The following is a 57,671-nucleotide window of genomic DNA, read 5'->3' on the forward strand; positions in this document are numbered from 1 at the left end:
TGTACTCGTTGAGGTACGCCTGCAGATGCAATCCATAATCCACGAACATAAGTTCTTTGTTCTATCATACCAAACATATGTTCCTGTTTCAAGCCAAACATCCCATTTGAGCTGCCTCTTTTTTTCTTATCTCTTTTCTCCCGTTTCTCTTTATTCCTTCCCCTAGGCCCCCAAACCTCAACCCCCGCATTCTGATCAAAAGGGATAATCGTGCAAAGCTGTATGGAAAGGCATCAGGCATTAGGCAACGAACACCAGACACCACACCCTATAGACCCCATCTCACTCTGGCTACTAGACTCTGAGGGGGGGCACAATCCTTTCCGTTTTACCCCGTTATATCAGGGCCTGTTTGCCGATTTCTTGCTACGAAAGTTGAGTTAAAGAAAATTACGCTGTAGTGAAAATATTTTCGTAATAATGTAAAATCATGGATTTATCCTCTTCATTTCTCTCCTGATTTTGTCGAAAAACATCATATGATCTGCAAAATCACCACATTTATGCAAACAAAAAGGGGAGAAATGCCTAATGAATTGGTATAAGAATTTAAAGACTGCTACAAAAATCATTACATCCTTTTTAATGGTTTGTTTGATTCTAGGTGCTTACGGAGTGTATTCCGTCAGCAGCCTTAACAACATGAACAACAAAATGACGGAGATGTATAATAACAATTTGATTTCGGTACGAAATCTTTCAGCCGCCGACGGTTCGTTTCAGAGTATTCGCGTCAATGTCCGTGATATCAGCACCGCTCCGACCCAGGCCGAAAAGCAGGAGTTATCAGCCAATCTCGACAAAACGCTTCAGACATTCAATGATAGAGTTGACGCCTACCGTCCGGTTTCGTTTACTCCGGAAGAAAAGGAGCTGCTTGCTCAATTCGATCAGCTTATGGCGGAATACATAAAGTATCTCGAACAGGCCAAATTACTTGCTATGGACGGAGATGCAGCTAGATTCAACGAATTTAAGGACGGAACTCTGAAAGTATCAGGCAATCAGGTGATCAGTACCCTGCAAAAGCTTATCGAAATTAATGTGAGCTACGCACAAGATACTAAAAACCAATCAGACCAGGCCTACCAATCCGCCTTGGTGCTTAGCATCATACTGATTGCGGGATCCATTTTGCTCAGCATTCTGCTCGGTTATCTGGTATCCCGTTCGATTTCCCGGCCGCTGGGCCACATGGTAAGTCTGCTGGAGAGGGTATCCCAAGGGGATCTGACGAGCAAGTCGCCTTTTCAGACCAAAGACGAAGTGGGACTGCTCTCCCAGTCCTTGAACCGGATGATTGAAAGCTATAATGTGCTGATTGGCAGCATAACCAACTCTGCGCAAAATGTCGGGGCTTCCTCCCAGCAAATTGCCGCAAGCAGCGAAGAAATCGCAAGCAGCAGTTCGAACCAGGCTGAATCGGCAGCCTCCATCACAGAACTGTTCAAGGAATTCAGCCAAGCCATCAACTCTGTGGCCAAAAGCGCGGAAGAGGCCGCCGAGCTGTCGAATTCCACTGTCGCCACCGCGCAGCAGGGAGAACATGCTGTGCATAAATCTATGGCAGGTATGCAAGAGGTTAACAAAACCATGCATGATCTCGAGGAAAACTCCGTTAAAATCGGGGATATCATTGAAGTGATCGACGATATTGCCGCACAAACGAATCTGCTCGCCTTAAATGCCGCCATTGAAGCAGCAAGGGCCGGTGACCAGGGCAAAGGCTTTGCCGTTGTTGCAAACGAGGTCCGCAAGCTGGCAGAGCGCAGCAGCCTTGCCACCAAAGAAATTACCGACATCATTAAAACGATGCAGCAGAATACGAAAAAAAGCGCTGGCATTGTTAGCGAGACCGTTTCACAGTCTAATCAAACAGAAGAAGTTTTCCGACATATTATGGAGATGGTCAATCAGTCTTCCCTGAAGGTCAATGAAATTGCCGCCGCTTGTGAAGAACAGGCCGCGCAGGCTTCCGAGGTGATGTTCTCGGTCGAAACGATTGCATCGGCAAGCGAGCAAGTGGCCGCTGCTTCACAGGAAACAGCCGCAACAAGCCAAACCCTGGCTCATCTGGCTGAAAACCTCAATGAATCGGTTGCCGTTTTCCGAACCGCGCAAGGGTAAACTTGACGCATAGTTATTCCCTCATTCGCAAAAAGGCGCCTCAAGGGGCGCCTGTATCAATCAAGTATATTTTCATAAGACCTTGGAAAGAAAGCTCCTCGTACGCTCATGGGACGGTTTTTCAAAAAGCTGTTTTGGATCGCCTTCCTCGACGACAACCCCGCCTTCCATAAACAGTACCCTGTCGCCCACTTCACGCGCGAACCCCATTTCATGCGTCACAATGACCATCGTCATCCCTTCTGCGGCCAGCTCCTTCATGACTCCCAGCACTTCACCTACCATCTCGGGATCAAGCGCCGAAGTCGGTTCGTCAAACAGCATCACCTTCGGTTCCATAGCCAAAGCCCGGGCAATCGCCACGCGCTGCGACTGTCCCCCGGACAGGGAAGCCGGATAAGCATTCGCTTTTTCCGCCAGACCAACCTTGGCAAGCAGCTCCATGCCCTTGGCGCGGGCCTTATCAGGTGTCCATCCGCGTACCCGAATCGGGGCAATCATAATATTGTCGATAACCTTCATATGCGGGAACAGGTTGAAGGACTGGAAGACCATGCCCATTTCCGCACGAATTTCCGTGATTTTCGTAGTCTTGTCCATCAGCGATTTTCCTTCAAACAGGATGTCTCCCTGATTGGGCTCTTCCAAAAGGTTCAAACAGCGTAAAAAGGTTGACTTGCCGGAACCGGACGGGCCGATCACGACCACCACCTCGCTGCGGCTGATCTCCGTGCTGATATCCTTCAGAACGACATGGGCGCCGTAGGCTTTTCCCAAGCCCCGGATCTGTATGACCGGTTCCATATTATTTCATTCTCCTTTCCCAATACTGCAGCAGCTTGCTGAGCGAATATGTCAAAATCAAATAGATAAATGATGCTGTCAAATATGGCTCCCATACCCGCAGATACTGCCCTCTCATGTTGTTGCTGTAATACATCAGCTCTGGAGCTGCAATAAAAGCTACGAGGGATGAATCTTTGATAAGTACAATAAATTCATTGCCGAATGCCGGGATCATGCGTTTGATGGCCTGAGGAAGCACGATATGCCTCATCGCCTGAAGGCGTGTCATGCCGAGCGATAATGCCGCTTCGGTCTGTCCTTTTTCGATGGACTGGATGCCTGCTCTGTAGATTTCCGCCGTATAAGCTGCGGAGTTCAGCGTAAGTGCCAGAATAGCGGCGATAATAGGATCGGTGCGGCCGATTAAAAACGGGATTAACCCGAAGTGGACCATCAAAACCTGCACCAGCAGCGGTGTGCCCCGGAAAAAGTTGATATAGCCGGCCGCCGGGTATCGAATCCAGGCATGCCTGGACATTCTGCCGAACCCGACTGCAAGCCCGAGAATCGCCCCCAGCAGAATTGCAGCCAGAGAAATGCCAATGGTCACGAGCGTTCCTTTTAACAGCAGGGGCAAGTAATATGCAATAATATCAAACCTGAAATCCATCACGGTCTTCCTTTCCCTAATCCAAAAGTGTTCAGCTTCCGCCTTGATGTAAAGAAAGCATGCGACGGGTTCTCCATGCGCATGCTTTCTTTGCAGGGCTCACCCGCCATACGGAGGCGGGTGAACTCCAGGCATTACTGCTTCGTCATCTCGGCTTTCAGATTTGTCAGGTCCGGTTCTTCGCCAAACCACTTTTTATAAATTTCCGCGTATGTTCCGTTATCAACGATGGCTTGAATCGCAGGATCAAGCTTCGCCTTGAGCTCGCTGTTCTTCGGATATGCAATACCGTAGTACTCGGAATCGAAATTTTCAGGATCCGTAATACCTGTCAGCTTGCTGTCCGGGTTGTTTTTGATATATTCGCGCACAATGGCAATATCGGCAACGACGGCATCAACGCCCCCGTTCGCCATTTCCTGCAGCGCAAGCGCGTTGCTGTCAAACTTCTTCAGGCTCGCACTGTTCTGTCCCATAATCTCGGACATCAGAATGTCGGCGGTGGTGCCGTTCTGAACGGCTACCGTTTTGTCCTTCAGGTCAAGCGCATTTTTGATGTCACTGCCCTCTTTAACCAAAATCATATTGGTGGATTCAAAATAAGGCAGGGAAAAATCATAAGTTTCCTTGCGTTCATCCGTAATGGATACGGAGGAAATGCCAGCCTGATATTCAGTTCCCTGCTTTACGCTCTCCAGCATGGTGTCCCAGCCGATATTGCTGACTTCATACTCCATTCCGGCTTCCTTCATCACCGCATCGACAAAGTCGATGTCAAAACCGGTGACTTTGTCCAAATCCATGAATTCCATAGGTGCATAGGAAGCGTCTGTCGCAAATTTCACCACACCGTTTGCCGCAGGCGCTTCAGAGCTCCCGGATGCTTCCGGAGCGAGATCTTTGGCAGGCGGAGCCCCGCAGGCAGCAAGCAGCACGACGACCAACGTCAGCAATGCTGACAAGTAGACCTTTTTCAATGTTAAAACCCCCATTTTTGTTCACTTTAGATACTTGAAATTCTACCAAGAAGTTGGTTGAAGCTCAATAATAAATTCAGATATGTTATTAATCTTCACACTCTGTACGACAACTTCACGTAATTTGCGTTTCTACGCTACTATACTAAAAAAAAATATTAAATACCAGTGGTAAATTTATATTTTTAATATAATTTGTATAGATATGCACAACAAGCGCCGTTTCATTGTCATGTTGTGTGACATATTTAGAGCGAGGCAGAGTGATGTTTTACAAAATAAGGGAGATAGTATGAATGCAAAATGGTAAAAAGCCGCATCCTATAACGTGTTTTCAGATCCTGTTCGTAAAAGGACATAAGTTAAGGAGATACTCATGGAGTTGCAGCCGATTGTTCCCTTCGAGCCGGTCCGGACAGAGCATATTCCTGACGGCCCGGAATGGATTGCCCAGGTGAAATGGGATGGGGTAAGAATGCTGGCCTACTGCAGCCAGGAACAGGTGCGCCTTGTCAACCGGAGACTGAATGACAGAACACTGCAATACCCGGAGCTGCTGCAGCCTTCCGTATATTGCTCCGCCTCCTCCTTCATTCTGGATGGAGAGCTGGTCGCTTTTGACGGGGGGAAGCCTTCTTTTCACGAGATTATGAAAAGGGACAGCCTGCGCAAACAGCAGTCCATCAGGCAGGCGGTCAGCAGAATACCTGTCGTTTATATGGTGTTTGATGTGCTGATGGCCGAGGATCGCTGGGTAACCGCGCTTCCTCTTGCACAGCGTCAGGATTTGCTGCAGGACATCATCAAGCCCGAGCAGCCGCTGGTGCAGATCGTGCAGAGCTTTCCGGATGGAACCGCGCTGTTCAGGGCGGTATCAGAGCAGGGGCTTGAAGGGGTTGTACTGAAACGGACGGACAGCCCCTACCTCATTGATGGCAAAGACAAACGATGGCAGAAGCGGAAAATCAACCGCGATTTATACGCCGTGATCGGTGGGGTAACCTTCCGGGACAAGGTGGTCAACTCTCTGCTGCTGGGGCTGTATACGCCGGAAGGCCAGTTGATGTATATCGGCCACGCCGGCACGGGACAGCTGACCGTCACAGACTGGACCGGCCTGACCGAAAGAGTCAAGCCGCTGGAGCTTGGCACGATCCCCTTTAACGCCAAGCCTCCCTTACTGAGGGAAACGACCTGGATCAGGCCGCAGCTGGTGGTCAAAGTGGCTTTTCTGGAATGGACACCGGGCGGGACCATGCGTCACCCGAGCATCGAAAGCATTGTGGAGCACATATCGCCTGAGGAATGCACAACAGAGCAATTGAAATAGCCGGACCTGATGCCGGTGCCTGCAGGCAGATTGCTTCTTCGTTGACAAATTTGCGACAGCAGGTTATGGTAGAAGCACAATTTTTATTATGCTGTGCGGGTGAAGCACCCCGCAGGACAGGCCATTGCGCCTTTCTTGCGGGGTGCTTTTTTGCGTTCGGCCCGTTGCGCAGCGCAATTTGAATAAAGGAGAGGAAAATCATTGGTGAACAGAGGGATATTGAAAAACTGGAACAGGATGCTGATATTGCTGCTGATTGCAGCATTATATTGGGGAAGCGCCGTCCCTGCTCAGGCCGGCGGCTGGGAAGCCGCACTGGACGGGCTCGATGCCGTATATGATGACGTTACGGAGCTTGAGACGCTGATTCAGTTGGAGAGCAAGCAGACCCAGACCCTGCGGCAGAAGAATAATGAACGTCTGAAGACTCTTAACAAAAATATTCAGGCTACCGATGCGGCATTGCTATCCAGGCTGACTGCTGAAGTCAAGCAGATCGAGCAGAAGCATGCAGCTCTTCTAAGCCAATACTCTTCCCTCACCAAGCAGGCAGCTGCGGCAAGAAAGCAGAAGAACACCAAGACTGCCGCCCTTCTTGATTTGCAGCGCAACAAGCTCAAGCCTTCCTACACCCTGGCCAAGGCGGAGATCAAAGCGAAGAAGGAAACGCTGAGCACAGCCAAGAAGCAGGCGTCGGCCAAGAAAAAGACGCTTAAGGATATGCTCACTTCTGTTACAGCGCTGAAAAAGCAAATTACTGCAGAAAACAAAACGATCGCCACTGCCCGCAAAAGCAAAACCGCTGCCAACAAGAAGTACCGCAGCGCCATTAAAGCAGGCGATGCGGTTACAGCTCTGTCCCAACTGATGGTCGTGTATGACCAGTTGGCCCGCATTCATGCCTCCCTGCAGAAAACTAACAACTGGGAGAATAAGATCACGCAGGGACTGCAGGCCGTAGAGGCGAGGCTCCCTTAAAACAGCATCGGCTTCAGATGAAACGAAAATATATGGAACATCCGGCGGGCATCCTCTAAAATAGCAGTAAATATGTCCGAGACTGCTGCGAAGAAAGGAACAAACCGTGTGAACAAAACAGACCGCATGCTGGCTATCTTGCTTGAGCTGCAGCGCAGAAGCGTAGTACGAGCCGGAGACTTGGCGGATATGTTTGAAACAAGCATCCGCACGATTTACCGCGATGTTCAGGCCCTGAGCGAAGCAGGGGTGCCGATCGCCGGGGCCCCTGGTACGGGATATTCGTTGATGGAGGGATACTTTCTGCCTCCCGTGAGCTTCACCATGGAGGAGGCGGTAACCCTGCTGATCGGAACACACTTTGTCGAACAAAAGTTTGAAGTCTCGTATGTCAGGAGCGCGCAGTCATCCCGGGCCAAGATCGAAGCTGTTCTGCCTGAAGATATCCGTAAGGATGCGGCCCGGGTGCAAATGTCCACAAAACTGGTCAATCCAAGCAGCGTTTCAGTTAACGAATTTGAACTGAAATGGATTGAGCTGCTCAGACAGGCTGTTCTGGAGCAAAAAAAGGTAAGGTTCCGATACTCCAAAAAAGTCCCCTATGCTGACGGCACCCGCCAAAGCAGCCGGACGGTCTCGCCCTATGGTCTGGTGCTTGTCAATGGTTCGTGGACATTACTGGCCCATTGCGATTTGCGACAGGAGCTGCGGCATTTTCGTTTATCCCGCATAAGCGAGCTTACCGTTCTGGAGGAATCATTTGTACGCCCGGAGCATTTTAATCTTCAGGAATATCGGCCGCCGGATGACCGAAATGTTGATGTCCGTATTTTTGTCCAGTCTCGTATAGCAGACAGAGTAAGAGAAACGGGCAGTTTTTATTTAGAGGAGCTTCTTGAGCATAAGGATGGCTACATTGCCCATTTACGTGTCAGGCAGCCCGAGGAAATCCTGCAGTGGGTGCTCGGCTGGGGGGCGGATGTCGTTGTTCTGGAGCCCGAATCGTTCAGGCAGCGTGTGCGTGAAGAAACCAAACGAATGCTGGATCTCTACTGACATAAACGCTGTCAGCAGTGCCTAAAGCCCTCGTCCTGTCGGACAAGGGCTTTTTCTTCGATGCCTTGCTGTTGAAATCCGCTTATTGCGCGTTAAACGTATCGGTCAGCACCGGCACGATCTGCGATTTGCGGGAAACTACACCTTCAAGCACCGCTTTGTTGGTGTCCAGCTTCACGTTATAGGCTTTCTCCACCGCTTGCGCCTGGCTGCCCAGGGCAATGCCTACGGAGTTGCTGTTAATGATGTCTGTAACCACAAACAGGAACAGATCCAGGTTTTTATCAGCAATGGTCTTGTTCAAAGCGGCTTCCAGCTCGGATTGGCGGGACAGCACGTCATTGACATCAACCGCGTTAACCTGCGCGATCTCCACCTTGCGGCCGTTCATATCAAATTCCTTGGCATCCAGACTGATCAGCTGCTCAATAGTATGCTTGCTCAGGTCGGCACCCGCTTTCAGCATGTCGAAGCCGTAGCTATCCGCATCTACACCAGCAATTTCAGCCAGCTCGCGTGCTGCGGCAACGTCCTGCTCCGTGCAGGTCGGGGACTTGAACAGCAGGGAATCCGAAATAATGGCAGACAGCATCAGCCCTGCAATGTCCTTCGGAACCGCGACACCGTTCTCTTTATAAAGCTTGTTCAAAATAGTGGCAGTGCAGCCGACAGGCTCAGCGCGGAAATACAGCGGATGGGCTGTCTCAAAATTCGCGATACGGTGGTGATCGATCACCTCGGTAACACGGACTTTATCGATATCATTGGCGCTCTGCTGGCGCTCGTTATGGTCGACCAAAATTACTTCCTGCGCTTCTTCAGACACGTTCTCCACAAGGCGAGGAGCGCTTACTTTAAAGTAGTCCAGAGCGTATTGTGTCTCTCCGTTCACTCCCCCCAGCCGCACAGCCTCGACGTCGGCTCCCAGCTGTGTCTTCAATGCAGCATAAGCAATCGCTGAAGTAATCGTATCTGTGTCCGGATTTTTGTGCCCGAAAATGAGTGTTTTTGCCATTCCAATCGACTCCTTATTTAAGAGAGTATATTTCAAAGTCAACAATTCCAATGCAGATTATATCATTAATGCTTGCAGCTTTGCCATCCGAAAGCGCATTTTCCTCAAAATATTTCTCTCATCTCCATACCAGGGAGTTCACCGCAAATCTCTATTTCATCCCAAATCTATTAAAAAAATGATAGTAAACCGCCATTTTATATGGTAACATATGGCTCAAAACTACATATCCACCCAGTCACCATGGCTTAAATTCTCAAAAGAAAGGAGGCCAAGCAAAACCCGGCAGACGCTCCAGCTCGATGCAGTTCAAAGAATTATATTTTGAATGAAAAGAGGGGAATCGTTGTTGAAAAAGTATTCTTTCCCACGAAAATTACCAGCCGTTTCGCTCGCATTTATTCTTGCTGCCGGACTTTCTCTTCCATCCACCGGCCTGGCTGCTCCAGTTGACCCTGCACAGACCGGGCTTGAGCTGGATGCTCCGCGTTCAGAGCTGCAGGCCGCTCCGGAACCTGCCTATATTTCACCTGAGCTGGACACCTCATCTTCCAGGAACGTAAATGTTATCGTACAGCTCAGCAGCGAACCAGTCGCTGTCAAAAGATTCGCCGCCCGGGGATTAGGGACCTTCTCCGCCCGTTCCGCCGAATCCTCCATCTCCAGAGAACAGACTTCATGGGTCGAACTCGCCAAACAGCAGGGCATTCCGCTGACCGTCAACTATAAGTACAGTACAGTGCTTAACGGTATGGAAGTTACGGTGCCTGCCGATAAGATCCCCGCCCTGGCCAAACTGCCGGGAGTGAAATCCGTCCATGAGAACAAAACGTATTTCTCCATCCCGGTGGAAGAGCCAGCTGCACTTACAGCGGAAGAGGCTACTTATGATGCCCTCTTTGATGAAGCTCCACTGAAGCAGATCGGTGTACCGGAGGCCTGGGCGCAGGGACTGACGGGTGCAGGCATCAAGGTCGGCGTCATTGATACCGGCATCGATTACAACCATCCCGATCTGAAGGATGCCTACAAAGGCGGCTATGATTCCTTCTATCAGGACAACGATCCCTATGAGGAACCGCCCCTTACGGTGAGTGAGGATCCTTATGGTGCCGGCTTCACGGGAACCTCGCACGGCACGCACGTAGCCGGCACGATTGCCGGACAGGCCCAAAATACCACATCTGACATTGTGCAAAAAGGCATCGCCTACAATGTTGACCTCTATGCTTACAAGGTGCTTGGCCGCAACGGGTCCTCATCCCGGGCTTCCGGCTCCTCGGCCCAGGTCATCGACGGAATTGAGCGGGCCGTCAAGGACGGAATGGACGTGATCAACCTGTCGCTCGGGTCCGATCAGGAGAAGGATCCCAACTCGCCAGATTCCATCGCCATCAACAACGCGGTGCTGTCCGGCGTGGTAGCGGTCATTGCGAACGGTAACGCGGGGGATGCGCCAAACGGCTCCTATTTCTATTCCATGGGATCACCCGCCTCCTCACAGCTGGGGATTTCTGTAGGGGCAGCAACTTCGCCGGGTTATACCTTCACCGCGGCAGCGTCCGTAACAGCGGATACCTACAGCTCGGTCACCGCTTCCACCTATCATGATCATGAGTTCCAGATGATGGGCTGGAGAACAAGCGATGAGGATTTTGCCAGTATTCTCGGCACCAGCCCGCTGGATCTTGTGTATGTGGATCTGGGTCAGGTCGAGGACTATGAAGGCCTTGACGTGGAAGGCAAAGTGGTGCTCATCTCCCGCGGCAATCTGGCCTTCGTGGACAAAATCGCTATTGCCCAGGAGCATGGCGCCAAAGCAGCCATTATCTTCAATGGCAGTACGAGCGGCACAAGCACCGATGAGGCCGACCTGTCCGAGAATGTCCCGAACCGGAATGATTACAGCAATGTGAGCGTTGGGGACAGCCTGGGCTTCGTTCCGACGTTCGATATGAAAGGCAAGGAAGGCCGCGCTCTGGCGCGCAGCATTCTGGCCAGCGGAGGACAGTTCGCATCCGTTACGTTCAGTGACGATTATCCACGGTACGATGTCACCGGGGACACCATTGCTTCATTCAGCTCCCGTGGACCCAACAGCGACGGGCTGCTCGGAATCAAGCCGGACGTGGTTGCTCCGGGTGTGAATATTATGTCCACTTACCCCGAATGGAGCAAATATATTGAAGATGCTTCCTATGAGGAGGCCTATGAACGCAGCAGCGGAACAAGTATGGCTTCCCCGCATGTAGCCGGTTTGGCGGCTCTGCTCGTGCAGGAGCATCCGGATTGGACTCCGTTTGATGTGCGCGCAGCCCTGGCCAATACATCCGATGCTCTGCATGACGGGGATGGCACGCTTTATGACGTCTACTCGCAGGGTGCAGGACGCGTTAATATCGCCAAGGCGATCGAAACCCCTGCCCTGCTGCAGACGGTTGAGCAAATTTCCATACTGAACAAGGATCTGAATTACCAAAATGTCACCAACTATGGCTCCTCTGCAAGCTTCGGCGTTATGCCGGCCGGCAGTGCTGCCAAGCAAATCCAGCTTCAGCTGAAAAACGTGTCCCCAGACAGCGTGAAGTACAATGCCTCCGTTGTGATGCATCCTGACGTAACTTTGGATCTTCGTGATGATAAGGCTGTGCCAACACCGGATGTGAACAACATCAAGGCCGAGCTGCAGGGAATCGACGGAGGATTGGTCTCAGCGGCGGCCGGCAGCACGGAGCCCTTCGTTCTTTCCGTACAGCCAACGGCAGGAGCTGCCGACGGGGTGTATGAAGGCGAGGTCATTTTGGAAAGCGCAGGTCTTCCTACCCTGCATCTGCCATTCTCTGTCCATGTCGGAGACGAGCTGCCAGCTATCGGCTTTGGCCTGCAGGAGATGACCCTGTCGAATCCGGTCATTACTCCTAACAGTGATGGCAAGCAGGATACAACTGACATTTCCTTCCGTCTGACTGCGGGCAATACCGACTACATCGAACTACAGATTTACGGTGTGGATGACCAATTGGTCGGGGTAGTGGACGCAATATCCAGCGATTCGGGCTTTCTGCAGCAGGGGGCCTACCAGTTTAAAGACTTCGACGGTTCCTATGTAGGACTCGATGTGTACGGAAATCTGGAAACAGACGGGAACGGAAACCCGATATACCGTCACCTGACCGATGGAGTCTATAAAATAACACTGCTTGCGCCAAAGCTGGACAAAAACGGAAACTACACCTTCTTTGAAGGGGCTCTGGACGCATACTACGCATCCAAAGCGCTGCGTGTCGATAACACTCCAGCTAACCCTGGTAACCCCGGCAACGGCGGCGGGGGCGGACATGACGATGACGACGATGATGACAAAGGGTCCGGCGGCAGCGGTGGATCTGGAGGTGGGGGCGGAGGCTCCACAACTCCAAGCCCGACACCGGTACCTGCTCAGCCTGCTCCAGTGAGCGCCGGCAGCATTCAGACGGTTGTGCAGCAAGGACAAACCACCCAGGCTGTAGCAGCCTCCGCGATTGTCAGCGGCAATGTGCAGACATTGGCCGTAACCGATACGGACCTGCAAGCTGCCTTGACCGCAGCCGGTCAGACACCGGCAGCCATCGTCATCTCAGCCAACAATCAAGGCACGGCTACAACGAAGCTGACGCTCACTGCCGCACAGATTGCAATTCTGTCGGGCGCAGCCGCAGACAGCAGCCTGATTTTGAACAGTAACGGAGCTTCGCTGGCTCTTCCATTATCCTTGTTAAGCTCCGTGATTTCCGGCGCCAGCCTGGAGCTGATCGTCAGCAGCGAAGCAGAGGCGGCATCTGACTTCACGAACGGCTTTGCCGGGGCTTCGCTCATCGGAACGCCGACAGCGTTTGAAGTCAATGTCCTGTCCAGTTCGACCAGCGAGCCTATTACCGTACCGGCTGGAGTCCGGATTGTCCGCGCCTTCACCGTGCCGGGCGAGCTCAAAGCCAATACGGCCGGCGTATTGTATACCAATAACGGCAAGGTGTATCCTGCCCCTTCCGTCTTCAGCAGCCAGGCAGACGGAACGACCGTCGTGAAAATAAGCCGCCCAGGCTTCTCGACCTACGCAGCGGCTTCCAGAGCAGTGAATTTCAATGATATTTCTTCATCATATGCTCAATCCGAAATTCAATCCCTGGCACGCAAGCTGCTGGTCAACGGCACCTCGGAAACGGCGTTCTCGCCGAAGAAGAACGTCACGCGCGCCGAGTTTGCAGCCATGCTGACACGTGCGCTCGGACTGCAGCCAGCATCAAGCACGCCGTTCTCTGACGTAAGCTCAAGCAACTGGTATGCCAGTGATGTCGGGGCAGCCTACCAGGCCGGATTGATTAGCGGACGGCCGGACGGCACGTTCGATCCGGGCGCCAACATCAGCCGTCAGGAAATGTCGGTTATGCTGGCCAAGACTATCGATCTGCTGAAGATCACTCCTGATGCCCAGGGTTCAGCGCGTACTCCATACGCCGATGCTTCCTCAGCTGCAGCATACGCACAGAGCAGCATTGAGAAAGTAACGGCAGCCGGGCTGATGAACGGCGAAGCAGCAGGAGGCTCTTCCTTCTTCAGACCGCAGGCGCCAACTACGCGTGAGGCAGCGGCCAAAGTGCTTTACCTGCTGTTGCAGGAAGGCGAGCTGATCAACTGACAACCAGGCAGGCAAAAAAAGCTGCAGCGGAGGTTCGCCTCCGGCTGCAGCTTTTTCATTTTCAGCGGGCTGAACATCCTATAATCGCAAGAAAACTTCCGCTTAGCTTTTTTGAAGGTACGTCGATAGACGTTTTTCGTGTGACTGGGTTACATCTTCTCCTCTTGTCCAGGTTGCTGTCCGGGCAAGGGCAGCTTCATGCGAAAGACGCTGCCTTTGCCGGGCTCACTGTCCGCCTCAATCACACCGCCGTGCGCCTCCACAATGGAGTGGGAAATGGCCAGTCCCAGCCCGGCACCGCCGGAGCTGCGTGTGCGGGACGAGTCCCCGCGGAAGAACCGTTCGAAGATGCGCTCCAACTGCTGCTTGTTCATCCCGGCTCCGTTATCACGCACTGACAGCTCGGCTGTGCTGGAACTTGCTGAAAGCGTGACGGCAATGATCCCAAGCTCGGGGTCCGTGTGCTGAACCGCATTATGAAAAAGATTCAGAATCACCTGCTTGAGAGCGTCAGTATCTGCCAGCACATGAACCGCCCCCTTAAGATTAAAGGTCAATTCCCGGTCACCCGCGAGCATTCGGAGCTGGGGCTTCATGGTGAGCAACAGGCGGTCCAGGGACGTGTCTTTCAGCTCCATCTGCGGCTGCCGGTCCATTTTCGCCAGCAGCAGCAGATCCTCCACCAGCTTGTTGATTCGCTTGGATTCCCCGTGCATGCTCTCCAGCGCAGCCTGCAGTTGGGCCGGGTTGGACGCAGCCCCCCGCAGCAGCACCTCCAGAAAACCGTGGATCGACGTCAATGGAGTACGCAATTCATGTGAGGCATCGGCAATAAACCGCCTCATTTGTAGCTGTGCTTCCCTTTCGGCGGCAAAGGCGGCTTCCAGACGGCTGAGCATCCCGTTAAAGGACACCGCCAGCCGGTCAATTTCATACTGCCCCTGATTGGCTTCGAAGCGCTCGGTTAAATTTCCCGCATCCACCCTCTTCACCGCCCTGACCATCTCGGAGAGAGGAACGAGCGTACGCCGCAGCACAGGCAGCATCAAAGCAAGCCCGCCCGCCAGAGCCAGTAAAGCCAATGAGATAAAGATCAGGAGCTGCCTCAGCAGCAGGTCACGCAAGGGACCTATGCGATAACCCATCTGCACCAGATCACCGCCGCTCGCGCGCGGGCCTCTGCTTGTCCGTACAATCACCAGCTGCTCGTTCCCCTGCGCATCCTCTACAAGCCAGTAATCTCTCTTCCTGTGCGGGTTGTCAGTATTATGGCTTGCTTCCTCGTACACTTCCGCCGACAACCGTGGGGACGAAAGACCGTTTTCAGCAGACAGATCCGTAAAAGCGCCATCCTTTCCGATCACGGCAACGGAGGTGTCCGGCATAAACAGAAACCGCGGCCGATCCTGCTGCGGCTTCTGTCCGTCCTTGCCCCTTGCCCCAGGAGCAGCATTCTCCGCTATTGGCCTCCATTTAGCGAACAACTCCATCGGCATCGTACGCAGATGGGCTTCCATCGTGTCCACACGGCTGCGGTACAGGAAATCCTTCATCAATACATATTGGAGAAAGCCGATCAACGCCAGCAGCACAGCCACAATAAGGATCGTTCTCGCCAGCAGCTGTGAGCGCAGGGAACGAAGCGACAGGACGTCCTGCCACTCTTTTTTTCCCCGTATCATGGCAAATCCATCCGATAGCCGACACCGCGCAGTGTCCGGATCAGCTTATGCTCCTTGTCCTGCAGCTTATCGCGCAAAGAGCGGACATAGACCTCCACAATGTTATCTTCCCCGCCAAAATCATAACCCCACACCCGGTCCAATATCCGGGCTTTGCTCAGCACCAGTCCATGATTCAGCACCAGCAGCTTGAGCAGCTCATATTCGGTCGGGGACAGCTCCAGCACACGGTCAGCAAATTTGATTTCCCTGCGCCGGTCATCGATGCAAAACGGTCCGTAGGCCACCTCGCCCAGCAGATCGGGAAACTGGTTGCGCAGCCGTGCTTCGATGCGGGCCAGCAGCTCCTCAAAATTAAACGGCTTGACCAGGTAATCATCAGCGCCCAGCTTAAGCCCTTTCACCCGATCATCGACCTCATCCTTGGCCGTCAGCATGATTACAGCAATATTGTCTCCCGTCTCCTTCAGGCTGCGGCAGACCTCAAAGCCGTTCATTTCCGGCATCATGACGTCCAGCACCGCTACATGAGGCCTGAATTCCCTCGCAGCCTCCAGCGCTTCCTCGCCGTTCGAGACCTTTTTGACCTCAAATCCCTCATTCACCAGCCCAAACTCGAGAAACTGCAATATATGCGGTTCATCATCCGCAATTAATATTTTCACGCCGTTCAGCGCACTCATCCTGCCTTCATCCTTTCAAGCCTGACCGCGTCTAGCGGTAGTTTTCCTTGCAATATCCCGAAGCCATGCTTCGGAATTTATACTTTCGAACATTTAACATACCCCTATTATGCCGCCCTCACCTGAAATTTGGCTGAGAATGACCCGCTCGTCGATCGTGGCAAGACATGTGATACTCGCTGTTCAGGGGCTTTGCACGATTATCCCGTTGGATCAGGTCAAGAAAAACAGAAAACCGGGAACCGAAAATATACTTTTGGCACGTTAGAGTAAATAACGGATCAAATGAGGCACGAAAATGCCTGTTGTTACGCGATTCAGGACCATCGAATGGGTCTATTTTTTTTAATTGTGCCTTATGGAGAAGCAGATCGGTTCGAGGTCATGAGGCGTTCTTTGGAGAAAGCAGAGCGTTTAGGTGATGTGAAACCGATCGAGAGAGAAGGAGAGAGCGGAGCAAGGCACCGAAAAAATAAAAAGACCTGGGTCCTCGTTGCCGCTTGAACCTGAATTTTTCCGATGTTCTCGTTCATGCTAACCCACACCGTTCAAGCAACGCACATCAGGCTCACCTTTCCTCGTTCAAGCCCTGCGATCAGGACGCAGCCGCAAGAGGCTGATCCGTTTGGCGTGCGATCAGCCGACGGTAGGTAATCGCCGGGATCCGCCACACCGATGTACAATAACTTCTGCCACATCGTTCCTTCCGCTCCGGACAGGCGCAGGCGGCGGCGTCCAGTGTACTCGTTGAGGTACGCCTGCAGATGCAATCCATAATCCACGAACATAAGTTCTTTGTTCTATCATACCAAACATGTGTTCCTGTTTCAAGCCGAACATCCCATTTGAGCTGCCTCTTTTTTTCTTATCTCTTTTCTCTCGTTTCTCTTTATTCCTTCCCCTAGGCCCCCAACCCAACCCTCAACCCCCGCATTCTGATCAAAAGGGATAATCGTGCAAAGCTGTATGGAAAGGCATCAGGCATCAGGCATTAGGCAACGGACACCACACACCAGACACCAGACACACCCCCTATAGACCCCATCTCACTCTGGCTACTAGACTCTGAGGGGGGAGGCACAATCCCCTTTCCGTTTTACCCCGTTATATCAGGGCCTGTTTGCCGATTTCTTGCTGCGAAAGTTGAGTTAAAACCATAAGAAAACGCTTGTTGCCAGATGAGGTAATGGACGACCGCCGGATACCGCGTCTGACCGACACTCGACCGAGCGCCTCTGATTTTTAACTGTGCAATTTAAGAAAATCCCCTATACATAGAAAGAACTTGGACTAAAAAGGGAGCTGGTCTTGATGGCTACCATACATAAATTCCCGGTCAGGTCACAACAATTTCAGCAGCCAACTAATGAGGTTTGACCTTGCTTTCCTGGAAGCAGTCGAAAGAATGGAAAATCGTTTAGGTGTTTCCTTGTCCATTATTATGGATGGACCGGCGATCAGAAAGAAACGGATCGCATTGTAACTCGTAACATGGAGCTCGAAACCATGAGAGTACGCACCGAATTGATTTACCAAAACACTGATGATTACCCTTGAAAGCCCGCTACTCCATGAGTTGCGGGCTTTCGCAGTTCCATACATTTCACTCAATCTAATATTTGTGCCAAAATTACTGCGCTTTACGCAAGCGGATCACATTCCAGGACGCTTTACCCAGATGGGCGGTTACGATGCCGCCATCCAGCTTGGCGCTGCCGCCGCTGCGGGGAGCTACCTTTTCCTCGCCCGGGCCGTTCACTGCTTTGAGATCCTCATGCTCCATCACAATATGCTCCACGATGCTGTATCCCTCGAAGCTGCGCACATCGCATGTCAGGTCCAAAGCCTCGGACAGATGACGATTCACCGCGAAGATGGTCAGCGCCTCTTCCGCCTCATCATATACAACAGCGCTATCCAGATACGGAACATCCGTGAAATCCTTGGCGTCATATTTCGGGGAATCCACTACAGGCATCAAGGACACACCCCGCCCGAATTGGGAAGCATGCATATAAGGGTAGAAAATCGTCTGCTTCCAGGCACGGCCGTTGTTCTCCGTCATAATCGGAGCAATCACGTTGACGAGTTGCGCAAGGCAGGCCATTTTCACGCGGTCCGCGTGGCGCAGGAACGTAATCAGCATGCTGCCGACCAGCAGCGCATCCTCGAAATTATAAATATCCTCCAGCTGCGGAGGAGCAATCGTCCACGGTTCAATTTTGCTGTCCGCTTCATTGGAATGATACCAGACGTTCCATTCGTCAAAGCTGAGCATCATTTTTTTCTTGCTGCGCTTCTTCGCCTTAATGTAATCACATGTGGATATGACCGTATGAATAAAATGGTCCATATCCATGGAACGCGCAAGATAGTTGGGGGTATCGTTGTCTCTGTTGCCGTAGTACTGGTGCAGGGATATGTAATCAACCGCATCATACGTATGATCAAGGGTTGTTGCCTCCCATTCCGGGAAGGTAGGCATGGCGGAGCTTGAGCTGCCGCAGGATACCAGCTCAATATCAGGGTCGATCAGCCTCATGGCTTTCGCTGATTCCAGCGCCAATCTGCCGTATTCCTCGGCCGTCTTGTGCCCGATCTGCCACGGCCCGTCCATTTCGTTGCCAAGACACCATGTTTTGATCCGGTGCGGCTGCTCTACCCCATGACTGCGGCGCAGGTCGCTGTACCTGGAGCCTCCCGGATGGTTGCAGTATTCCACCAGATTGCGGGCAGCGTCAATGCCGCGTGTGCCGAGATTGACGGCCATCATGACCTCCGAACCGGCTTCTTTGGCCCATTTTATAAATTCATTCGTGCCTACTTCATTCGGCTCCACCGTTCTCCAGGCCAGCTCCAGCCGCTGTGGCCGGGATTCAACAGGACCGACGCCATCCTCCCAATTGTAGCCTGAGACAAAGTTCCCGCCAGGATAACGGATAATCGGCACATCGAGTTGCTTGACCAGTTCCTTCACATCTTTACGGAAACCGCTTTCATCAGCGGACGGATGAGACGCCTCGTAAATCCCCCCGTACACCGCGCGGCCCAAATGCTCAATAAAGGAGCCGTAAATGCGTTTATCCACCTCGGCAATCCGGAAAGATTTATCAACGATCATTCTGGCTTTCAGACCTGTTGTTGCCATAGATACCATCCTCTCTCGATAAGAAAAATTCGGCATTTGCAAACCTGATCATTACCGTTTTATGCACAATGAATATAGCATACGGCCGCTTTATCTTCAATATAAATATTAATAGTTAATAATTTTGTTTTCGTTTAAAGCCCTGCTCAATCAGCCTGGCAATCGTCTGGGCGAAGCACAATGGCCCGGGGTACAGCCAACTGCCCTATAGGACAGCTGGTTCCCCCGGGTTTAAACGTTGCTATCGAATGAAGATGGATGCCAATAAGGGGGTATTGTTCCCGATTGGCATCTCTCCAGGTTTCAATCTTTAGCTTCAAACGGTATCCGTCGGGCCAACGGGCTCATATTTTGGAAGCACACAGAGCCTTCTGCAATTTGTTGCTCAGTATCCAATCTTTCTTTGTGGTTTCTTTAATGGTTTTACGAATGCTATCATTTATTGCTAATAAAACATCGAGAGTTACATTTGGCGGTGGTATTGTGCCAGACAGAGTACCCAGTACATATTGCAGCTTCTCGCCTTCGGCATTCAAAATGTGGCTTAATCCCAGCTCTTCCATCGCGATGGATACAATGAGCAGCGTAATCGCATCTTCTCTTGTGACCGTGATCGTTGGTGTAATATTCGGTATATTAGCCTGAGACAATTCAATCACCCCTTCCGTTTGGATCAATTCAGTGTATTCACCTGCGTATTCGCAGGCATGGGACAATAGCAGGGGCTAAAAAATAAAGGAATGAATACCCATAAAAATATTTATCCACGAATAGCTGATTGAACAAATACGGGGGGCAGATCAGGCAAAATTCACTGTAATCTTCTCATCACCTCTTCCATCGTTTTTCTAATCCCCAGAGCAAACGGGGTCAAGGTAACCGGTCCTATATCCTGCTCCAGCTCGTCAAGATCCGCTACCAGATGCATGACCTGATTTCTATTATGAGGTATGGCACCAAAAACAGGTTCTTGTTTTGGAGCAACTACGTCAACTATTTCCCTAATAAATGTTTTTAATTTCCTGCCCTCACCACTACCAATGCAATACGTCCTAAAGTTTTCGCCCTGAATCGCCAATCGATATAACATATCCGCTGCATCTTCACTGTACAAGAAATCCCAAATCTGTTCCCCCTGAGTGAACGGCAATTCCTCTTGGGATAACAATCTTTTGATTGTACTGATTACCATCGTATGCTCATCATCATAGGGTCCATAAACACTCAAAATTCGAGTCCAAATGTGCTTGATCTCCAACTGCTCGCACAAAATCCGGCTTAGTTGACCTGCACATAATTTAGCAATCCCATATCCATTTTCCGGGAAAGCAGGCGTACGGGATGTGAGAGGCATTTCGGATCGGCCATATTCCGCTTGCGAACCTGCCCCGATGAATGTATGGCAGCCCAGACGCTTAGCCAAGCGTACCGCATCCAATGTATGGGTTACATTTTGATTTTGAGAGTACACGTCGTTTCGACTTTCTCTGCTCGTGCTCGCCCATGCAAAATGATAAAACACATCGTATTGACCAGGCAGCTCAAGGGCAGCATATTCATCCAAATTTGCTTCAACGATATGAATCAGAGGATTTTGTGGCATATAAACAAGACCGGGAGAACCTTTACGGCAGATAGCCAACACCTCGATCTGCTTGGTAATACACAATTGGATCAGTGCCATGCCGATGGCTCCGGTGGGCCCAGTAATGACCACTTTCATCATGTATACAGTCCTTTCGAATGTGATTCGGCACTGCCGGCCAATTACATCCCGGATGTATCCACGATGAAAGATATAATGGGGTTCAGTTGTGAATCGGCCGGAAGCAGAATACCAAGCCCAAAGTTTGCTTGCAGAAGATGAAGACGCAAAGGAATCGAGGATTGTTTCATAAAGTCCTCAATTGCCGTAAGCACTCCGTTTTGTTCCCCGTATTCATGAGTCGCATTGTTGAAGCCTGTATTCGCTCCTCCCTCAACAAGCTCTGACGAGCCAGGTACAATCCCTTTCGAATCGTAGGGGTGACGGAACGCCTCCGGTATATTTTCCGGATCATAATACATATCTCTCCGTGCGTATGGCCAAGCCGTATCATGCAAAAATACAATCGGAAACTGTCCGGTTTTCTCGGCCATTTCAGATATTTGCTTTAGTTCATGATAGACGGTGTACCAATTATGGTCTCCGTCTATAAGTACCATATCATAGTATTCAATATTCAGAAGTGCAGCCAGACTTAAATCCTGATGAAGCACGAACTTCTCCCCATACAATGCCTTCATCGACTCAACATCAAATTGCGGCAGAGGATCGATCACATGACATACCGAATCGGTATACTTGCAATAATCCAGCAGCTTGGCGGTATTCAATCCTGAAAAAGCTCCGATTTCCACAATGCTCTTTGGCCGGTGCGCGGCTATGACGGGTTTAATCACTTTTTCCAAAAAACTGTTCATTTACTCTCTCCTTTTCCTGATTCATTGTTCAGATGGATTAATGGAAATAGTTTATGCTTGAGTCCATGATATGTGAACAGAAATACCTAAAAAATGATGTTCCGTCAGGAGTGGCAAACACCCAAACACCTCATATGATGTAACAAAGCTATCGTGAAAGGAGTTGTGTGTTATTTTTTACTATCAGTATAAGGTCGAAGGTCCTGAGGGATTATGCAACCAAATGATGGCCATTTACAGAACGATCTGGGAAACTATCCATCATTCCAAGGAAGATCCGCCTGCTGGTTTTATGCTGAACAATCTGCAAACCCGGACTTCCATTAACCTTGACACAAATCCGCCGTTCGCCCCGATCCCCCCTGAGTCCATTATCGATGTTGAAGCGTTGATTCCATTGCTTGAGGAAAAACAGATCCCGGTCCTTAAAGAAAATAGCGTCCTTAAAGAGGAAGATGTCATCATACATTGCACTAGATTTTTGCATAGATTTTCCATGCCCTATGATGAATGTCGAGAAATCGGGCAGTTTTTAGCTAAATCGTTTCCTTTTGCAAAGAACCTACAGAAATTAGCCAATTTCATTATTGGTTCCATGTCCCTTTATCCAAAATGGAAAGCGATCCAGCTGCGGATTGAAGGGGATCTGCTGCTGTTCGAGGAAACCAGACAGATTGGCCTGGAGACGGTCACAAAAAACTACCTTGACGAACTCGTTGTTGCATCACTTGTCAATGAGCCCGATCTGAATGCCGTTTATTTCGCCACCGGGGTACAGGAAGAACGGTACAACGAAATCGTCCAACAGTTAAATGAACAATTCCCTCATGTTACCTTCCTGAGGAAAACAGACATTTTGAAAGATTTCTTCCCGTTTCAGCAAGAATTCGAATCGCTTTGCCTGGAACAACAAGCATTAATTGACTGGCTGGTCTGCATTGGCGCTTCCTCATTTGTCGGGGCCTACGGATCGTCATTTGCTTATTTGGCAGGCTACATGAGGCATTACCGCGGTTTCCCGGAATCAGCCACGCAATTGCTTATGGCCCAGCACACCACATGGGATACTTGGTTTCCACGAGTTTGATATTGAAAAGGCCCACAAGGTACAAGCTGGCGTCGGTACTAATCGGCGCCAGCTTCTTATGTTTTCATTGGATTCCTCCGTGATTTTGAGCTACTCCGATCCGCAGTTAAATTTGGACGATAATTCCGGTAACAGAGGATGTTGGCTCGCATATGCTGCACAAGATGTCGGAGAACATTCCGGCATCCGAAAAGCTACTGTAGGAGGTTTTGCGTTGGGAAATTCGATATTAATCATCGGCGGCTGCGGCTATATCGGAAGCGAAGTGTACAACCATTTGCAGGAACGCGGCTATGCGGTCGATACCGTGGATCTGGAGCTCTACGGCAATACGATCAATACGGCGAACGAGCGAAAGCATTACCGGGATCTGACCAAGGACGAATTGTCGAAGTACGATGCGATTATTCATCTGGCAGCTCATTCAAGCGTCCAGGTGGCCGTCGAGGATCCTCGCGGCGCTTTCCAGAACAATTTAATTGACTTTTACGATTTATTGGACAAAGTGGGGGATACGCGCCTGATCTACGCCAGTTCTTCCAGCGTCTATACGGGAACAGGCGGTGAACGAACCAGCGAAGAATCGAAGCAATTTAATGTGGAGAACATGTACGATCTGACCAAATATGCAGCCGATCAGTTTGCCACCATTTCCGGCAAAAACTACTACGCCCTGCGGTTCGGCACAGTCAACGGAAGCTCTGCCAATCTGCGGCTGGATCTGATGATTAACCGGATGGTCTGCACGGCTCTGCAAGAAGGCAAGATCAAGGTCAACAATCCGCAATGTTATCGTCCGCTGCTGGGCATCAAGGATCTGTGCCGGGCGATCGAAGCAATTCTGACCGGGAACGGCAAACCGGGCGTGTACAATGTGGCCAGCTTCAATTCGACGGTGCTGGATATTGCCCAAACCGTCGGCCGAATTATGGACGTGCCCATTGAACAGCTTCCGGACTCCCCTACTTATGATTTCAGTATGGATACAGGCAAGTTTGAACGCACTTTCGGGTTTACCTTCACCGATACAATTGACTCAATCGTGGAAGATCTGCTGCAGCAGCACCGCACAACCGGACTTGAAGTCAGACGCTTCAAGCGGTTGACCCGCTGCCTGTGCTGCAATAGCGAGAAGCTGCGCCTGTACGCGGACCTTGGCGGCCAGCCGCTGGCCAACAGCTATCATGACGGAACCGAATCGCAGCATGAGTATCCGCTGGAGGTGAACGTCTGCGAGGATTGCTTCCACAGCCAGCTCAGCATCGCGGTAAATCCCGATCTGCTGTTCAAGCATTATCTATATGTCAGTGGGACAACCACCACGCTGCAGGATTACTTCCGGTCGTTCGTTGAGAGGGTGGAACAGCAGTATCCGCAGAAGAAGCTGCGCGTTCTCGACATCGCAAGCAACGATGGCAGTCTGCTGGAGCAATTCGCCAAGAAAGGGCATGAGGTTCAAGGTGTCGATCCGGCTGAAAACCTGCGCGAGATCTCGGCAGCCAAAGGAGTTCCGACACTGGTTGGTTACTGGGACACACAAACCGCTCGCCGCCTGGAGCACAAGTACGACGTGATTGTGGCCATGAACGTGCTGGCTCATGTGTCCAATCCGTATAAATTTCTGGCCGCATGCCGGGAAGTGCTCGCCGAAGGCGGCAGCATCTACATCCAAACTTCACAGAGCGAGATGTTCAAACGTTTCGAATTCGACACGATCTACCACGAGCACCATTCGTTCTTCACGACCCGCTCCTTCCGCACGTTGGCCGAGCGTGCCGGACTAAAGGTGATCCGTGGAACTAAAGTGCCTGTCCACGGGACCAGCTATTTGTGGACGCTTGGCGCAGCGGACGCCACAGCAGAAGCATCCGTTAAAGAGATGGAGGCGGCAGAGGAGCAATCGGGCTTCTACGAACTGGGAACTTATCGGCGTTTCGGAGAGAAGATGAAGCTGACCGCTGACCGCGTGCATGAAGCGATCCGCGCATACACGGACCGGGGCTACAAGATCGTCGGTTACGGCGCGGCGGCGAAAGGCAATACGTTTTTGAATTTCGCGAAGCTGGACCTCGACTTCATCGTAGATGACAATCCACTCAAGAACGGCATGCTGACTCCCGGCCGGAATATACCCATTCGCTCCTCAGACGCTCTTCACGACATCGAGCAGCCGTTATTCGTCGTGGTGTTGTCGTGGAACTTCTTCGATGAGATCGTGACCCGCATCCGAAAGGTCCGCAGCAACGGGCAAGATGTGTATATGCAATATTTTCCCGAAGGGAGAATTACGTCATGACAAGACCGCGCAGGACCATTATCAGCCATTTTTATAATGAGGAGTATCTACTTCCCTGGTGGGTCGCCCAGCATGCCAGCTTATTTGACCATGGGATCATGATCAACTACGGTTCGACGGACCGCTCGGTCCAGGTCATTCGGCACCACGCTCCTCATTGGGAGATTCGCGATTCGCGCAACACGCATTTCGATGCCCACGCAGTCGACGCAGAAGTCATGGAGATCGAACGGGAAGTGGACGGATGGAAGATCGTTCTGAATACAACCGAGTTTCTCGTCTGCAAAGATATGGATAAATTTCTGCAACAATTGGACGAACTAGGGCATCATGCATACTGTCTCCAATCGGCACACATGATCGATCCGTTACACCTTGAACTTCCCGATCCCATTTACAGATTTCCGCTCTACCAGCAACGTTATTATGGTTTAATTGTGAACCATGGCCGAAACCGGGTAATCCACCGGTACCCGGACGGAGATTATATCATAGGCAGGCACGGCTCGAACCATCCAGGCTCAAGTCTTCCGCCAGGAGCAATGATATTATGGTACGGATTCAGCCCGTGGAATGAGCAGTTAAAAAAACGCAAGCTGCAGATCAAGAATAAAATGGGCGCTTTCAAGGGATATGGGGGCCAGCATTTGATGAACGAAGAGGAGATTGAAGCATTATATCAAGAGTTTGCCCAGGCCCCCCACTATACTGATGATTTACGGGAAAATGAGGAATTCCGCCGTCTTTGCTTTTAAAAGATGATCATCTTAAATGCTGTCCAGGCATGATCAAACGCAACCCATCCTCTTCAGGAGACGGGCTGCGTTTTGCTTCCATGTTTTAAGGAGTCGATTTATCTAATTAGACCCAAAGGCAGTTGGATCTTGCCCATATTCGAGCAGGAATTTATCCCTGTAACTGTAATAGACATGATCAGGATACATGACTCCACAGGCATGAAGCGCCCACGGTTCAGCCTGAGGCAGAATGCCGACCGCATACCCTTTCCTTTTGAACTCACAGGACTGGGAAATATCATAAAAATGCCAGCCGTCAAAAACGTCCTCACGCCAGGGAATGTCATACTGAGTCGCCATCAACAAGCCATCAATTGCAGCCGCACTTTGATATGGACCCCCCGCTTCGGTGAATTTCAAATAATTATACGTGCTGCGGTACTCAAGTACTTTTCCAAACAGTTCACCTGATTCCCACCAAACAGCATCAGCCGGCAGACTTCTTGAACCGATGAGCCCGACCAGGCCCAACTGGGGATACTTTTTAAACAAATCAAGCAGCTCGTAGAGAAAGTTACGGTTCATGATATACGTATCCTGATGCAAATAGACCTTGTACTTCGCACGTGAATTACGAATGGCCTGATTATAACCGGACGTAATGCCGGATGCTCCCCTGATGGCGACGCTTTCAACATGAACACCTGGTGGCACAAACAGGGACTGAATGTGCTGCAGGCATAATTTATACATTTCTTCATCATTCACGCAGCTCACAAAGCAAACTTCTTCTGCCACTGTCTTCCCTCCGATTCTCTTGTGATCTCCAACATAATTATGCATTCCCTTATGATCTCCAACATAATTATGAACTAAGGCTTTGGAATATAACCAAATACCTGATGAACCAATGGGTGGTTTAACACATATGATGCCTTAGTAAAAAGAGCCTAAAGGGCCTTCCGTTGGCGATGATCGGAAAGGGGAGCACGATTTGAGAATAAGAGTTGCTGACTATATTACAGATTCATTATATAAAGCAGGCGGTGAAACTGTGTTCCTCATCACTGGGGGAATGATTATGCACCTGACCGATGCTTTATACCAGCATGAGCAACAGGACTATATTTGTTGTCATCACGAGCAAGCGGCGACGATGGCGGCAGAAGCATACGGCCGTTCAACAGGCAGGCTTGGCGTCGCTTATGTCACTGCAGGTCCGGGAGCGCTGAATACGATTACCGGCGCAGCGGGAGCCTATGTTGACTCCTCCCCGGTCATTATTGTCGCCGGCAATTCCAAAGTTTCATTAGCCAAGGTAAAAGGCCCCCGCCAATTTGCCCTCCAAGGCTTCGATTCGTTGCCTATATTCGAGCAGGTCACGAAATACGCAGTAAGGCTGGAGGATATAAGTCAAGTAAGGTATGAGGTGGAGAAATGTATTTTTCTCGCCAGGAATGGGCGTGTGGGCCCGGTGTATCTGGAGGTGCCTGTTGATTTGCAGGGGGCTTCCTTCGATCCCGATTCATTCATCGGTTATGTTCCGGAAGCCGAGAAAATCCCGGAAATTACAGAGGAACAGATTCATCAGGTTACAGCAGCTCTGAAGAACAGCCAACGACCCTGTTTGTTGGTGGGGGCAGGTATCCGGACTGCCAATGCTATAGAAGTCTTCCGTGAATTTGTGGAGAAAGCGCAAATTCCTGTACTGACCTCGCGATTGGGGATGGATTTGATCGATCACGATCATCCTCTCTTCGTCGGCCGACCGGGTACTTATGGCGACAGGGCAGCAAATTTTACGGTGCAAAATTGCGATCTGTTGATTACCGTCGGCTGCAGATTGGGAATTGGCCTAGTCGGTTATGACTATGATGAGTTTGCCAAGAAGGCCGTCAAAGTACATGTCGATATCGACAAATGGGAGCTTGATAAACCTTCGGTGATTCCGGATATCCCCATTCATGGGGACGCCTCTGCATTTTTTGCAAAGATGGTTTTGCAATGGGACGCTACGCCATCATATGCTGCCTGGGTTGCAGAAACCCGGCATTGGAAGCATCGTTATCCTGTCGATTTGCCGGAATACGATGACGACACTCACGGAATCAACTCTTACCGGTTTATGACCAGATTCTCCGAACAAGTATCCAAGGAAGCACTGTTTGTTGTAGATACAGGCTCCTGTTTCCACGTACATGCCCAGGCCTTCAAAGTCAAAGAAGGACAAAGACATATCATCACCGGCGGTTTATCCACCATGGGGTATACACCCGCAGCTATTGGTGTATCGGTGGCGGCGGGTCACCGGGAAGTGTATTGCATTACAGGAGACGGGTCGTTCCAGATGAATTTGCAGGAACTGCAGACGATCCGCCATAATAAGCTCCCCATCAAGTTTATCCTGTTCAACAATAACGGATATCTGCTAATCCGGCACACACAAAATAACTTTATGGAAAGGCGTTTTATTGGAGAAGGGCCCGAATCGGGACTAAGCTTCGCTCCGTTCAACAAGATTGCCGATACGTTCGGACTGGGATACCTGAAAATTTCAAAACTCCACGAACTGGATCGTAAAATCATGGATTTGCTCCGATACGAGGGCCCCATGATCTGCGAAATCATGACACCGCCCGATCAATTGCTCATCCCCAGAGTGGCATCCCGGAAGCTGGACGATGGTACGATGGTTTCCGCTCCCTATGACGATATGTTTCCATTTCTGTCCAGAGAAGAATACGAGTCTAACTGTTTGGAATGATGGCTTGCTCAAGAGGAAGGAGATGAACATTCCGGATGGATTTGTTCGATTACCAAACGAAGTCAATGAAACCATGCACTCTATGCCATTGCATAAAGATGGTTCCTTTCATCACAGAGGGGGGCCGGGAATGATGGCTCATAAAAAGCTGAAAGTAGCTATAATCGGGAGCGGAAATATAGGAACAGACCTGCTGGTTAAGACCATGCACTCCAGTTTACTGGAATGTGTGTTGTTCGTAGGCAGAAACAATCAGTCCCTTGGCATGCAGAAAGCAAAAGGCTTGGAAGTACAGATATCGGATCGCAGCATTGATGCATTAATTGAGGATGCCGATCGTTACGAGCTTGTCTTCGATGCCACATCGGCTCAGGATCATCATATTCATGCCCCGATCCTCAAGCGATTGAATAAGGTTGTCATTGATATGACACCTTCGAATATCGGGGAAATGTGCGTCCCTGCCGTAAATATGGATCATTGTCTCAAACTGCAGAATGTGAGCATGGTCACATGCGGGGGGCAAGCTTCAATTCCGCTCGCCTACGCTATCGGCCAAACCCAGCCTGATGTCGAATACATTGAAGTGGTCTCCAGTATATCGTCTAACAGCGCAGGTCCCGCGACTCGCAATAATCTGGATGAGTATATCGAGACGACCGAGAAAGGGATAGCCCATTTCTCTGGTTGCGGCAGGTCAAAGGCGATTCTCAATTTAAATCCCGCCGATCCCTGTATCCATATGCAAACTACTGTCTTCGCATTGGTACGGAATCCCGATATGGACAGCCTAAAGCGCTACACGGATGCAATGGTGAGGAATTTACAGCAATATGTGCCGGGCTATCAATTGATTGTTCCCCCGACACTTGAGAACGGAAGGATTGTCATCATGGTCAGGGTGGAAGGGCTGGGGGATTATCTCCCCCCTTACGCCGGAAATCTGGATATTATTAATTGCGCCGCAATTGCAATGGCCGAAGAATACGCCAGAAAGTTAGCATAGGGAGGGAGCGTGAATGAAGCATATTCTTATCAGTGACCCGACACTCAGAGACGGTTCTCATGCCATTCAACATAAATTGAATGTTCAGCACTTAACCTTATATGCAGAGCTCGCCGAAGTGTCGGGAATCCCGGTCATTGAAGTCGGACATGGCAACGGGCTTGGCGCTTCGTCGCTGCAATTGGGCGAGAGCGCCATTTCGGACACACAGATGCTGGAAACCTGCCGCAATATCTTAAATAAAACCAAGCTGGGCATCCATGTCATTCCCGGATTCGCAACGATCAACAAGGATCTTAAGAATGCGCTGGATATCGGAGTTGACGTCATTCGTGTGGCTTCCCATTGCACGGAGGCCGACATCACGAAGCGCCATATCGAGTATTGCCGCAGACGGGAGCGGGAGGTGTACGGCGTGCTCATGATGTCGCATACGGCGCCTGCCTCCATATTGGCGGAGGAAGCCCGCAAAATGCAGGACTATGGAGCTCAGGGCATTATTATTATGGATTCTGCCGGAGCCTATCTGCCGGATACCGTGAAGAGCCGAATCGGCGTGCTTGTTGACACGCTGGATATCCCCGTCGGTTTTCACGCCCATAACAATCTGGGAATGGCCATCGCCAATTCGATAGCCGCGCTCGAAATGGGGGCGACCATACTGGACGGGACTATGAGAGGCTTCGGTGCCGGAGCGGGCAATGCGCAATTGGAGATTCTCGTTGCTGTTTTGGAGAAAATGGGGTATGAGACGGGGATCGACTTATATAAGCTGCTGGATGCGGCGGATACGGCCGAAGCCAGCTTCCTGAAGGTGCCTTACGTCGATTCAACGAGTGTTGTCAGCGGGCTTACGGGTGTATTCTCAGGCTTCGCCAAGCCTGTGGACCGGATTGCCCGAGAGTACAACCTCGATCCCAAGGATATATTCTACGAATTGGGAAGAAGGAAGGTTGTCGCCGGTCAGGAAGATATTATTCTTGAGATTGCAGTCAGCTTGTCGCAGTCGAGTAATATTGGAGTAACCCCGTCAAGTAGACAGTAAAAAAAGAAAGGTCTAAGCGGCGGTTCGTTCCCGGTATTTACTGGGGATTGATCGCCCAATTTGTTTTAGCCCAAGCATAATTTACCGTCAGGCGAATATGATGTAGCAGAAGGGACATGCAGACGAGAAATTGACTACAAGTTGGAGGGTAAGATGTGATTAGAGGTATGGAAGAACGCTGCGTTCTTAACAACGGAGTGGAGATGCCTTGTCTGGGGCTGGGACTGGCGAAGATCAAAAAAACTGAACAAATCGACGACATCGTCCGGAATGCGTTGACGACAGGGTATCGAAGCTTGGATACCGCAGAAATTTACGGCAATGAAATGCTGGTGGGGCAAGCCGTAAAACGTTATGGCATTCCCAGACGGGAGCTGTTCATAACGACCAAGCTATGGAATAAAAACGCCACTTATGACAGGACAATTGCAGCCTGTGAGCTGAGCCTGCAGCGCCTCGGCATGGATTATATCGATCTTTATTTAATCCACTGGCCAATCAAGGGTCAGTATCAGGAAGTATGGGAAGCGTTCATTGAGCTGCAGAAGCAGGGTAAAGTCAGAGCCATTGGCGTGTGCAGTTTTCAGATTCATCACCTGCAGGAGCTGCTGTCTGCCAGCAATATCATTCCCGCCATCAATCAGGTGGAATTCCACCCGCTCTTGACACAGGAGCCTTTGCTGGCTTTTTGCAAGAAGCACCACATTCAAGTAGAGGCCTGGAGTCCGCTGATGCAGGGGAACTTTCGTTTCATTCCCAAGCTGTCAGAGATCGCGTTGCTGTACGGCAAGTCCGTTCCGCAGATCATTCTGCGCTGGAATTTGCAAAAAGGCGTCATTACGATTCCTAAGTCGACCCGTTCGGAACATCTGACCGAAAATACAGACATTTTCGATTTTCACTTGTCCCAAGAGCATATGCTTGCAATAGACGCCTTGAACCTGAATCAAAGATTCGGTGAAGATCCCGACCAGTTTCGCTTTCGGGATTGAAGCCTTTAATATAGATAACATCTGGCGGGCGATTGTATCGCTTCCGGATGGGCCTGCGTGAAAAGGCATACGGAAGTCGCGCCTCCGCCTGCCGACCAGCGTGTATGTCAATGTCAATTGGCTTAACTGCGACCGTGCCATACCTTTCATTAGAGAGCTGAGGATTCGCCTTTACAGCACAATCCTGCCACAACACTGGAGCGTCGGCTGGAACCTTGTTGTCCGCCGCTCATTGTTGCCCATGCAGCTCTTCATATGGCCCGGTCGTATGCCGCCGGTTGAACATTCTTTAATCTTTATTTAGGGACTATAGCACCGCCCCTCCGGTCTGCCATGGAGTCTGAGCCTGTGGACCATTAGCTATATTTCCTTTGCTTTTGTTGCTCTATTTAATATATATGTGTCCTTTATATGTATCCCTTATATTATATGTATCCTTTAATAGACTATACTGCACCTGTTTTATGCCTCTATATAGGCTGCTGAAACGGTACGGTACATATACGTACTGTACATATACTCCATGCTCACAGGCTCGTTGCTGCATGTAACAAAAGAGCTGTGCTTTCTCGGTGTGCCCAGATTCCATGATACAAAAATAGAGGACTCTTCAAGGCAATTGAAGAACCCTCCATATCTTCTTATCCCAGACTGCGGAACCATGTCAGCGAATCTTGATAATAAGGCTCATTTCCGTAATACTCTGTAAAAACCTCTTCAAAATCTGCAGTGAACTCCGGGGGAAACTTACGGCGGGCCCAGTTATACTGCGGCATAAGATAGTTTCCAAGCAACCGGTGCTTATCGCGTTTGACTGCTTCCTCACTCAGCCCGCTGCCGACAAAATGACCCAAAATGTTCAGATAGCTTCGGATAAAGACATCCCCCAGGGTGTATTCTGTGGGGTCATTGTCTGCACCTGTGAACATGGCGGAATTAATTATGGCAAACTTCGAGTTGATATTACACAGAATGGAAAATACAAAATAGAACTGAGCAAGGAAGGAATCGATGAAGCGCGTTTTGTCTTCAACCTTATGCCAGTCCGCGCGCCTCAGAATCAAAGATGTCATGAAGGTGGCATTAACACTGGCCTGGTCCAGGTAGAATTCGGCACCTTCACCGCGAATGATGTTGCCATCTCCGTTCAGCACATTAATATGGATGACTCCGCAATCAGCTTGCTGCTGGATGAAGGACAACAGCGGCCAGATACTGTCCTGCACAAAATAATTATCGTCTCCCTGCAGCTTGATGAACGCCCCTCGTGCCTCGTTCAGCACCTTTAATATATTACGGTCCGCCCCCAGGTTCTCATCGTTGCGAGAATAACGCAGGTTGGAGTATTTCTCCATATAACGCCGCACTACATCAGCTGTCTCATCGGGCGATGCATTATCAGACACATCCACTTCAATCAGCGGGGTATCCCCGATCTGGGAGAAAATCGACTGCAGACATTGATCCAGACAGGCAGCGCGGTTGTAGGTAGGAATACAGATCGACAGGAAGGGTTGGCTCCGGCGCTGCTCCAATAGCGCTCTCGCCGCCGCCTCATCGGCCGCAGCAGCCCAATCGCCCAGGTACGGCATGTAAACCCGGGTGATCCTGGCCGGATTCCCGGACACTTCACAATAATCGGGAATATCCTGCAGCACGATACTGTCCGGCCGGATAATACAGCCTCTACCTATACGCACACTGCCTTCCACGACCACGCCACTTTCGATGAGCGTACCTTCGCCGATGGTCAGCTCACCCGCCGGGCGATCCTCATAGCTCATGAGAAACGGATCCTCCTTCGCCTGAAACGGAATTTTATCCGTTATATATACATTGGGGCCAATCACGGCCCTGCCCTCCAGCTTAACGGAACAGGAAGCATCAATAACCGCTCCAGAACCGATGCGGCATCCGTCCCCGATCGAGAGCAGTGCGGGAGAAGCCTCATCCCTACCCTCGTTGGCCTGTGCAGTCAGCCAATAAGGAGCCTCCACCAGAACCTGACAGCCAAGCGTGATATGCTTTGCTCCTTTCACAACGCCGCCGGGCTGCACTTCAGTACCTTCCCCAACCACCTTGAATGTCGATTGCGGAATCGCCTCAGCCTCCTCTCTCTCTCTATCCCTCGAGTCCTGATAGCCCGGATCTCCTGCGGTCTGCTGCAAGCCTGCAAGCTCATAAAAATTCTGCTCAACGTTTTTCCCCACAAAATCCTCAGCCGTGTCCATAAACGTAACCGCCCCGTAACAGCGCCGGTTGTCGATGTACTGGGGAATCCCGGCTTTTCTTAACCTATCGCTAAAGATCACATAATCAAAACGGCCGCTTTCATCATCATATTGCACATATTGCAGAAATTCCTTGCGAATCAAATAAGTACTGTGAATGACATCCACCTGAATCAGGCCCCTGACCATTCCATAAAGAATACCAAAGTACTGGGTAGACGATTTAAAATAACCGCTTGCATCAGTCAGATGATGGAAATTGGAATAATGGCTTTTCGGTACTTCAGCAGTCTTCAATAACGGCCCGATCACCGGCACTTCGGCATTCAGCAAGCTTTCAATCGTATCCGGAGCAATGAAATTATCGCAATCCGCCACAAAATAGTGAGTGCCTCGATCCATCGCCCACTGTACGGATTCTTGTCTGATCTTTCCCAACACTTTAAGCTTGAGGGGATTCCAATTACGGGGTTCGTAATTCTGTACCGGCTCTTCCACATCACGATCGTCGAAATAGACTTCATGATAGGCGTCTTTAATCCTGTTGACCCATTCCTGCAAAATCTCTGCGGTATGATCATTGTTGTTGTTCGTGCGGATATAGAGATTGGTTCGGGAGGAAGGGTAAGTTTGCCGTTCAATCATATTTAAATATAAAGGTAATGTATGTGCCTTGTCCTTAGCCAATATAGCGATCGTTATCAATTCCTCAGACATGCAGCAAATCTCTCCTTATCAAGGGGATTTTTTCTTATTTCCCGTGAGCCAGGATGTCCCGGAGTTGGTGCAGAACTTCTTCATAATAAGGCTGATGGTTGAAATATACAGTGTAATAAGCCTCAAAATCGCTAACATCTGAGCCCAGATTATTCAACACGGAGTATCTAAGCAAGGGCATGACAGCCTCAAACAGATAGTTGGTCATCATCTCATCAATATCAGCCCTGTCCAGTAATCCGACTCCCTCGTACCGGCTCAAGGCCCGGTCAACGTTGCGGAAGCCTACCATTCCCATATTGTAGCCCTCCGGCGCTTTGCCGTTGTAAGAATACAGGTTGCGGCCCAGAATGCAGAATTTGGGATTGATGAACAGCATTTCGTACTGCCAATGAAACTGGGTAAGATATGTGTACTTCCATGTGCTCCGATTTTCCATAGCCATCCAGTCCGCACGCCGTAATGTGGTCTGTGTCATGTGAACCGCATTAAAGGAAGCGGATTTCAAGTAGGCTTTCATTCCCTCTCCGACACTATCCTTACGATGGGAGTGCGTATGAATCAGACTGCAGTCGGGATGACTATGCAAAGTGGACAGCAGCACCCGCAGCGTTCCCGGCAGAAAATAATCGTCGTCTCCGTGAAGCTGAAGGAACGTTCCACGCGCCATTTCCCCCGCCTGGATAATATTCCGGTCAAGGCCGATATTCTCTGAATTGCGAACATAACGTATATTGAGGTTCTGTCTCATAAAAGAGGCCGCCACGTCATGAGTTCCGTCGGGAGAACAATTATCCGATACAACGACCTCCACCAGATCGGTCGCTCCAATCTGGCTGAAGATGGAGTCCAGACAAGCGCGCAAATGCCCTTCCCGGTTATACGTGGGAATGCAGATCGACAGGAGCGGCTGGTTTTTGCGCCGGGCAAGCGCGGCCTCCGCCTCCTGCGGCGTGCTCACATCCTCCCAGGAGCATAGGGCTGGATCGTAGACGGCGGTGATGACCGCCGGATTACCGGCTACTCTGCAGGCCTCCGGCACATCCGAGACGACAACGCTGCCCGACTGGATAACCGCCCACTTGCCAATGTGAATGCTTCCGGCCACCGTGGCCCGTGCGCCGATGCGTACGCGTTCTCCAATCCGCAGCAAACCTTGGCTGGCAGGGACCAGATTCCCGGACACAGGAATTCCCGATATTTCTCCGGAGGGAACCGCATCGAACAGTGTGACATAAGGCCCGATCTCGACATTCTCTTCCATTTCCATGCCATTTGAAATGGAAAGCCTAAGCCCTGGTCCGCTGCGGCACCCATTTCCGATTCGGATTCTGTTCTCATTCTCTAGTTGTGTGAGTGGAGTTAACATATCTACGCCTCCCTATAAAAATTGCGGTATCTATTCAGGTTCTCATCCCATTCCCGGTAAGCCTGCAAGGAGGTAAAAATGCTGTTCAATGTTCTTCGCGGCAAAATCCTCGGCCGTATCCACAAACGTAAGCGCACCATAACAACGCCGATTGTCAATATACTGAGGAATCCCGGCCTTTCTCAACGTATCACTGAAGATCACATACTCAAAGCGATAGCTCTCATCGTCATACCGCACATATTTCAAAAAGTCCTTGCGAACTAAATAAGTGCAATGAACGACTTCGACCTGAATCAAGCCTTTGACTAAACCGAAAAGAATTTCATTGTATTGCTCGGAAGGTTTTAAATACCCGTTCTTATCGGTCAGATGATGATAATTGGAGTAGAGGGCTTCCAGCCCATCAGCAAGCCTCAATAAAGGCCCGATCACCGGCATCTTGGTATTCAACAAGCTTTCAATCGTGTCCGGTGCAATGAAATTATCGCAATCCGCCACAAAATAGTGAGTGCCTCGATCCATCGCCCACTGTACGGATTCTTGTCTGATCTTTCCCAACGCTTTAAGCTTGAGCGCGTTCCAGTCGTGGGGAGCGTAGTCCTGTACCGGCTCCTCGATATCGCTGTCGTCGAAGTACACCTCATGATAAGCGTCCCTCACCCGATCCGCCCAGTTTCTCAGAACCTCTGCAGTGTGATCGTTGTTGTTGTTCGTCCGGATATAGAGATTAATTCGGGAGGAGGGGTAAGTTTGCCGTTCAATCATATTCAAATACAGAGGTAAAGCATGCGCCTTATCCTTGGCCAGTATAGCTATGGTTAACAAATCCTGGGACATTCGCTGTTCTCTCCTTGTTTTAAGATGGGATACCGGTCGATCTTGTCAGATGCCTTAAGAGTTCGTTATCACCCCTAATATATGCCCAGGATAAGGAGATTGTTCCCTGCTTTTGTATGGCATTTTGAACCTCCCATGGCTAAAGCCACGAGATTCTTGGGTAGTCCGTTCTACTGAACAGAATTCGTACATGATGTACTACCAAGCTATCCCCGCAGTTCCTGCGGTTACTTCGCTAGTCAGACAGGAACAGGAGCCTTTTGCCTTCGGCAAGAATGTTCTTACTTGCATTGAGAGCTTGATCATGATGATGGTGGCATCCCGGGCATACCCACTCCCGCAGACGAAGATCTTCGACCTCATGATTGTGATATCCACAACATGAGCAAAGCTGAGAAGAGGCAAAGGTTCGGTCTACGGCAACGATCCTGCGTCCATACCACTTGGCCTTATATTCCAACATCACTCTAAATGGATACCAGGACACTTCGTCAATGGCTTTGGCCAGTTTGTGATTCTTCATCAGGCTGGACACCTGCAAATCTCCCATCGCAATCAGGTCGTGGTTTTTGACAATATGCGTTGAAATCTTGTGCAGATAGTCTCTTCGGGCATTGGCCATGCTTTCATGAATGCGAGCTACCTTTACCCGTTGTTTATTCCAGTTCGAAGAACCTTCCACACGTCTGGAAAGAATGCGCTGTTCACGAACGAGCTTTTGTGCCATGTTCCGCAGGGATATCGGATTCTCGAACACTTTGCCACTGGACAGGATCGCAAAATCTTTTAAACCAGCGTCAATGCCTACTTCCTGGTTTGTTTTTGACAGGGGCTTTACGTCTGTTTCTGCTAATAGCGAAACAAAGTATTGGCCCGAAGGATTACGTCTGATCGTGGCATTGATAATGCGACCTTCCACTTCTCTTGACTTGGCAAGCCTCACCCACCCTAATTTGGGGAGTTTCAACTTGTTGCCTTGGATCGAAATATTGCCATGGGTGTAATTGGTTTGATAGGACTGGACAGGATTCTTTTTGCTCTTGAATCGGGGGGCATTATTTTGTTTCTTGAAATATCGACCAAAAGAATCCGCCAGATTCTTTAGGGCATTTTGCAGGGAAAACTTATCCGGTTCCTTTAACCAGACGAGTTCTTGCTTCAATTTCGTTAATTTAGCGGAGCATGTGGCATACGATAATCCTTTTCCTGTGCTGCGGTAGGTGTCAATCCATAATCCCAAAAAGTGATTAAATACAAAACGGCAACAGCCTATTGTCTTGTGGATGAGAACAGCCTGATTCTGGTTGGGGTAGATGCGAAATTTATAGGCTTTATGTACAAGCATATTCCCACTTCACTTTCTGATCTTGAATGTTATCTTTTAAACCTTTAAAGATGAGGTTGTTCCTGAAATGCAACCCTTGTATCACCGGCCATCAGACTTGCCAGGGTAAAATACAGGTCCGCGTGCTTTGCATTTCCAGAGGATGCGTACAGCTGGCCGAGATCCCGGCATGTTAGATATGTCCCGTGTCCCGCTATGCTCGGATATCCCTCCTCGGCCGGACCAATTCGAAGCGCATTCCGCAATGTATCAATGGCCCTGCCGGTTTCCCCCAAAGCATCGTGGCCAATCGCACTTAAATGATACAAATCCGTAAAGCCGGGAAAACAGGCAATGCTTTCCATACAGGTATGAACCAGATCACGATAACGCCCCAGGTCTGCCAGAGTAATGAGCCTGTATTTGTGCCCACTGGCCAGTATCCCCTGTCCGGAATTTCCCGCCCTGCTCAAAAATTCATTAAAATGGTAGAGAGCTCCCTCCAGATCGTTCATTCTGTATAGCTCAACGCCCAGATAATAAAAATAATGCGGATATTCCGGATACTCCGCCACGGATTGCTGAAGCAGCTTTACATTGCGGCGGACTTTATCCTGATCAACTACATTTTGGGCCAGATAACCGTAATGATGAACATGAATATCCACCTGTCCGAGCTGTATATGAGGATCGAAATCCAGCATATTGGGCAGAATCTGTTCGTGAATCCTCCCTTCAAAGCGGTATTGCGGCCGGTTCCGCACCATTCGGTGCAAATAATTGTACTCCAGGCCGCCTCCTTCAAGATGGTTGCAGAACACAAATTGAATGCCCTCGACCCGCTGCTCACGGATCGCATCCCGGGTCAGCAGCTCCTTGAGTTTGTCTGCTTCATCTACATCCATCTCTTCGTCGGCGTCCAGCCAGAGGATCCAGTCCCCTGTCGCCTCATCGAAGCTCCGGTTGCGGGCGTCCGCAAAGCTGTCCTGCCACGGCATCTGAATGACCTTGGCTCCAAAAGCCTTCGCAATCGCAACCGTATCATCCGTTGATCCGGTGTCCACAATAATGATTTCATCCACAATTCTCTGGACACTGCCGAGACATTTCGGAAGATATGTTTCCTCGTTCCTCACGATCATGCATAACGAGATGCTTGGTTTATCCATAAGAACACCTCTTTACTGTGGATACATCCCTCGTTCAGGAATGTGTGATGTGCAGTCTCATATTCATCTGTCACTCCATTGTATTCCAGGATGGCCCGTCTCAGACCAACATAGAATTCATATGACAAGCCACAATTCTCCGGACGGCCTAAAAAAACACCCTTCGGAACGGCATAAGCGTCCGAAGGGCAACCAATAATGATGCTTGATTAAGCTAGCTTGATAACAGATACAGCAATATTGTTAAAGCTGGTGGTTATATTTCCTTCGCTAGTCAGTGTCAAATTACCGGTCGTTGCACCGCTACTCACAATAGATCCTCCAGAGAGATTGTAATTTTCAAGGGTTGGATCGGCAGGCGGGTTAGTTATGGCAACGTTTGATTGTGTTCCTATAATTGGCGAGCCATCCAGTCTGAGTGTTGCAGCATAAATTCCTGGAGTCGGTGTATACACATTCGTGTTATATGAAACATAATACTGCTGGTTCGGAGCTAGAGTGATCGTATCACCATTGCGATTAATTGCTGTTCCGTTTGTAGTATCATTATCAAGCGGTATAATACCGGCTGGCGCCACTATAGGACCAGCTGGAGTTCGGTTCGTCGTAGCAGTTAGATTGTTACTGGTCACTGTTGGGCCAGTGGCGCCGGTGACGCCAGTTTGTCCTGTTGCTCCCGTGGCGCCGGTTTCTCCAGTCGCTCCGGTTGCCCCCGTGGCTCCGGTTGCTCCGGTTTCGCCTGTCGCTCCCGTGGCTCCGGTTTCGCCCGTTGCTCCTGTTGCTCCAGTTTCGCCTGTTGCTCCTGTAGCTCCGGTTTCGCCCGTTGCTCCTGTTGCTCCAGTTTCGCCTGTTGCTCCTGTAGCTCCGGTTTCGCCCGTCGCTCCCGTGGCTCCGGTTTCGCCTGTTGCTCCCGTGGCTCCGGTTTCGCCTGTTGCTCCTGTAGCCCCGGTTTCGCCCGTTGCTCCCGTGGCTCCGGTTTCTCCAGTCGCTCCTGTAGCCCCGGTTTCGCCTGTTGCTCCTGTAGCCCCGGTTTCGCCTGTTGCTCCCGTGGCTCCGGTTTCTCCAGTCGCTCCTGTAGCCCCGGTTTCGCCCGTTGCTCCCGTGGCGCCGGTTTCTCCAGTCGCTCCTGTAGCCCCGGTTTCGCCTGTTGCTCCGGTCGCCCCGGTTTCGCCCGTTGCTCCCGTGGCGCCGGTTTCTCCAGTCGCTCCTGTAGCCCCTGTCTCTCCGGTCGCTCCTGTGGCGCCCGTATCGCCCGTCGCTCCGGTTTCGCCCGTCGCTCCCGTGGCTCCAGTTTCGCCTGTTGCTCCTGTGGCGCCCGTATCGCCCGTTGCTCCCGTGGCGCCGGTTTCGCCTGTTGCTCCTGTAGCCCCGGTTTCGCCCGTTGCTCCCGTGGCTCCAGTTTCGCCCGTCGCTCCTGTCGCCCCGGTTTCGCCCGTTGCTCCCGTGGCGCCGGTTTCTCCAGTCGCTCCTGTCGCCCCTGTCTCTCCGGTCGCTCCTGTGGCGCCCGTATCGCCCGTCGCTCCGGTGGCCCCGGTTTCTCCAGTCGCTCCTGTGGCGCCCGTATCGCCCGTGGCTCCGGTTTCGCCCGTCGCTCCCGTGGCTCCAGTTTCGCCCGTCGCTCCCGTGGCTCCAGTTTCGCCCGTCGCTCCTGTCGCTCCAGTTTCGCCTGTTGCTCCTGTAGCTCCGGTTTCGCCCGTCGCTCCCGTGGCTCCAGTTTCGCCTGTTGCTCCTGTGGCTCCAGTTTCGCCCGTCGCTCCCGTGGCTCCGGTTTCGCCTGTTGCTCCTGTGGCTCCCGTATCGCCTGTTGCTCCTGTAGCTCCGGTTTCGCCCGTCGCTCCCGTGGCTCCAGTATCGCCCGTTGCTCCTGTGGCTCCGGTATCGCCCGTCGCTCCTGTTGCTCCAGTGTCACCTGTCGCTCCTGTGGCTCCAGTATCTCCTGTCGCTCCTGTTGCTCCAGTGTCACCTGTCGCTCCTGTGGCTCCAGTATCGCCTGTCGCTCCTGTGGCTCCAGTGTCACCTGTCGCTCCGGTGGCTCCAGTATCGCCTGTCGCTCCTGTGGCTCCAGTGTCACCTGTCGCTCCGGTGGCTCCAGTGTCACCTGTCGCTCCGGTGGCTCCGGTATCACCCGTTGCTCCGGTGGCTCCCGTATCGCCCGTCGCTCCCGTAGCTCCAGTATCGCCCGTTGCTCCCGTAGCTCCAGTATCACCCGTCGCTCCCGTAGCTCCAGTATCACCCGTCGCTCCCGTAGCTCCAGTATCACCCGTCGCTCCGGTGGCCCCAGTATCACCCGTCGCTCCCGTGGCTCCCGTATCGCCCGTCGCTCCCGTGGCTCCAGTATCGCCCGTCGCTCCTGTAGCTCCGGTATCCCCTGTCGCTCCCGTGGCTCCGGTATCGCCCGTCGCTCCTGTAGCTCCTGTCGGGCCCGCTGGCCCTACAAGATTCGTAGCAGCCAAAGCCGTTTCCAGTTTGTTGCTCAGCACCCAGTCTTTATTGATCGTTTCTTGCAACGTTTTCCGAATGCTTTCATTAACTGCCAATAAATCGCTGATGGAAGCAACCGGTGCTGACACACCAGGCAAGGTCCCCAGCACATATTGAAGCTTCTCGCCTTCAGCATTCAATATATGGCTGAGTCCCAGTTCTTCCATAGCTATGGAGGCAACAATTAAAGATATAGCATCATCTCTTGATACAGTGATCGTTGGCGTAATATTCGGCACATTGGATTGAGACACTTCTATCTCCCCTTTCGGTTCTGATAGTCTAATATATTCCAGCCCTAATTCAACAGTGTTAAGGCACTCGTCCGATTTCGGCCGATTTTGGAAAAATAGATGGAAAGGAAATGGGGAAAGAAGGCGCGCCCGCTATTGCGCCGTGTCAACAAGCCTGACCGCTTCGTAACAGCACCGATCGTTTTGACGACAAAAAGTCCACACCTATATGCTGCCGATGTGGCGGTTATGCCTGCCAGGGGGGATTTTGCTTGTGCCGGCTATGGTCTGCCTTCTGCGTTTGGCGTCCGACCTTCTTGTATAAATTGATAAACGCTTGTGCCATTAAACGAATATCAGGTTCATTCAGTTCAACACCGTATCCTTTCGGTCTGATGCTGTTCTTATGCTGTACCGGTTTCCTGTGTTCCCCCATGATGCTGCCCCTCCCCTTGTGTGGTAATACAGTGTATGAGGAGAAAGGCTGTCCAATTCCCTGGCTGCCTGAATTGCCGGTTGTTCCCCGAGGACAACAGTTGGGTCGAGTTTATGAGTCCGAAATCACTGTTGATTTATCTTCTAAAAGCTTCAGCAAAACGTTCTTTGATGAACTGACTGTTTTTCAGTCAGAGGGTTACAGCCGAGCAATTATAGAAAGACCCTTTTGGTTCCTTCACATACCCATAGTCCTCCTCCCGCACTTTTGAACTGGGTTAGTATGGGAATCCCAGGCTCCAAAATTACGTTTAAACAGCACCAGTTCGTGCCCAAGATCAAGCAGGATATCATACATTCTTTCCCGTACTCGTCTTAGCGAATCTTGGGCAACCGAGCTAATAAAAATCTTGGTTTTTGTGGACAACGCGAACCTCACATTCTATCACAGTTCGGCGAGTCTGGTAGCCAGAGTGAGGTTGGTGTGTTGTCTGGTGCCTTTCCATACAGCTTTGCACGATTATCCCTTTTGCTCAGAATGCGGGAGTTGAGGGTTGGAGGGCTAGAGGAAGAAACGATGTGGCAGAAGTTGCTGTACATGGGTGTGGCGATTCCGGCGCGCTGACTGATTGCGTGACTGGATCGGTGTGGGTCAGCATGAACGAGGACATCGGAAACATTCGGGTTCAAGCGACAACGAGGACCCGGGCCTTTTATGTTTTCGGGTCCTTGCTCCTCTCCCTTGTCCTAAACAGCGTAACAACAGGCATTTTTCGTGCCTCCGTTGGATCTGTTATTTTCTTTAACGTGCCTAAAGTATTTTCGGCCGCCGGGTCGCTGTTTTTTGTACCTGATCCAACGGGATAATCGTGCAAAGTCACCGGACAGCGAGTCACACGCCTTGCCATGATCGGTTATTGGCTTGACTGTCAAGCACGGATAATTCGGTGGAGTCCATAAAATGAGTTAACTTAACTTTCGCAGCATGAAATCGGCAAACACACAGTAATATTCACGGGTTTATAAAGAAGAGCGGCTAGATACTTAAAAATATTCAATGGTATAACTGAAGGGATGGACTTGACGTTCCGGGTTCCGGGTAGACAGCTTCCGGATTTCCTCTGGCATGGTCCTCATATAGCGGATTCGTTTGACAAACTGCTTCAAGGTCTCGTTCTGTTCTTCCGCCGTCTGGTATTGAAACTCCTCCAGCATCCGGATCGTATGCATCAGGCGGTTCGCAGAAGGTTGCTCATTCAAATCCCGCATTTGCTGCAGCACCTTCTCCCTGGTTTCCAGCAGCATTTGACTTTCTTCCGCCAAGGCTTGTCTTTTGCTGCTGAGCTCTTCGTGCGAGAAAATCCCGGACGGTGCCAGCCGTACAAGGTTGGACTGCTGCCGTTCGATTTTCTGAAGCTGGGCTGCATTCCGTGCCAGAGACTCCTGGAGGCCGGCGGAGATTTGTTCATGCTCTTGCTGCAGCAAATACAGAAGGTCGGCCTCAAGCCGCTGCTTGTAGGCCTGAATCTTCATGACCACTTCTTCTTCGAGGAACTCCAGTCGTATTCCCCGGTTATAGCAGTTCTCCATGCGATCAGGCAAAATATAACCGCAAGGCTTGAGCGTATATATCCCGTGCTTTTCCTTGCGGATGACCAGCTTTCTGCCACATATCCCGCAGAACAGCAGGTCTTTGAGCATCGTAACTCCTGTTTTGCCGGCCTGCTTCTCACGGGTGAGGATGGTCTGCGTACCGGGTTCCGCATGTTTCTGATTGACCTGCTCCCACTCCTCCGGCCGAATGATGGCGGGATGGGCATGATCCGTGATGATTTTATCCATTACCTCATATCTGTACTCCCCGTTTTCTCTGACCCGTTTGTAATTCTGAAAGACCACGGTTCCCTTATACACGGGATTCTGGAGGATCCTCTTGATGGTTGAGGGCCAGTATGTATCCGACCGTGACGGCTTATGGCCTTCGCGCTGCAAAATGTTCGCAATTTTACGGCTGCCAAAGCCTTCTTGATGCAGCCTGAAAATGTACCGTATCAGCTCGGCCTCGGGTTCGTGGATTTCAAGTCTCCTCGTTTCCGGATTCCGTCTGTATCCGTAAGCAGGCTTGCCAACCACATATTCTCCCCGTCTGGCGCGCTGAATTTTATTGAGCTTGTTCCTGCGGGCCATCATCTCATATTCCAGTATGGCGAAGAAAGAGCTCACATCGTACAGCAGCCGATCCTCCTGTGAGTTGGCCAGGTCAAATGTCTGGGAAGGGGTGATGATTTTAATCTCATGTTCGATGCAAAGCTTCTTGATCTGCTGCGAGACTACTCCGTTTCGTGAAAGACGGTCCAGTGACACCGCAAAAATGGCCTGATAGCGTCCAATATGGCCGATCAGCTTCTGCAGCTCGGGACGCGCTTCCAGATTGTGCTTGCCTCCGCTCACAATTTCCTCGTATAGCTCGAATTTGTAATTGTTTTCAGCACAGAAGCCCTGCATGAGTTCGCGATGGTTCTGCAGCGTATCTTCGTTCTCCCCCTTATCCCGTGATATACGCAAGTAGGTTGCTCCAAAGATCCCGGTTTCTTCATTCATGGTGTTTGCCTCCCAACTGTCCCTTTCCGGTTCGCCCTGAAGCTCATTCGGGGCTTCAAAAGTACTCAATCGTGTAGCGGAACGGATATTGCTCACGTTCACGGGTTCTTTCATGCAGAGCCTGGATTTCGTCAGGGAATACCCTTGTATAATTGATCCGCCGGATGAACTGCTTCAAAGTGATGTTCTGCTCTTCAGGCGTTTGGAAGGGAAATTGATCGAGCAAAGTCAGGATAGCTTTCACCTGCTCCCGCGCGGAGAAGGCCTCAAACTCCCGTATGTGCTGCAGAACTGTCTCCTTCATCTCCCGCAAAGCATTCTCTTGGTCCAGCAGACTTTTTTTCATGTCCTTTAACTCATCGTCTGGGAAAATCGCTTGCGCTGCAAGCTCCAGCAGATTGGCTTGCTGCTTCCTGTTTTCATTCATCTCGTATTCCAGGTGAACGAGCTGTTCCCGGAGTTCGGAGCACGGATTGAGCAGCTCTTGCCGCTTCAGAAGCCACAGTTCCCGCCGCAGCCGCTGGCGGTATGCCTGGATCTGCAACAGAATTTCTTCTTCCAGGAACTTCAGTTTCATGCCGTGATTCCCGCACGGATCCCCACTGTCCGGCAGCAGGTGCTCGCAGCGCCTGATGAAGAAATGAGCTCTGTTTCTTTCTTTTTTGATGACAAGCTTCCTGCCGCATACTCCACAAAAGAGCAGATCCTTCAGCATGGCGGTGCCCGACTTGACAGCGGCTTTCTCGCGCAGGATCATAGCCTGTTCGCTGCGCTGCGTACGTTCCCGGTTGGCCTGCTCCCACTCTTCGGGAGGAATGATGGCCGGATGGGCGTTGTCCGTCATGATCACGTCCGACACTTTGAAGGCATACTTTCCGTTCTCCTTGACTCGTTTGCGGACGTGCATGACCAGACACCCCTTGTAGACCGGATTTCCAAGCATCCTTCTCACAGTGGCCGTCGCGAAGCTGTGGCCAAGCTGGGGTTTATAACCTTCGCTGTTGAGCATGTCGGTAATCTTTCGCACGCCCAAGCCTTCGCTGTGAAGCTTGAAGATATAACGTACAACCTCTGCTTCCGGTTCATGGATTTCCAGTTTACGGGTGAGATGGTTTCTTCTATAGCCATAAGCGGGTTTCCCGTTGACATACTCCCCGCGCCGGACCCGCTGCGTTGTATTGTATTGGTTCCTGCGTCCGATCATTTCGTATTCCAGCGTGGCAAATATGGAGCTTACATCATACAGCACACGGTCTTCCAGGGAATTGCACAAATCGAAGGTCTGGGAGGGGGTGATGATCTTGATACCATTTTCCATACACAGTTGCCTGATTTGCTGGGATATCAGTCCGTTCCGCGAAAGCCGGTCCAGTGACACGGTAAAAATCGCCCGGTATTTTTCTATATTCTTCAGCAGCCGTTGCAATTGCGGTCTTTCTTCAAGCTCGTACTTCCCACCACTTACAATCTCTTCATAGGTTTCGTAGCTGTACCCGTTTTGCCGACAGAACGATGCCATGATTTCGCGATGATTCTGCAAGGTATCCTCGTTTTCGCCTTTATTCCGTGAAATTCGCAGATAGGTTGCTCCGAAAATCGTTGCGGTTGTATCGTTCATAGGTGGTGTACAACCCCCTTTATAATGTCGCCCGAAGCTGCCGGGTCGATCTATTTGCAGCCACTGTGCTCACGAAAATAGAGGGCTTCTCCAGTGCATGTTGAAGAAACCCTCCAGGTATCCCTGTCTTAATCATTCTCCTGAGGTTCTTCCTTGCTGCTGCCGGCCGGGTCCAGATTCGGGGTGTAGGGAGGTAAAAAGATAAGTGTCAGGCGCGGATTTTTTCGCAAATAAGGTTCGAAGCCGTTTACATGCTCCAGCCGGTTAAAGCCCATTACCGCAAACAGAGCTCCTGCAGGGTGATCGCGCAAAGCGTTCTTCAGAAAACGGATGCCGTCCAAAAAGCGCAGTTTCCCTTGACCCTCATGGGTGAACACGTTCCAGCTGTCCGATTTTTCAAGGTACCGGCCATGCTGGAGAAGATAATAGGGGAGCATCAGGGACTGGTCTTCGTACACAATGCGGCCTTTCCCGGCATGCTTGATCATGGACTTAAGCGTCGGAAACGTCACTCTTGTACAGCGTATATCCGTAATCGGATCAGCTGAAACGATCGTAAAATTCGCTTTCGTAGAATGGAAGCCCCAGCGCTGAAGCAGCTTGCTTATGCCCCGTTTGCTGTAGGACTGGCCATACTCCCTCATGATCCATTGCTTGATGAGATTGTTGTTCCAGCAATAATAATCGCCCAGCCCCACATCAAGCGGACGTTTGCGCGCCAGCAATGCCTTCAATTCGGCCTCTTGTGAAGCGCTAAGCTTGCGGGTAAGCGTGGCATAATAGGCTTCGCTCAGCCCATCGATTCCTTTGCTTTGATAAATGTCAATATAACTCTTGACCGTCTGTCTTGTACGCCCCAGCGACCTGGCGATGGACGTGAAATTTTCCCCTTCAAGATACAGCTTTACAGCCAGATAGCGCTCGTATATTCGACGATTATCCGTATTGTCCATCGCTTGGGTCAGCGCTTGCAATTCAATATCCTGATGTTTCACGTTTTCGACAACCTTCCGCTGCATAAATAAACCCATCCCCTGCCCAGGGACAGACTTGCGACTTGCTGGAAATGCGAAATGGATACTCTTCTGACACATATATATGCCTTACAAAAAGGAGTTATAACCAAAAACAGACTACTGAGGCGCCCTCAATAGTCCATTTCCGAGTGATGATGATCCATCTTAGGGCTGCTGCCGTTCTGTGCGGGCCTGTGGCTGCATATACATATATATGTGCATGGAAATCACTGGCTGATCATAAAGATGGACAGATGGCCTGCCGTGTTGCCTGCGATCGCACTCTGCAGGTAGCGTTCCGAATCGGAGCGGTTCGAGATGCTGATCCGGTCTCCTGCGTTCAGATAACCGACTCTGCTGGAGGAAAGGATGCCGTAGCTCGCATAGGTCGACGACCCGCTGTAAGGCTGGTCATTGATCAGCAGCGAGAACAGTGATGGCGATGGCTGCGACGGGCCCAGCGAGACATTCCATTCCATATAGTACATTCCAGGATTGTGGATGATGACCTCATCTTCATTATAGGTCATATCCGATACATCGCTTTCTGTCGGCAAGGTGAGATACACTTTACCGCAGCTTGGCACACACTGGTTGCAAATGCAGCAGTTGCAATGGCACTTTCTGCAGCAGCATTTTTTGCATTCGCATTGTCCTGGAGGCCCTTGCGGACCCTGTGGACCTGCCGGACCTTGATCGCCTTTCGGACCTTGATCGCCTTTCGGACCTGCTGGACCTTGCGAGCCTTCTGGACCTTGCGGGCCTTCTGGACCTTGCGGGCCTTCTGGACCTGCTGGACCTGCTGGACCTTGCGGACCTATTGCACCTTGTGGACCTATTGGACCCTGCGGACCTGCTGGACCCTGCGGACCTGCTGGACCTGCTGGACCTTGCGAACCTGCCGGACCTGCTGGGCCTGCTGGGCCTTGCGGACCTGTTGGACCCTTGGCGCCATTCGCGCATTTCACAAAATTCTTCAATGAATCCATCTTGTTCTGAAGAACCATTTCCGTCTTCATCACTTCACTAAGCGTCTCGCGCACATTACAGTTCAGTGCTGTAATTTCATCCAGACTCGGCGGTGGATTGAGGCCGCCTCCCGGCAGCGTGCCCAACGCGTACTGAATCTTCTCTGCTTCGGCATTGATGATATGGCTCAGCCCAAGCTCTTGCATGGCGATCGATGACAATATCAGGTCTATTGCTCCGTCTCTTGTAAGAGAAATGTAAGGTGTAATATTGGGAATGTTTGCCTGCGACATTTTTACACATCCTCTCTCTTGCGATAACTTCTTAATCCGGCGGGGTGGGTTAAGTCCTAGGATAATGTATGTAGCTTTTGCTGAATGTGTTATTGATTTTTATTTATAAGAGGGGTAATAGTACAAGTGGAGCAGCTTATATACTAAACCATCGATAGTAGCGTTTACCCTATGGGGAGGTGAAGCCATTTACGTATCATTGCGACCATAACACATTTTAAGGAGGAATTTACCTGTGTCTTATCCTACTATTCCGAATATCACCCCTACGATCACAGTCGACCACAGCGGTGCCGTCAACCTGCTGCTCGTGTCCATGGCGATGGAAGAAATCAGCCTCAGCCATATCATTAACGCCGAAGCCGAGAATATCCAGCATGTTGTCGGCACTCTGCATGGAACAGGCACAGCCGCCTCGATTGACGACATCCTGAAGGTCAGCAAGGGTGTGCGCCAGACGCTGACAGAGGTCGTTCGCAAGGAACTGCTGCTGCAAATGAAGCTGGAAACCGTGCTGTCCAGCATCTCTCCTGGCTCAAACGAAACCCCGACTTATCCGCCTGACCCAACATCAGGTGAGGGTACATTTAACACTACATACCGTTAATCGTCCTGTCCCGACGATCATGTTCAACATAACAATGATTTTACACGACTGCCAACGAAATGGTCGCTGGCAGTCGTTTTTTTGTCTGTTGAAGCAGATTTGAAAAAATGTCCAGCGCGGCAAGCACCTCGTGGGCGCTTCCACACGCTGAACCTTTATTCAAGAGTTACTCACTTTCTAGGTTATACTATGCTTTCTCAATCTCCGGTGTGCCTTCTCCCCTGACAAAACGCGAGCCCAGTACACCCATGAAATATTTGCGGTTATAGAGCATGCTCGGATGCTGCGGGTTGAAGGCCAGCGCTTTCTCGTTATGCTCGCTGGCCAGCTCTTGCTGCCCAAGCTTGTCATAACAGAGGCAAATCTGCAGATGAGGATACCAGGTGGTGATCATCCTGCTGGTCATCGCCATCGATTCCGCCGACACCTCCATTTGGTACGCTTGCTTATACCAGTAGATGGCCACCTGATGATGGCCCAAATGCAGAAAGATATCGCCCAGATTAGAGCAATATTCCGGCCTTGGCGCATCATACCACAGCGACCGGCTCATAGCGGCGACAGCTTCTTGATACCGCTCCATTCTATTGTAGCAATCCCCCATTTTCAGGCAGGCCTGGATGTTATCCTCCACCCACCCTTGCCTCGTATCCAGAAATTTGTTGTAGTATTTAATTGCTTCCTCGTTCCGTCCGTTATCGCGCAGCTCATTGCCGAAATAGTACAGATCGCGCGGCGTGAACTGCTCCCCCCTTCGTTCCCGGGCCAGATAAATTTTCAGATTGCGGTCTGTATGCGGCTTATCCTTAAAATGAGCCACCGCCACATCGCTATTGAGCATAGGTCCGTCCGTGATCAGCAGCTCATGCACCGGCCCCTCCCACTTGAAATTGCGGGATCTGCGCACCAGCCGGAATCTGCGCATACTGAACGTCACGTTGCCTGAAGCGTCGAAGGCCAGATTATACGGCATGGTCACCCGGTCAATCTCCGGAGCCAGGGTACGCTTCAGCTCCTTTAATTTCTTCACACTGGCCTCGTCGATCACATCATCGGCATCCAGCCACATGATGAACTCCTTCGTCGCCTTGCTGAAGGAAAAATTGCGGGCGGCGGCGAAATCGTCGACCCATGTAAAATCATAGACATGCTCCGTATATTTCGCGGCGATTTCTTTCGTGCGGTCGGTCGATCCGGTATCCACAATCACAAACTCGTCCACTGCTTCCCGGATGGCGGAAAGGCAGCGGTCCAATCCTTCTTCTTCATTTCGCACAATCATACATAAGCTAATTGTAATCATCGTGACTCTCCTCTTCAGTTCTCTGGGGCAGATCCGGCTACACCCAGATTCTGCAGCGCTTCCCTGGCCTGCTCCATCGTATCCGACAGCTCCAGCGATTTGCGGTAGGCCTGCTCCGCCTTGGGCAGATTCTCCATCAGCTCATAACAGCTGCCGATATAATACCAGGTCAGGAAGCTGCCCGTTCCGACCATGGTCAGATAGGAAGGATGATCTTCATCCAGCGTGAGACAATACTCGAAGGTTTCGATGGCCTCGGTAAATTTTTGCATGCTCATCAGAATGACACCTTTATAAAAGTGCAGGTCTACATAGTCCGGATACAGCTTGATGGCCAGCTCAATGCCGGGCCACCCGCCCTCATAGCTGCCAAGGGCCATAAGTATGGAATACTTCAGCTTATAAAATAAGGAAGGCGGTTTTCTCCGGGATTTCAGAAAGCTTGCAATCGATACATTCACCCGTTCAAAGGCTTCAGCTAACTTCTCGCTGCGGTAGAGCTCGCTTGCATAATGATAATCGAGCCATGGATCATGGTTTTCGGCCTCCAGCGCTTTTTCCAGCAGCCGCAAATTCCGTTCTTTCTTGCCTTTCTCTTCGACGGTTTCTTCCAAATAACCGTAGTGATGCAGGGTCACGGGCAGCATAAATACGGAATTCCTGGGCAGGTCCAGGGCCTCGATATCCAACTGCTCATGAATCGCCCCCGCAAAACGCAGCTGCGGATCGTTACGGAACAGGCGGTATTGATTCATAATATGGGAGCGGTCATAGCTCACCGGGAAGGTTCCATAATAATTCACAACCTTGATCCGGCCGAAGAAGCACTCCTGTTGTGAAAGGACGTCCCGCAGATGCTCCCTGCCCTCTGCATCCACCTCTTCATCAGCATCCAGCCAGAGGATCCATTCTCCCTTGGCCTGCTCCAGTCCGTAATTCCGCGCATCCGCAAAGCTGTCGTTCCATTCGAAATCATGGACGGCCGCTCCAAACTCCTGCGCGATCTCTTTCGTCCGGTCTGTTGACCCGGTGTCGACGATAATGATTTCATCCACCACGCCCTTAACGCTCTCCAGGCATCGCGGCAGCCACTTCTCTTCGTTCTTGACGATCATACACAGGGACAACAACCCTTCTTCTATCACCTGTACTTCACGCTCCTCTCCCGATCAGGATGGTTTCTCGACCGTAACCCCGAATAGTATGGTCGACAATTTACGGGCCGCCAGATCGCGCTTGATCATATAACGCTGCGCGATAGGCGCTAAATACTCATTTTTGTTCAAACCATCGCAGAAATCGACGGTAATCATGTCCGGACTGCCTTCCGTTGACAGCTTCAGCGCACGCAGGATGCGAATGTCCTTGTCTGACAGCACATCGCCCTGATATAACCACAGCACGTATTCGGACTTCATGTTTTCAAAGGCGTCGTAAGCGGTGTGGATCTTGTTGCCAGCCTCTGTCAAGGAATAAAATTCAGCGGAATAGGACCGGGCGATGTCACTGGTGGAGTCTGTGGAGCCCAGATCGACCACGATGGTTTTCTCCAAATCATTCGTCAAGGATTCGAGGGTCCGGGGTAAAATGCCTTCCGCGTTCATGACCACCAGACAGGCCGCAACGGAGATCTCCGGCTGATAAATAAGCTGATGAATATTGCTCCCCCATTTCCGGGTTGCGATCTCGGCGTTCCGATGCAGCAGCTGCGCAAGGTTGCTGCCAGGAAGCTCATTCTGGGTTGTCGCATGACCGACATGATGGATGAAGGAGTCCAGCGCCACCCGCATGCCGTATCCGCTGCGAAGAAGCCTCAGACTCAGGTCATCGTCCTCGTAATTGCCGAGCCCGTATATTTCGTCGAACAGACCGACTTCCTCAAGCACAGACCTTTTGGTCAGCAAACAGAATCCGACAAGTCTGCGGACCTCGGAATAGATGCCTGCATAGATTTCCTGATGCTGTCTCGAAAAGTCGTCCAGCCCCTCCAGTGTGCTGTACGACACACTGACCTGCTGGTGACCGCTGGAGTAGTTGGTCACAGGGCCGACCATGCCGATTCTGGAATCATCATTCAGCGCCCGCAGCAGATGGGTCATCCAATTCTCGGTCACCACCGTATCGTTGTTCAGAAACATGATGTAATCTCCGCTTGAGCGCTCAAATCCCTGATTGCATCCCCTGGCAAACCCCTTATTCTCCCCGTTCTCAATAAGATTCACATCCGGCTGCGAGCGCAGATAATCCAGTGTCCCGTCCGTGGAGCCGTTATCGACGAGAACTAGCTCATACGGCTCCCGAGTGTGGCATCGAATGCTCTCAAGACACGCCTGGGTCAGCGCCAGCTGATTCCGGGTTAAAATTACAATACTGATCAGAATAACATCGCCCCGCTTTCCTGGTTTATCCGTATGCTTGCACGCAAAATCATGTGTACGGAGACTTCTCTGCCGGTTCCCCTATATTTATAAGCGCGATGCTGCGGAAGGATGCCTGTTGACAAGACATTTCATTTAAAAAGGACCAGGGACAAAGACCGCCCTTCTCTTTTTCAGGGGATCGTGGTCTTTATCATGTTTCCTTCACATAGAATGAACCAGCTTTGAATCCGGATAGAAAGGTTGAGTGGACATGGAATTATTCGACAAGGCGGATCGCCTGGGCATGACATGGGTCTCCAACACGGAGGGACACAGCACGCTGCTCCATATAGAAGATCTCAGCTACTGCATCGTACGGGCAGTTCTGATCTGGTATTCCGAGCAGCCAGCATCCGCAGTGGAGATTGTGACAGGGAGCGACAGACTGACGGTGGAGCTGGAATCCGTATTTCAGGACAGATCCACCGGGCGTTATGTTCATATGAAGGACATTACATTCTTTGTACAGATGAACTCTGATTCTGAATATTCCATTACCCCTAAATCCGGTGATCCCGACTCGCTGGTCTGGCATCTTCCAGTCATCTACAACTGCCCCTTCCTTCCGCCATGCCATCTCTCGCTTCATGTTCAATCGGAGCCGGAGGCTCCGTTATGGGAGTCCTGGTTGGCCGGGCTGCCAGAAATTACGACCAGCCTGTCCCTGGCCTCCGAGCTGCATGTACTTGAAGGAACCACACATCAGACCTACCCGGACACCTTCGCACTGGAAAAGGGCCTGAAAAATCAGCCGTTATACCCCCGTGTGCGTAACGAGTCGCCTCATCCCTACCTGATCGCCCAGCGGGTGCTGGGTCGGGATGCTGTAATGAAGCTGGATCAATCTGCGGACCATGACGTTGTCAAGCTGGGAGACATCGTCACCAGCCGGACGGTCATCACCAATACCGGTTCGACGACCTGCATGTATGTCCAGTACCGGACCACATTGCCGCAGTGCGCCCGTCTGGTGCCGGGGAGCTTTATCATCAACGGGATTCATGTCCCGCTGGAGACGGATGCGATGAATGTCATTACGGTCATTCTGCGAAATATGCCTGTCGGGGACTTGCTGGACGTCTCCTTCCGGATGGACATCCATGAGGAGTCGGAAATCGAAAAGTTTTATATGAGCTCTGTGCTTGATTATCATCTTGAGCCGGTTGACAACCGCTTGCTGATCGGCAACCAGCCCAGCAATGTGGTGGAATTTATTTGGGGGGGATAAGTGGGGAGAAGGACTACAACTGCGACTGCAGTCAAATGGAAGAGAGGGGCAAGCCCTGGGCTTGCCCCTCTCTTTTTTCCGCTGGATCATTCCAGTTCTGCAGCCGGCTGCAATTCTCCTGATCTCGCAAGCTTGTTCAGGCTTTGCCGGATATGCTCACCTTCCGCATGTCCGGGCGCCGGGGCGGAGCCGGGTATATTTCTGGCTATCACCCATTTTCCACTCGGGGTATGGAAAACCTCAATGGTCGCATCCATTCCGGTATTATATACAACCAGTATTTTCCAATCACCCTCGACTCTTGCCATATCAAACCAGTTTTCTGAAATCGCCAATTGGCAGGAATAGTACAGGCCCTCAAATTCAATGCCGTTGGCTGTAACAAGCCCCATGCTTACATTTCTCAATACAATCATTCCCTCTCTGATAGATTATATTAAGAATGTATTCGGGCTTGGCCGGTTTATTCCAAATATTTGAAAGAATGAACTCTAACATATTTGGCAGCAGCTTGTCAGGAAAATGAATACATTTATTGTAAATTGATGCGCTTACATTACATGTCATTGTTTTTTTTGAATATTATGGTTTATGGGAAACTATTGTGCTAGAATAGGAGTATGGTCCTGCACCCTGCAGCATTATAGGTAAGACCAAGCGCTTATAGATAGAATCTCATTTTTGGCGTGGCTGTGCAAGGGGAACAATTGAATAACAAGTCCATACATATGACATCCGTGCTGATTGCAAAATTGGAGCGGGTGTTTTTATTTTCCATCTTGGTAACCGGATTTCCTTCTTGAACCGGTTTTTTACATAACGGTATTTTGGCCTGGACCATTTTATACTTAAGGAAGGTGAACACGATTGCCGGCAGGAACTATCGAAGCGGACAAGGAGTTTTTGCAGAAGGTTTTCTCGGAAAACTTCTGGTTTCTGATCCCTGAATATCAGCGGTCCTACGTGTGGAAAACGGACAATATCATCGAGCTGCTGGAGGATCTGTATTTTGCATTTATTCATAAGCCGGATAAGGATTACTTCCTGGGAACCTTGGTGTTAAAAAGATACAACATGAGCAGCTTCCCTGAATACGAGGTATTGGACGGGCAGCAGCGGCTAACCACCCTCTTTATCATGCTGGCTGTTCTCCGGGATATCATCAGCAATCAGCAGTTTAAGAACACACTGCAAAAAAAGATTTATCAGGAAGAAAACATTCTGGAGAACATTCCATCCCGGTCCAGGATTACTTACAAAATCAGGGATAATGTGGAAGGGTTTATTCACGGGTTTATCATCCAGCCGGAAGGCACGACACAAACGGCTGCACTGAAGTTGTACGCGGACAGCAGCAATGACAACCTGTCGATCTCGAATATGGCTAACAGCGCACTGGTTATGCGTGAGTTCTTCCTGCGGCAGAAGCAAACAGGCAGCCTGGAGGAGTTTCTGAAGTTTGTCTTTAACAGGGCCCTCTTCATCTACGTCTCCACGGAGAATACGGAGGATGCGTTCCGGCTGTTCACGATTCTGAATAACCGCGGCATCCCGCTGACCAACGCCGATGTCTTGAAATCGCAGAACATTGGGGCGTTGCCGACGGAAAGGGAAAAGAACAAGTATGCGAAAATATGGGAAGAAATCGAAGGCAAGCATGGACATGATTTTGACCGTTTCCTGCAATTCTTAAGGAGCATTCTGGTTCAGGAAAAGGCCCGGGCCAATCTGCTGGAGGAATTCAACGACAAGATCTATCACCTGGGCTCTTCGCAGCTCCCCCTGCTCCGTTTAGGGAAAGAAACGTTCGATTTTGTTAACAAATATAACGACATCTATGAACAGATCATTGAGCTGCAAAACGAGCATTTAAACAACAGTATTAAGAATCTGCTGACCATCATGAAGATCGGCTTCCGTTCAGAGGAATGGGTGCCCCCATTGATGCACTACTATGCCAAATTCGGTCTGGGCCGGCTGGGAGAATTTCTGAAGAAGCTGGAGTACAAATTCACCGGCGACTGGGTATGCGGCGTGACGCCCACCACCCGGCTGGAGGCTATGAATAACATTTTGAAAGCCATTGACCAAACCCCGGAAAGCCGTCTGCATGATCTGCTCGGCAATCCCGCCCTTTTCAAGATTGATGCAGAGGAGTTCAGAAGAAACATCCAGGGAGATGTGTACAAAAAGCAATACACCCGGTATTTGCTTCTGAAGATCGAATTTTTGTCGGGAGACAACACGGTGCATTTATCCAATTACCAGTACATTACAGTGGAGCATGTACTGCCACAAAATCCGCCAAGAAACAGCCAATGGGTCAAGGACTTCAGTGAAGCGGACCGGAGATATTGGACAAACCGGCTCGCTAACCTGGTGCTGATCAGCCAGAAGAAGAACAGCGCTTTAAGCAACCAGGATTTTGAGAAGAAGAAGACCATTTATTTAAAAAACAGAATTGACGCGTTCCGGGCCAACAAAATATTCATCGAGCAAAATTCGACCTGGACACCGCAAGTGCTAAGGCGAAGGCAGGACGATCTGACGGTTCTGCTGATGAACTCTTCCTGATCAACAAGCAAGAGGGGCGGATGGATATTCGCCCCTCTGCTAAATTAAACGATTTACCCTAATAATGTACGAAGCTTCTCATCCAGCATTTGAAATGCTGCCTTAAGCTTCTCTTTGGGCATTTCCGCATACCGGTCCCCGATGCTGACCTCATACTGGCATGAAGTGTCAGCAGCAGTGAGATAACCGGTCAGGCCGACCCCTGTCGCTTTATAAATCTCCACCAGCACAGGCTCAAGCTTCTCCTTCGGCACATGGGCATGAACATGAAACATGTTGGATACAGGCACCTCCGGAAGAGTGGTTATGCCATGACACTCGTTGTACAAGGCAGCCAGTTCCTTGGCTTCACGGTAATATTGCTGCATTTTGTCCTGCCGCAGGTTGAAATAATAATCAGCACTCAGGATATAAGGATACAGGCTGATCAGATCACCGCCATGACGCCTTTTCCACACCTTGGACTCTTGGATAAAGTCGCGTTCCCCCGCCAATACAGCCCCTGCAATCCCTCCAATGCCTTTATAGACCGATATATATACACTATCGAACAGGCTGCTGATCTCTGCGGCTGTCTTCTGATAATACGGCGTGACCTCCAGCAGACGCGCTCCGTCCATATGCAGCTTGATGCCCTTGCTGCGGCAGTATGCCGATATAGCTTCAAGCTCCTCATACTCGGGCAGCTGTCCACCGATTTCACGCTGCGGAAGTTCAAGCAGCAGA

General features: G+C 50.8%; 44 protein-coding genes (1 of these 44 running past the window's edge). 16 read left to right on the plus strand and 28 right to left on the minus strand.

Annotated features, from left to right (window positions below):
* Positions 1-531: 531 nt before the first annotated feature.
* Positions 532-2,127, plus strand: a complete 1,596-nt coding sequence (locus tag ACE41H_RS20020; RefSeq protein ID WP_375357329.1) for a methyl-accepting chemotaxis protein — start codon at positions 532-534, stop codon at positions 2,125-2,127.
* Between the two features lie 72 nt (positions 2,128-2,199).
* On the opposite strand, the gene ACE41H_RS20025 is transcribed toward ACE41H_RS20020, so the two are convergent.
* The 3 genes from ACE41H_RS20025 to ACE41H_RS20035 form a co-directional block, all read right to left on the minus strand.
* Entirely contained in the window at positions 2,200-2,931 is a 732-nt protein-coding gene (locus ACE41H_RS20025; protein WP_375357330.1) for an amino acid ABC transporter ATP-binding protein, read from the minus strand.
* 1 nt (position 2,932) lies between these two features.
* Positions 2,933-3,583 (minus strand): amino acid ABC transporter permease, encoded by a 651-nt coding sequence (locus ACE41H_RS20030; protein WP_375357331.1) that lies wholly within the window; start codon positions 3,581-3,583, stop codon positions 2,933-2,935.
* Between the two features lie 134 nt (positions 3,584-3,717).
* Complete coding sequence (locus tag ACE41H_RS20035; protein ID WP_375357332.1) at positions 3,718-4,575, minus strand: basic amino acid ABC transporter substrate-binding protein; 858 nt, start codon at positions 4,573-4,575, stop codon at positions 3,718-3,720.
* Between the two features lie 361 nt (positions 4,576-4,936).
* Between ACE41H_RS20035 and ACE41H_RS20040 the strand changes: the two genes are divergently transcribed.
* The 3 genes from ACE41H_RS20040 to ACE41H_RS20050 all read left to right on the plus strand — a co-directional run bounded on the left by ACE41H_RS20040 (position 4,937) and on the right by ACE41H_RS20050 (position 7,924).
* The gene (locus ACE41H_RS20040; RefSeq protein WP_375357333.1) at positions 4,937-5,890 is read left to right on the plus strand and encodes an ATP-dependent DNA ligase; all 954 of its coding nucleotides are present in this window, start codon (positions 4,937-4,939) and stop codon (positions 5,888-5,890) included.
* A 204-nt stretch (positions 5,891-6,094) separates the two neighbouring features.
* Positions 6,095-6,868 (plus strand): hypothetical protein, encoded by a 774-nt coding sequence (locus ACE41H_RS20045; protein ID WP_375357334.1) that lies wholly within the window; start codon positions 6,095-6,097, stop codon positions 6,866-6,868.
* Positions 6,869-6,976: 108 nt separating this feature from the next.
* The gene (locus ACE41H_RS20050) at positions 6,977-7,924 is read left to right on the plus strand and encodes a helix-turn-helix transcriptional regulator (RefSeq protein ID WP_375357335.1); all 948 of its coding nucleotides are present in this window, start codon (positions 6,977-6,979) and stop codon (positions 7,922-7,924) included.
* Between the two features lie 82 nt (positions 7,925-8,006).
* Here ACE41H_RS20050 and ACE41H_RS20055 read toward each other — a convergent pair whose 3' ends face one another.
* Positions 8,007-8,939, minus strand: coding sequence for a manganese-dependent inorganic pyrophosphatase (locus ACE41H_RS20055; protein ID WP_375357336.1), 933 nt, complete (start codon positions 8,937-8,939; stop codon positions 8,007-8,009).
* A 349-nt stretch (positions 8,940-9,288) separates the two neighbouring features.
* On the opposite strand from ACE41H_RS20055, the gene ACE41H_RS20060 reads away from it, so the two are divergent.
* Positions 9,289-13,614, plus strand: a complete 4,326-nt coding sequence (locus ACE41H_RS20060; RefSeq protein ID WP_375357337.1) for a S8 family serine peptidase — start codon at positions 9,289-9,291, stop codon at positions 13,612-13,614.
* Positions 13,615-13,763: 149 nt separating this feature from the next.
* Here ACE41H_RS20060 and ACE41H_RS20065 read toward each other — a convergent pair whose 3' ends face one another.
* The 7 genes from ACE41H_RS20065 to ACE41H_RS20095 form a co-directional block, all read right to left on the minus strand.
* Positions 13,764-15,296 carry a sensor histidine kinase gene (locus ACE41H_RS20065; RefSeq protein ID WP_375357338.1) on the minus strand — a complete coding sequence of 511 codons (1,533 nt, stop codon included), beginning with the start codon at positions 15,294-15,296 and terminating at the stop codon, positions 13,764-13,766.
* On the minus strand, positions 15,293-15,979 hold the full coding sequence (locus ACE41H_RS20070; RefSeq protein ID WP_375357339.1) for a response regulator transcription factor: 687 nt from the start codon (positions 15,977-15,979) through the stop codon (positions 15,293-15,295). Before ACE41H_RS20070 ends, ACE41H_RS20065 begins: the two co-directional genes overlap by 4 nt.
* Before the next feature lie 548 nt (positions 15,980-16,527).
* Entirely contained in the window at positions 16,528-16,761 is a 234-nt protein-coding gene (locus ACE41H_RS20075) for a hypothetical protein (RefSeq protein WP_375357340.1), read from the minus strand.
* An 848-nt stretch (positions 16,762-17,609) separates the two neighbouring features.
* Entirely contained in the window at positions 17,610-19,127 is a 1,518-nt protein-coding gene (arfA, locus tag ACE41H_RS20080) for an arabinosylfuranosidase ArfA (RefSeq protein ID WP_375357341.1), read from the minus strand.
* A 344-nt stretch (positions 19,128-19,471) separates the two neighbouring features.
* Positions 19,472-19,804, minus strand: coding sequence for an alpha-helical endospore appendage domain-containing protein (locus tag ACE41H_RS20085; protein WP_375357342.1), 333 nt, complete (start codon positions 19,802-19,804; stop codon positions 19,472-19,474).
* A 134-nt stretch (positions 19,805-19,938) separates the two neighbouring features.
* A complete protein-coding gene (locus tag ACE41H_RS20090) occupies positions 19,939-20,853 on the minus strand; it encodes an NAD-dependent epimerase/dehydratase family protein (RefSeq protein ID WP_375357343.1) in 915 nt (304 codons plus the stop codon).
* Positions 20,854-20,894: 41 nt separating this feature from the next.
* The gene (locus ACE41H_RS20095; protein ID WP_375357344.1) at positions 20,895-21,590 is read right to left on the minus strand and encodes a class I SAM-dependent methyltransferase; all 696 of its coding nucleotides are present in this window, start codon (positions 21,588-21,590) and stop codon (positions 20,895-20,897) included.
* A 223-nt stretch (positions 21,591-21,813) separates the two neighbouring features.
* Here ACE41H_RS20095 and ACE41H_RS20100 point away from each other — a divergent pair, with 223 nt between their 5' ends.
* From ACE41H_RS20100 to ACE41H_RS20110, 3 genes are all read left to right on the plus strand, one after another.
* Positions 21,814-22,677: an O-fucosyltransferase family protein gene (locus ACE41H_RS20100; RefSeq protein ID WP_375357345.1), complete on the plus strand. Its 864-nt coding sequence runs from the start codon at positions 21,814-21,816 to the stop codon at positions 22,675-22,677.
* A 214-nt stretch (positions 22,678-22,891) separates the two neighbouring features.
* Positions 22,892-24,973 (plus strand): NAD-dependent epimerase/dehydratase family protein, encoded by a 2,082-nt coding sequence (locus tag ACE41H_RS20105; protein WP_375357346.1) that lies wholly within the window; start codon positions 22,892-22,894, stop codon positions 24,971-24,973.
* Entirely contained in the window at positions 24,970-25,728 is a 759-nt protein-coding gene (locus ACE41H_RS20110) for a glycosyltransferase family protein (RefSeq protein WP_375357347.1), read from the plus strand. The genes ACE41H_RS20105 and ACE41H_RS20110 overlap by 4 nt, the downstream gene beginning before the upstream one ends.
* A 102-nt stretch (positions 25,729-25,830) precedes the next feature.
* Here the strand turns inward: ACE41H_RS20110 and ACE41H_RS20115 are convergent, their stop codons facing one another.
* On the minus strand, positions 25,831-26,508 hold the full coding sequence (locus ACE41H_RS20115; protein WP_375357348.1) for a glycosyltransferase family protein: 678 nt from the start codon (positions 26,506-26,508) through the stop codon (positions 25,831-25,833).
* 196 nt (positions 26,509-26,704) lie between these two features.
* Between ACE41H_RS20115 and ACE41H_RS20120 the strand changes: the two genes are divergently transcribed.
* The 4 genes from ACE41H_RS20120 to ACE41H_RS20135 all read left to right on the plus strand — a co-directional run bounded on the left by ACE41H_RS20120 (position 26,705) and on the right by ACE41H_RS20135 (position 31,517).
* Positions 26,705-28,474, plus strand: coding sequence for a thiamine pyrophosphate-binding protein (locus ACE41H_RS20120; protein WP_375357349.1), 1,770 nt, complete (start codon positions 26,705-26,707; stop codon positions 28,472-28,474).
* Between the two features lie 22 nt (positions 28,475-28,496).
* Positions 28,497-29,480 (plus strand): acetaldehyde dehydrogenase (acetylating), encoded by a 984-nt coding sequence (locus ACE41H_RS20125; RefSeq protein ID WP_375357350.1) that lies wholly within the window; start codon positions 28,497-28,499, stop codon positions 29,478-29,480.
* A 13-nt stretch (positions 29,481-29,493) separates the two neighbouring features.
* Positions 29,494-30,525, plus strand: coding sequence for a 4-hydroxy-2-oxovalerate aldolase (gene dmpG / locus ACE41H_RS20130; protein WP_375357351.1), 1,032 nt, complete (start codon positions 29,494-29,496; stop codon positions 30,523-30,525).
* Between the two features lie 155 nt (positions 30,526-30,680).
* On the plus strand, positions 30,681-31,517 hold the full coding sequence (locus ACE41H_RS20135) for an aldo/keto reductase (protein ID WP_375357352.1): 837 nt from the start codon (positions 30,681-30,683) through the stop codon (positions 31,515-31,517).
* 641 nt (positions 31,518-32,158) lie between these two features.
* Here the strand turns inward: ACE41H_RS20135 and ACE41H_RS20140 are convergent.
* From ACE41H_RS20140 to ACE41H_RS20170, 7 genes are all read right to left on the minus strand, one after another.
* Positions 32,159-34,465: a glycosyltransferase family 2 protein gene (locus tag ACE41H_RS20140; RefSeq protein WP_375357353.1), complete on the minus strand. Its 2,307-nt coding sequence runs from the start codon at positions 34,463-34,465 to the stop codon at positions 32,159-32,161.
* A 34-nt stretch (positions 34,466-34,499) separates the two neighbouring features.
* Positions 34,500-35,834 carry a glycosyltransferase gene (locus ACE41H_RS20145; protein WP_375357354.1) on the minus strand — a complete coding sequence of 445 codons (1,335 nt, stop codon included), beginning with the start codon at positions 35,832-35,834 and terminating at the stop codon, positions 34,500-34,502.
* A 42-nt stretch (positions 35,835-35,876) separates the two neighbouring features.
* A complete protein-coding gene (locus ACE41H_RS20150) occupies positions 35,877-36,674 on the minus strand; it encodes a glycosyltransferase family 2 protein (RefSeq protein ID WP_375357355.1) in 798 nt (265 codons plus the stop codon).
* Between the two features lie 235 nt (positions 36,675-36,909).
* Positions 36,910-38,019: an IS200/IS605 family element RNA-guided endonuclease TnpB gene (tnpB, locus tag ACE41H_RS20155; protein ID WP_375357356.1), complete on the minus strand. Its 1,110-nt coding sequence runs from the start codon at positions 38,017-38,019 to the stop codon at positions 36,910-36,912.
* A 44-nt stretch (positions 38,020-38,063) separates the two neighbouring features.
* Positions 38,064-39,167 carry a glycosyltransferase gene (locus ACE41H_RS20160; protein WP_375357357.1) on the minus strand — a complete coding sequence of 368 codons (1,104 nt, stop codon included), beginning with the start codon at positions 39,165-39,167 and terminating at the stop codon, positions 38,064-38,066.
* 209 nt (positions 39,168-39,376) lie between these two features.
* On the minus strand, positions 39,377-41,902 hold the full coding sequence (locus tag ACE41H_RS20165; RefSeq protein ID WP_375357358.1) for a beta strand repeat-containing protein: 2,526 nt from the start codon (positions 41,900-41,902) through the stop codon (positions 39,377-39,379).
* A gap of 226 nt (positions 41,903-42,128) precedes the next feature.
* Positions 42,129-42,317, minus strand: a complete 189-nt coding sequence (locus tag ACE41H_RS20170) for a hypothetical protein (RefSeq protein WP_375357359.1) — start codon at positions 42,315-42,317, stop codon at positions 42,129-42,131.
* 578 nt (positions 42,318-42,895) lie between these two features.
* On the opposite strand from ACE41H_RS20170, the gene ACE41H_RS20175 reads away from it, so the two are divergent.
* On the plus strand, positions 42,896-43,183 hold the full coding sequence (locus ACE41H_RS20175) for a hypothetical protein (protein WP_375357360.1): 288 nt from the start codon (positions 42,896-42,898) through the stop codon (positions 43,181-43,183).
* 177 nt (positions 43,184-43,360) lie between these two features.
* On the opposite strand, the gene ACE41H_RS20180 is transcribed toward ACE41H_RS20175, so the two are convergent.
* The 4 genes from ACE41H_RS20180 to ACE41H_RS20195 all read right to left on the minus strand — a co-directional run bounded on the left by ACE41H_RS20180 (position 43,361) and on the right by ACE41H_RS20195 (position 48,813).
* The gene (locus ACE41H_RS20180; RefSeq protein ID WP_375357361.1) at positions 43,361-44,917 is read right to left on the minus strand and encodes a recombinase family protein; all 1,557 of its coding nucleotides are present in this window, start codon (positions 44,915-44,917) and stop codon (positions 43,361-43,363) included.
* A gap of 55 nt (positions 44,918-44,972) precedes the next feature.
* A complete protein-coding gene (locus tag ACE41H_RS20185) occupies positions 44,973-46,535 on the minus strand; it encodes a recombinase family protein (protein ID WP_375357362.1) in 1,563 nt (520 codons plus the stop codon).
* Between the two features lie 128 nt (positions 46,536-46,663).
* Positions 46,664-47,554 carry a helix-turn-helix domain-containing protein gene (locus ACE41H_RS20190; protein WP_375357363.1) on the minus strand — a complete coding sequence of 297 codons (891 nt, stop codon included), beginning with the start codon at positions 47,552-47,554 and terminating at the stop codon, positions 46,664-46,666.
* A 224-nt stretch (positions 47,555-47,778) separates the two neighbouring features.
* Complete coding sequence (locus ACE41H_RS20195; protein ID WP_375357364.1) at positions 47,779-48,813, minus strand: alpha-helical endospore appendage domain-containing protein; 1,035 nt, start codon at positions 48,811-48,813, stop codon at positions 47,779-47,781.
* A gap of 235 nt (positions 48,814-49,048) precedes the next feature.
* Between ACE41H_RS20195 and ACE41H_RS20200 the strand changes: the two genes are divergently transcribed.
* Complete coding sequence (locus tag ACE41H_RS20200; RefSeq protein WP_375357365.1) at positions 49,049-49,420, plus strand: alpha-helical endospore appendage domain-containing protein; 372 nt, start codon at positions 49,049-49,051, stop codon at positions 49,418-49,420.
* 187 nt (positions 49,421-49,607) lie between these two features.
* Here ACE41H_RS20200 and ACE41H_RS20205 read toward each other — a convergent pair whose 3' ends face one another.
* The 3 genes from ACE41H_RS20205 to ACE41H_RS20215 are packed head-to-tail and all read right to left on the minus strand — an operon-like array spanning position 49,608 to position 53,104.
* Entirely contained in the window at positions 49,608-50,723 is a 1,116-nt protein-coding gene (locus tag ACE41H_RS20205) for a glycosyltransferase (RefSeq protein WP_375357366.1), read from the minus strand.
* 14 nt (positions 50,724-50,737) lie between these two features.
* Positions 50,738-51,868, minus strand: coding sequence for a glycosyltransferase (locus tag ACE41H_RS20210; protein WP_375357367.1), 1,131 nt, complete (start codon positions 51,866-51,868; stop codon positions 50,738-50,740).
* A 24-nt stretch (positions 51,869-51,892) separates the two neighbouring features.
* Positions 51,893-53,104 carry a glycosyltransferase family 2 protein gene (locus ACE41H_RS20215; RefSeq protein ID WP_375357372.1) on the minus strand — a complete coding sequence of 404 codons (1,212 nt, stop codon included), beginning with the start codon at positions 53,102-53,104 and terminating at the stop codon, positions 51,893-51,895.
* Positions 53,105-53,354: 250 nt separating this feature from the next.
* Here ACE41H_RS20215 and ACE41H_RS20220 point away from each other — a divergent pair, with 250 nt between their 5' ends.
* On the plus strand, positions 53,355-54,371 hold the full coding sequence (locus tag ACE41H_RS20220) for a hypothetical protein (RefSeq protein ID WP_375357368.1): 1,017 nt from the start codon (positions 53,355-53,357) through the stop codon (positions 54,369-54,371).
* Positions 54,372-54,457: 86 nt separating this feature from the next.
* Here the strand turns inward: ACE41H_RS20220 and ACE41H_RS20225 are convergent, their stop codons facing one another.
* Positions 54,458-54,778, minus strand: coding sequence for a hypothetical protein (locus ACE41H_RS20225; RefSeq protein ID WP_375357369.1), 321 nt, complete (start codon positions 54,776-54,778; stop codon positions 54,458-54,460).
* Between the two features lie 460 nt (positions 54,779-55,238).
* Here ACE41H_RS20225 and ACE41H_RS20230 point away from each other — a divergent pair, with 460 nt between their 5' ends.
* The gene (locus ACE41H_RS20230) at positions 55,239-56,945 is read left to right on the plus strand and encodes a DUF262 domain-containing protein (protein WP_375357370.1); all 1,707 of its coding nucleotides are present in this window, start codon (positions 55,239-55,241) and stop codon (positions 56,943-56,945) included.
* 53 nt (positions 56,946-56,998) lie between these two features.
* Here the strand turns inward: ACE41H_RS20230 and ACE41H_RS20235 are convergent, their stop codons facing one another.
* Positions 56,999-57,671: the 3' portion of a threonine aldolase family protein gene (locus ACE41H_RS20235; protein ID WP_375357371.1), read on the minus strand. The gene runs 422 nt beyond the window's last position; the window shows 673 of its 1,095 coding nt (coding positions 423-1,095); its start codon lies beyond the right edge, outside the window; it ends in the stop codon at positions 56,999-57,001.

The organism is Paenibacillus enshidis (assembly GCF_042136365.1).
In the GTDB taxonomy this organism is placed as follows: Bacteria; Bacillota; Bacilli; order Paenibacillales; family Paenibacillaceae; genus Paenibacillus; species Paenibacillus enshidis.

Bases quoted from the DNA above. Each gene is read 5' to 3' on its own strand.
- ACE41H_RS20065 (WP_375357338.1), bottom strand. From the start codon at position 15,296: ATGATACGGGGAAAAAAAGAGTGGCAGGACGTCCTGTCGCTTCGTTCC.
- ACE41H_RS20140 (WP_375357353.1), bottom strand. From the start codon at position 34,465: ATGTCTGAGGAATTGATAACGATCGCTATATTGGCTAAGGACAAGGCA.
- ACE41H_RS20020 (WP_375357329.1), top strand. From the start codon at position 532: ATGAATTGGTATAAGAATTTAAAGACTGCTACAAAAATCATTACATCC.
- ACE41H_RS20030 (WP_375357331.1), bottom strand. From the start codon at position 3,583: ATGGATTTCAGGTTTGATATTATTGCATATTACTTGCCCCTGCTGTTA.
- arfA (WP_375357341.1), bottom strand. From the start codon at position 19,127: ATGGCAACAACAGGTCTGAAAGCCAGAATGATCGTTGATAAATCTTTC.
- ACE41H_RS20185 (WP_375357362.1), bottom strand. From the start codon at position 46,535: ATGAACGATACAACCGCAACGATTTTCGGAGCAACCTATCTGCGAATT.
- ACE41H_RS20025 (WP_375357330.1), bottom strand. From the start codon at position 2,931: ATGGAACCGGTCATACAGATCCGGGGCTTGGGAAAAGCCTACGGCGCC.
- ACE41H_RS20110 (WP_375357347.1), top strand. From the start codon at position 24,970: ATGACAAGACCGCGCAGGACCATTATCAGCCATTTTTATAATGAGGAG.
- ACE41H_RS20125 (WP_375357350.1), top strand. From the start codon at position 28,497: ATGAACATTCCGGATGGATTTGTTCGATTACCAAACGAAGTCAATGAA.
- ACE41H_RS20055 (WP_375357336.1), bottom strand. From the start codon at position 8,939: ATGGCAAAAACACTCATTTTCGGGCACAAAAATCCGGACACAGATACG.
- ACE41H_RS20150 (WP_375357355.1), bottom strand. From the start codon at position 36,674: ATGTCCCAGGATTTGTTAACCATAGCTATACTGGCCAAGGATAAGGCG.
- ACE41H_RS20190 (WP_375357363.1), bottom strand. From the start codon at position 47,554: ATGCAGCGGAAGGTTGTCGAAAACGTGAAACATCAGGATATTGAATTG.
- ACE41H_RS20220 (WP_375357368.1), top strand. From the start codon at position 53,355: ATGGAATTATTCGACAAGGCGGATCGCCTGGGCATGACATGGGTCTCC.
- ACE41H_RS20095 (WP_375357344.1), bottom strand. From the start codon at position 21,590: ATGAACAGTTTTTTGGAAAAAGTGATTAAACCCGTCATAGCCGCGCAC.
- dmpG (WP_375357351.1), top strand. From the start codon at position 29,494: ATGAAGCATATTCTTATCAGTGACCCGACACTCAGAGACGGTTCTCAT.
- ACE41H_RS20180 (WP_375357361.1), bottom strand. From the start codon at position 44,917: ATGAATGAAGAAACCGGGATCTTTGGAGCAACCTACTTGCGTATATCA.
- ACE41H_RS20100 (WP_375357345.1), top strand. From the start codon at position 21,814: ATGATGGCCATTTACAGAACGATCTGGGAAACTATCCATCATTCCAAG.
- ACE41H_RS20040 (WP_375357333.1), top strand. From the start codon at position 4,937: ATGGAGTTGCAGCCGATTGTTCCCTTCGAGCCGGTCCGGACAGAGCAT.
- ACE41H_RS20160 (WP_375357357.1), bottom strand. From the start codon at position 39,167: ATGGATAAACCAAGCATCTCGTTATGCATGATCGTGAGGAACGAGGAA.
- ACE41H_RS20145 (WP_375357354.1), bottom strand. From the start codon at position 35,834: ATGTTAACTCCACTCACACAACTAGAGAATGAGAACAGAATCCGAATC.
- ACE41H_RS20205 (WP_375357366.1), bottom strand. From the start codon at position 50,723: ATGATTACAATTAGCTTATGTATGATTGTGCGAAATGAAGAAGAAGGA.
- ACE41H_RS20170 (WP_375357359.1), bottom strand. From the start codon at position 42,317: ATGGGGGAACACAGGAAACCGGTACAGCATAAGAACAGCATCAGACCG.
- ACE41H_RS20035 (WP_375357332.1), bottom strand. From the start codon at position 4,575: ATGGGGGTTTTAACATTGAAAAAGGTCTACTTGTCAGCATTGCTGACG.
- ACE41H_RS20070 (WP_375357339.1), bottom strand. From the start codon at position 15,979: ATGAGTGCGCTGAACGGCGTGAAAATATTAATTGCGGATGATGAACCG.
- ACE41H_RS20195 (WP_375357364.1), bottom strand. From the start codon at position 48,813: ATGTCGCAGGCAAACATTCCCAATATTACACCTTACATTTCTCTTACA.
- ACE41H_RS20090 (WP_375357343.1), bottom strand. From the start codon at position 20,853: ATGATGAAAGTGGTCATTACTGGGCCCACCGGAGCCATCGGCATGGCA.
- tnpB (WP_375357356.1), bottom strand. From the start codon at position 38,019: ATGCTTGTACATAAAGCCTATAAATTTCGCATCTACCCCAACCAGAAT.